General features: G+C 42.2%; 36 protein-coding genes (1 of these 36 running past the window's edge). 35 read left to right on the top strand and 1 reads right to left on the bottom strand.

What is annotated here, in order from left to right; genetic code table 11:
• The 14 genes from acpS to BWR56_RS07100 form a co-directional block, all read left to right on the top strand.
• Window positions 1-212 carry the 3' portion of a holo-ACP synthase gene (gene acpS, locus BWR56_RS07180; protein WP_049520474.1) on the top strand. The gene continues 151 nt to the left of window position 1, outside the view, so 212 of the gene's 363 nt are visible here — the last part of the coding sequence; its start codon lies off the left edge, out of view; it ends in the stop codon at window positions 210-212.
• Window positions 202-1305, top strand: a complete 1104-nt coding sequence (gene alr, locus BWR56_RS07175) for an alanine racemase (protein ID WP_076984738.1) — start codon at window positions 202-204, stop codon at window positions 1303-1305. The genes acpS and alr overlap by 11 nt, the downstream gene beginning before the upstream one ends.
• Window positions 1306-1323: 18 nt before the next feature.
• Window positions 1324-3339, top strand: a complete 2016-nt coding sequence (gene recG, locus BWR56_RS07170; RefSeq protein ID WP_076984737.1) for an ATP-dependent DNA helicase RecG — start codon at window positions 1324-1326, stop codon at window positions 3337-3339.
• Window positions 3340-3810: 471 nt separating this feature from the next.
• Window positions 3811-4791 (top strand): acetylxylan esterase, encoded by a 981-nt coding sequence (locus BWR56_RS07155; RefSeq protein ID WP_076984736.1) that lies wholly within the window; start codon window positions 3811-3813, stop codon window positions 4789-4791.
• A 336-nt stretch (window positions 4792-5127) separates the two neighbouring features.
• Window positions 5128-8523 (top strand): SIALI-17 repeat-containing surface protein, encoded by a 3396-nt coding sequence (locus tag BWR56_RS07145; RefSeq protein ID WP_076984734.1) that lies wholly within the window; start codon window positions 5128-5130, stop codon window positions 8521-8523.
• 230 nt (window positions 8524-8753) lie between these two features.
• A complete protein-coding gene (locus tag BWR56_RS07140) occupies window positions 8754-9452 on the top strand; it encodes an N-acetylmannosamine-6-phosphate 2-epimerase (protein ID WP_001135647.1) in 699 nt (232 codons plus the stop codon).
• A 113-nt stretch (window positions 9453-9565) separates the two neighbouring features.
• A complete protein-coding gene (locus BWR56_RS07135) occupies window positions 9566-10894 on the top strand; it encodes an extracellular solute-binding protein (RefSeq protein WP_076984733.1) in 1329 nt (442 codons plus the stop codon).
• Window positions 10895-11113: 219 nt separating this feature from the next.
• On the top strand, window positions 11114-11980 hold the full coding sequence (locus BWR56_RS07130; protein ID WP_161801140.1) for a carbohydrate ABC transporter permease: 867 nt from the start codon (window positions 11114-11116) through the stop codon (window positions 11978-11980).
• A 15-nt stretch (window positions 11981-11995) separates the two neighbouring features.
• Window positions 11996-12835, top strand: a complete 840-nt coding sequence (locus tag BWR56_RS07125) for a carbohydrate ABC transporter permease (RefSeq protein ID WP_001183243.1) — start codon at window positions 11996-11998, stop codon at window positions 12833-12835.
• 389 nt (window positions 12836-13224) lie between these two features.
• Window positions 13225-13677 carry a NanQ anomerase/TabA/YiaL family protein gene (locus BWR56_RS07120; RefSeq protein ID WP_000575430.1) on the top strand — a complete coding sequence of 151 codons (453 nt, stop codon included), beginning with the start codon at window positions 13225-13227 and terminating at the stop codon, window positions 13675-13677.
• Between the two features lie 20 nt (window positions 13678-13697).
• Window positions 13698-14342: a YesL family protein gene (locus tag BWR56_RS07115; RefSeq protein ID WP_044020393.1), complete on the top strand. Its 645-nt coding sequence runs from the start codon at window positions 13698-13700 to the stop codon at window positions 14340-14342.
• A 170-nt stretch (window positions 14343-14512) separates the two neighbouring features.
• A complete protein-coding gene (locus tag BWR56_RS07110; protein WP_076984731.1) occupies window positions 14513-15430 on the top strand; it encodes a dihydrodipicolinate synthase family protein in 918 nt (305 codons plus the stop codon).
• A 17-nt stretch (window positions 15431-15447) separates the two neighbouring features.
• Entirely contained in the window at window positions 15448-16332 is an 885-nt protein-coding gene (locus BWR56_RS07105) for an ROK family protein (protein ID WP_076984730.1), read from the top strand.
• Window positions 16333-16688: 356 nt separating this feature from the next.
• Window positions 16689-17453, top strand: a complete 765-nt coding sequence (locus tag BWR56_RS07100; RefSeq protein ID WP_076984729.1) for a class I SAM-dependent methyltransferase — start codon at window positions 16689-16691, stop codon at window positions 17451-17453.
• Between the two features lie 286 nt (window positions 17454-17739).
• Here BWR56_RS07100 and BWR56_RS07095 read toward each other — a convergent pair whose 3' ends face one another.
• Window positions 17740-18591 carry a MurR/RpiR family transcriptional regulator gene (locus BWR56_RS07095; protein ID WP_049505654.1) on the bottom strand — a complete coding sequence of 284 codons (852 nt, stop codon included), beginning with the start codon at window positions 18589-18591 and terminating at the stop codon, window positions 17740-17742.
• A gap of 255 nt (window positions 18592-18846) precedes the next feature.
• Between BWR56_RS07095 and pbp2b the strand changes: the two genes are divergently transcribed.
• The 21 genes from pbp2b to BWR56_RS06985 all read left to right on the top strand — a co-directional run bounded on the left by pbp2b (window position 18847) and on the right by BWR56_RS06985 (window position 57652).
• Complete coding sequence (gene pbp2b, locus BWR56_RS07090; RefSeq protein ID WP_076984728.1) at window positions 18847-20889, top strand: penicillin-binding protein PBP2B; 2043 nt, start codon at window positions 18847-18849, stop codon at window positions 20887-20889.
• Between the two features lie 10 nt (window positions 20890-20899).
• Complete coding sequence (gene recR / locus BWR56_RS07085; RefSeq protein ID WP_076984727.1) at window positions 20900-21496, top strand: recombination mediator RecR; 597 nt, start codon at window positions 20900-20902, stop codon at window positions 21494-21496.
• A 176-nt stretch (window positions 21497-21672) separates the two neighbouring features.
• Window positions 21673-22716 carry a D-alanine--D-alanine ligase gene (locus BWR56_RS07080; protein WP_076984726.1) on the top strand — a complete coding sequence of 348 codons (1044 nt, stop codon included), beginning with the start codon at window positions 21673-21675 and terminating at the stop codon, window positions 22714-22716.
• Window positions 22717-22769: 53 nt separating this feature from the next.
• Window positions 22770-24143, top strand: coding sequence for a UDP-N-acetylmuramoyl-tripeptide--D-alanyl-D-alanine ligase (locus tag BWR56_RS07075; protein ID WP_076984725.1), 1374 nt, complete (start codon window positions 22770-22772; stop codon window positions 24141-24143).
• Window positions 24130-24741 carry an NUDIX hydrolase N-terminal domain-containing protein gene (locus BWR56_RS07070; RefSeq protein ID WP_071851243.1) on the top strand — a complete coding sequence of 204 codons (612 nt, stop codon included), beginning with the start codon at window positions 24130-24132 and terminating at the stop codon, window positions 24739-24741. The genes BWR56_RS07075 and BWR56_RS07070 overlap by 14 nt, the downstream gene beginning before the upstream one ends.
• A gap of 88 nt (window positions 24742-24829) precedes the next feature.
• Window positions 24830-25534 (top strand): YwaF family protein, encoded by a 705-nt coding sequence (locus BWR56_RS07065; protein ID WP_071851241.1) that lies wholly within the window; start codon window positions 24830-24832, stop codon window positions 25532-25534.
• A gap of 215 nt (window positions 25535-25749) precedes the next feature.
• Window positions 25750-27120, top strand: coding sequence for a cell division protein FtsA (gene ftsA / locus BWR56_RS07060; RefSeq protein ID WP_076984724.1), 1371 nt, complete (start codon window positions 25750-25752; stop codon window positions 27118-27120).
• Between the two features lie 16 nt (window positions 27121-27136).
• Window positions 27137-28393, top strand: a complete 1257-nt coding sequence (gene ftsZ / locus BWR56_RS07055; RefSeq protein WP_000144261.1) for a cell division protein FtsZ — start codon at window positions 27137-27139, stop codon at window positions 28391-28393.
• Window positions 28394-28396: 3 nt separating this feature from the next.
• On the top strand, window positions 28397-29068 hold the full coding sequence (locus BWR56_RS07050; protein WP_076984723.1) for a YggS family pyridoxal phosphate-dependent enzyme: 672 nt from the start codon (window positions 28397-28399) through the stop codon (window positions 29066-29068).
• A gap of 9 nt (window positions 29069-29077) precedes the next feature.
• On the top strand, window positions 29078-29608 hold the full coding sequence (locus BWR56_RS07045; protein ID WP_000053367.1) for a cell division protein SepF: 531 nt from the start codon (window positions 29078-29080) through the stop codon (window positions 29606-29608).
• Window positions 29608-29868, top strand: coding sequence for a YggT family protein (locus tag BWR56_RS07040; RefSeq protein WP_000576501.1), 261 nt, complete (start codon window positions 29608-29610; stop codon window positions 29866-29868). Before BWR56_RS07045 ends, BWR56_RS07040 begins: the two co-directional genes overlap by 1 nt.
• A complete protein-coding gene (locus BWR56_RS07035) occupies window positions 29865-30656 on the top strand; it encodes a YlmH family RNA-binding protein (protein WP_000126363.1) in 792 nt (263 codons plus the stop codon). Before BWR56_RS07040 ends, BWR56_RS07035 begins: the two co-directional genes overlap by 4 nt.
• Before the next feature lie 8 nt (window positions 30657-30664).
• Window positions 30665-30919 (top strand): DivIVA domain-containing protein, encoded by a 255-nt coding sequence (locus tag BWR56_RS07030; protein WP_000028988.1) that lies wholly within the window; start codon window positions 30665-30667, stop codon window positions 30917-30919.
• A gap of 16 nt (window positions 30920-30935) precedes the next feature.
• Window positions 30936-31730 (top strand): DivIVA domain-containing protein, encoded by a 795-nt coding sequence (locus tag BWR56_RS07025; protein WP_044020427.1) that lies wholly within the window; start codon window positions 30936-30938, stop codon window positions 31728-31730.
• Between the two features lie 251 nt (window positions 31731-31981).
• Window positions 31982-34774 (top strand): isoleucine--tRNA ligase, encoded by a 2793-nt coding sequence (ileS, locus tag BWR56_RS07020; RefSeq protein ID WP_076984722.1) that lies wholly within the window; start codon window positions 31982-31984, stop codon window positions 34772-34774.
• Window positions 34775-35069: 295 nt separating this feature from the next.
• The gene (locus BWR56_RS07010; protein WP_076984720.1) at window positions 35070-43202 is read left to right on the top strand and encodes an SIALI-17 repeat-containing surface protein; all 8133 of its coding nucleotides are present in this window, start codon (window positions 35070-35072) and stop codon (window positions 43200-43202) included.
• 249 nt (window positions 43203-43451) lie between these two features.
• Window positions 43452-49877 carry a ZmpA/ZmpB/ZmpC family metallo-endopeptidase gene (locus BWR56_RS07005; RefSeq protein WP_231110154.1) on the top strand — a complete coding sequence of 2142 codons (6426 nt, stop codon included), beginning with the start codon at window positions 43452-43454 and terminating at the stop codon, window positions 49875-49877.
• Window positions 49878-50108: 231 nt separating this feature from the next.
• Complete coding sequence (locus BWR56_RS07000) at window positions 50109-50489, top strand: hypothetical protein (protein ID WP_049501554.1); 381 nt, start codon at window positions 50109-50111, stop codon at window positions 50487-50489.
• A gap of 233 nt (window positions 50490-50722) precedes the next feature.
• Window positions 50723-56230 carry a ZmpA/ZmpB/ZmpC family metallo-endopeptidase gene (locus BWR56_RS06995; protein ID WP_076984718.1) on the top strand — a complete coding sequence of 1836 codons (5508 nt, stop codon included), beginning with the start codon at window positions 50723-50725 and terminating at the stop codon, window positions 56228-56230.
• A gap of 151 nt (window positions 56231-56381) precedes the next feature.
• Window positions 56382-56762 carry a hypothetical protein gene (locus BWR56_RS06990; RefSeq protein WP_071851232.1) on the top strand — a complete coding sequence of 127 codons (381 nt, stop codon included), beginning with the start codon at window positions 56382-56384 and terminating at the stop codon, window positions 56760-56762.
• 197 nt (window positions 56763-56959) lie between these two features.
• The gene (locus BWR56_RS06985; RefSeq protein WP_000240130.1) at window positions 56960-57652 is read left to right on the top strand and encodes a phosphoglycerate mutase; all 693 of its coding nucleotides are present in this window, start codon (window positions 56960-56962) and stop codon (window positions 57650-57652) included.
• The last annotated feature ends 19 nt before the right edge of the window (window positions 57653-57671 follow it).

The following is a 57671-nucleotide window of genomic DNA, read 5'->3' as shown; positions in this document are numbered from 1 at the left end:
CAGGTCGTTGGTCGGCTAAGGAGGCTTTTTCCAAGGCTATGGGGACAGGAATTGGCAAACTGACCTTTCAGGATTTGGAAGTTTTGAACAATGAACGAGGCGCGCCTTATTTTAGTCAGGCACCATTTTCAGGAAAGATTTGGCTATCGATCAGCCATACAGATCAGTTTGTGACAGCCAGTGTCATTTTGGAGGAAAATCATGAAAGCTAGTCCACATAGACCGACCAAGGCTCGGATTCATCTGGGAGCTATTCGACAAAATATTCAGCAAATGGGGGCTCATATCCCTGAAGGAACGCTCAAGTGGGCAGTGGTCAAGGCCAATGCCTATGGTCATGGAGCAGTTGCCGTTGCCAAGGCTATTCAAAATGATGTTGATGGATTTTGTGTTTCCAATATTGATGAAGCTATTGAACTTCGTCAGGCTGGACTTAGCAAGAAAATTCTCATCTTAGGAGTTTCTGAGCTAGAAGCCGTTGACCTAGCTAAAGAATACGACATCATATTGACAGTGGCTGGACTGGAGTGGATTCAAGCACTCTTAGTTAAGGAAGCTGATTTAGCTGGTTTGACAGTCCACCTCAAGATTGATTCAGGAATGGGACGGATTGGTTTTAGAGAAGCAAGTGAGGCTGAGCAGGCTCAAGACTTACTCCAACAACACGGTGCTAGTGTTGAAGGGATTTTTACCCACTTTGCTACTGCAGACGAGGAATCAGATGACTACTTTAATGAGCAGTTAGAACGGTTTAAAACTATTTTGGCCAGTATGAAGGAAGCTCCAGAGCTGGTTCATGCTAGTAATTCTGCAACGACTCTTTGGCATGCAGAGACCATTTTTAACGCCGTCCGTATGGGAAATGCCATGTATGGCCTGAATCCCAGTGGAGAAGTTTTAAATCTCCCTTATGATTTAAAATCAGCCTTGACCTTGGAGTCTGCTTTAGTCCATGTCAAGACAGTTCCAGCTGGAGCTTGCATGGGCTACGGAGCGACCTATCAGGCAGACAGCGAGCAAGTCATTGCGACGGTGCCAATCGGTTATGCGGATGGTTGGACACGTGACATGCAGAATTTCTTTGTCTTGGTAGATGGACAAGCTTGCCCAATCGTCGGACGAGTTTCTATGGACCAGATTACTATTCGATTGCCTAAGCCTTACCCACTTGGAACCAAGGTAACCTTGATTGGCTCCAACGGGGACAAGGAGATCACAGCTACTCAGGTTGCGACCTATCGTGGGACTATTAATTATGAGGTGGTTTGTCTTCTCAGCGATCGCATTCCGAGAGAATATTATTAGAAAAGAAAGGAGTGGAGCATGAATCTACATCAACCCTTGCATGTCTTACCTGGTGTGGGACCAAAGTCAGCAGAGAAATACGCCAAACTAGGAATTGAAAACTTGCAAGACCTCTTGCTCTACTTTCCTTTCCGTTATGAAGACTTCAAAACCAAGCAAGTATTGGAACTAGAGGACGGGGAGAAGGCAGTCCTATCTGGTCAAGTCGTGACTCCTGCCAGTGTCCAGTATTATGGATTCAAGCGCAATCGTCTGCGCTTTAGCCTCAAGCAGGGAGAAGTCGTTTTTGCGGTGAATTTCTTTAACCAGCCCTATCTAGCAGATAAGATAGAGTTGGGAGCAACCCTTGCTGTCTTTGGAAAATGGGACCGTGCCAAGGCCAGTTTGACTGGGATGAAGGTTCTAGCTCAAGTGGAAGATGACCTCCAACCGGTTTATCGTCTGGCTCAAGGAATCAGTCAGGCCAGTCTGGTCAAGGTCATTAAGACAGCCTTTGATCAGGGGTTGGACCTCTTGATAGAGGAAAATCTTCCCCAGTCTTTGCTTGACAAATATAAACTCATGTCCCGTTGTCAGGCAGTTCGTGCCATGCATTTTCCAAAGGATTTGGCAGAATACAAGCAGGCCCTTCGTCGGATCAAATTTGAGGAACTCTTTTATTTTCAGATGCAGTTGCAGTCACTCAAGTCTGAAAATAGAGTTCAGGGAAGCGGTCTGGTTCTGAATTGGTCCCAGGAAAAAGTGACAGCCGTTAAAGAAAGTCTTCCTTTTGCCCTGACCCAAGCTCAGGAAAAAAGTTTGCAGGAAATCTTGACCGACATGAAGTCGGACCATCACATGAATCGTCTCCTGCAAGGAGATGTGGGGAGCGGAAAAACGGTGGTTGCTGGTTTGGCCATGTTTGCGGCGGTGACGTCTGGCTATCAGGCAGCTCTCATGGTGCCAACAGAAATCCTAGCAGAGCAACACTTTGAGAGTTTACAGAACCTTTTTCCAGACTTGAAACTCGCTCTCTTGACAGGTTCCTTAAAAGCTGTAGAAAAAAGAGAAGTTTTAGAGACCATTGCCAAGGGTGAGGCCGACTTTATTATCGGAACCCATGCTCTGATTCAGGATGGGGTAGATTATGCTCGTCTTGGTTTGATTATCATTGATGAGCAGCACCGTTTTGGTGTGGGCCAAAGGCGTATTTTACGGGAAAAAGGGGACAATCCTGACGTCCTCATGATGACAGCAACGCCTATTCCACGGACGCTTGCTATCACAGCCTTTGGAGATATGGATGTTTCTATTATTGACCAGATGCCAGCAGGGCGGAAGCCTATTGTTACTCGCTGGATTAAGCATGAGCAGTTGCCTCAGGTCTTGACTTGGTTAGAGGGGGAAATTCAAAAAGGTTCTCAAGCCTATGTTATCTCTCCCTTGATTGAGGAATCTGAAGCTCTGGATCTGAAAAATGCCATTGCCTTATCTGAGGAGTTGACAGCTCATTTTGCTGGTAAGGCTGAAGTGGCTCTTTTACATGGTAAAATGAAAAGTGATGAAAAAGACCAAATCATGCAGGATTTCAAAGAGCGAAAAACGGATATTCTGGTTTCGACAACGGTTATTGAGGTTGGGGTTAATGTTCCCAATGCGACCGTCATGATTATCATGGATGCCGACCGGTTCGGTCTCAGTCAGCTTCACCAGCTCAGAGGCCGTGTTGGTCGGGGGGACCAGCAGTCCTATGCTGTTCTCGTTGCTAATCCCAAGACGGATTCTGGGAAAGATCGCATGCGCATCATGACAGAAACGACCAATGGATTTGTCCTTGCGGAGGAAGATTTGAAAATGCGTGGTTCTGGTGAGATTTTTGGAACCAGACAGTCAGGACTTCCAGAGTTTCAAGTGGCTGATATTATCGAAGATTTTCCAATTTTAGAAGAAGCCAGAAAAGTGGCTAGCTACATTAGTTCGATAGAAGGCTGGCAAGAGGATCCAGAGTGGCGCATGATTGCTTTCCATCTAGAAAAGAAAGAACATCTAGATTAATACTCTTCGAAAATCAAATTCAAACCACGTCAGCTTCACCTTGCCGTAGATATATGTAACTGACTTCGTCAGTCTTATCTACAACCTCAAAGCAGTGCTTTGAGCAACCTGCGACTAGCTTCCTAGTTTGCTTTTTGATTTTCATTGAGTATAAGCTTTCTCTAAGGAAAACTTAAGCTAGTTTTTAGGTTTGGGTCTTATACTAGAGTCATCAAAAAGAAACGAGGACTCTCACATGACGATTAAAGTAACCTACCAAAAGAAATTTCAAACCGTCAAACTAGAGAAAGGAGCTAGCACCTATTGATACACGAAGAGCGGAAACGCTCTTTTTATTTTTAAAACTACTTTCAGACGATAGGTTTAAGGAAAGAGAATCTAAAATCACTTTCTGTTTATCTTTCTTTCTTGCATTGCTTTCCTAGATATGCTAGAGTTATGATAGCGATTACAAAACTAAAGGAGCATGCTATGAAACATCCAGCTTTGTTAGAAGAAATCAAGACTTATAAAGGAAGGGATGAGATTCCAGAAGACTTTGATGCTTTCTGGGATGAAGAGGTCAAAAAAGTTTCATCTCTTCCAGCCTACCAGTTGGAGGAAAGAGATTTTCATATTCCTCAAGTCAAGTGTTATGAGCTGACCTTTGAAGGAACTAATGAAGGAAAGGTCTATGCACGAATCGTCCTTCCAAAGACTGAGGAGAAGGTTCCGCTAATCTTCCACTTTCATGGTTATATGGGACGTGGCTGGGACTGGGTCGACATGCTGGCCTATACTGTAGCTGGTTACGGTGTTGTCTCCATGGATGTACGGGGCCAGTCTGGCTATTCTCAAGACGGCATGCGTTCTCCTCTTGGAAATACGGTGAAAGGGCATATCATCCGTGGTGCTGTTGAAGGTAGGGAGCATCTCTTTTATAAGGATGTCTATCTGGATATTTACCAGTTGATTGAAATTGTTGCCAGTCTCCCTCAGGTAGATGAGGAAAGACTTTCTAGCTATGGTGCCTCACAAGGGGGTGCTTTAGCCCTGGTTGCAGCAGCGCTCAATCCTCGGATTCAGAAAACAGTTGCCATCTATCCTTTCTTGTCAGACTTTAGACGAGTGCTTGAGATTGGCAATACCAGTGAAGCCTATGATGAACTTTTCCGATATTTCAAGTTCCACGATCCTTTCCATGAAACAGAGGAGGAAATCATGGCGACCCTTGCCTATATCGATGTGAAAAATCTTGCCCATCGCATTCAAGGTGAGGTCAAGATGATTACGGGCTTGGATGACGATGTCTGCTATCCTATTACCCAGTTTGCGATTTACAACCGTCTAACTTGCGACAAGGCCTATCGTATCATGCCCGAGTATGCTCACGAAGCCATGAATGTTTTTGTCAATGACCAAGTCTACAACTGGCTCTGTGGCAGTGAGATTCCTTTTAAGTATGTAAAATAATGAATGAGAGAGCCCAGGAGCTCTCTTTTTTATGTCCAAAACCTGAAAGTACTTTTAGAAAATTTAAAATATTAAAATGTTCTTAAAAGTAAAATCTATTCTGCAGGAACACAGATATAAATATAAGACTTTATTGTATAATAAAGGAAAAGTCACTTATGAAAGGAGGAAAAAGGCTGCTGGGCGCTTAAAGAATGGCTCAGCAGAAAATGGGAGAGGATTGGGAGCTCTCATTAAGTTGGATACTTTCTTGTAAAACTTGTCTCTTGAAGAGACAATAAAAATTTTTAAAGAAAAAAGAAAGCGCTTTATTTTTATGAAAATGAAAGGACAAACATGAATTACAACTCTTTACATCGGAAACAGCGATACGGAATTCGAAAATTTGCAGTTGGTGCGGCATCGGTAGTGATTGGGACAGTAGTATTTGGAGCAAATCCAGTCTTAGCTCAAGAGCAAGCCAATGCAGCAGGGGCCAATACAGAAACTGTCGAATCTGGTCAAGGATTATCAGAATTGCCAAAAGAAGTGTCCTCGGGAGATCTTGCTCATTTGGATAAGGATTTGGCTGGCAAATTGGCAGCAGCTCAAGACAATGGCGTTGAGGTGGACCAAGATCATTTGAAAAAAAATGAGAGTGTAGAATCAGAAACCCCATCCTCTACGGAAACCCCTGCAGAAGAAGCAAATAAGGAAGAGGAATCAGAGGATCAGGGAGCGATTCCTCGTGACTATTACTCAAGAGATTTAAAAAATGCTAATCCTGTCCTTGAAAAAGAAGATGTTGAAACCAATGCAACAAATGGTCAGAGAGTCGATTTATCAAATGAACTAGATAAACTAAAGCAACTAAAAAATGCTACAGTTCACATGGAGTTCAAACCGGATGCATCAGCTCCACGCTTTTACAATCTCTTCTCTGTATCCAGTGACACCAAGGAAAATGAGTACTTTACTATGTCGGTTCTTGATAATACAGCTCTTATTGAAGGGCGTGGCGCTAACGGGGAGCAGTTCTATGATAAGTATACAGATGCTCCTTTGAAAGTTCGCCCTGGACAATGGAATTCCGTGACCTTTACTGTCGAACAACCGACAGCAGAGTTACCTCATGGTCGAGTTCGTCTCTATGTGAACGGTGTCTTATCTCGAACAAGTCTCAAATCTGGGAACTTTATCAAAGATATGCCAGATGTTAATCAAGCTCAACTTGGAGCAACCAAACGGGGCAATAAAACAGTTTGGGCATCAAACCTACAAGTTCGAAACCTAACTGTTTATGATCGTGCTTTAAGCCCAGATGAAGTTCAAACACGGAGTCAATTATTTGAAAGAGGTGAATTGGAACAGAAACTTCCTGAGGGAGCAAAAGTCACTGAGAAAGAAGACGTCTTTGAAGGTGGTAGGAACAATCAACCAAATAAAGATGGTATCAAGAGTTATCGTATCCCAGCTCTTCTCAAGACAGATAAAGGAACGCTGATTGCTGGAACGGATGAAAGACGTTTGCACCATTCTGACTGGGGAGATATTGGGATGGTTGTTCGTCGCAGCTCAGATAATGGAAAAACATGGGGAGACCGAATCGTAATCTCAAATCCTCGTGACAATGAGCATGCTAAACATGCAGATTGGCCATCTCCAGTCAATATTGATATGGCCTTGGTGCAAGACCCTGAAACAAAGAGAATTTTTGCAATTTATGACATGTTCCTTGAAAGTAAGGCAGTATTTTCTCTGCCAGGGCAAGCTCCGAAAGCTTATGAACAAGTGGGAGATAAAGTTTATCAAGTTTTATATAAGCAAGGAGAATCAGGTCGTTATACAATTCGAGAAAACGGAGAGGTATTCGACCCTCAAAATAGAAAGACAGATTATCGTGTTGTCGTTGACCCTAAAAAACCAGCCTACAGCGATAAGGGAGATTTGTATAAAGGGAATGAGTTAATCGGAAATATTTATTTTGAATATAGCGAAAAGAATATTTTTAGAGTTTCCAATACCAACTACCTATGGATGTCCTACAGTGATGACGATGGGAAGACTTGGTCTGCACCAAAAGATATTACACATGGGATTCGGAAAGATTGGATGCACTTCCTAGGAACTGGACCTGGTACGGGGATTGCCTTGCGTACAGGACCTCATAAGGGAAGACTGGTGATTCCAGTTTATACAACAAACAACGTTTCCTACCTAAGCGGTTCTCAATCATCTCGTGTAATTTATTCAGATGATCATGGAGAAACATGGCAAGCAGGGGAAGCAGTTAATGATAACCGCCCAGTAGGCAATCAAACCATTCACTCCTCAACCATGAATAATCCAGGTGCCCAAAATACGGAGTCGACTGTTGTTCAGTTGAATAATGGGGATCTCAAGCTCTTTATGCGTGGGTTGACTGGTGATCTTCAGGTTGCGACCAGTCATGATGGAGGAGCAACGTGGGATAAGGAAATCAAACGTTATTCTCAAGTAAAAGACGTTTATGTTCAAATGTCCGCTATTCACACCATGCATGAAGGAAAGGAATACATTCTACTCAGCAATGCTGGTGGTCCTGGACGCAATAATGGTTTGGTCCACCTGGCTCGTGTTGAGGCGAATGGTGAGTTGACATGGCTGAAGCACAATCCTATACAAAGTGGTAAGTTTGCGTACAACTCACTCCAAGAACTCGGAAATGGCGAATATGGTTTGCTTTATGAGCATGCGGATGGCAACCAAAACGATTATACTTTATCCTATAAGAAATTCAACTGGGATTTCTTAAGCAAAGACAGAATTTCTCCTAAAGAAGCAAAAGTAAAATATGCTATCCAAAAATGGCCAGGTATTATTGCCATGGAGTTCGATTCGGAAGTATTGGTCAACAAGGCTCCGACCCTTCAATTGGCAAATGGCAAGACAGCAACCTTCATGACCCAATACGATACAAAAACTCTCCTATTCACAATAGATCCAGAGGATATGGGTCAAAGAATTACAGGTCTAGCTGAGGGTGCAATTGAAAGCATGCACAATTTACCAGTTTCTTTAGCTGGCTCTAAACTAAGCGATGGTATTAATGGCAGTGAAGCTGCTATCCATGAGGTTCCAGAGTTCGCAGGTGGTGTTAATGCTGAGGAAGCCCCAGTGGCAGAGATACCAGAGTACACTGGACCATTGGCAACAGTGGGTGAAGAAGTAGCTCCAACGGTTGAAAAACCTGAATTTACAGGTGGTGTTAATGCTGAGGAAGCCCCAGTGGCAGAAATCCCAGAGTACACAGGTCCTTTGGCAACAGTAGGCGAAGAAGCAGCTCCAACGGTTGAAAAACCTGAATTTACAGGTGGGGTCAACGCTGTTGAAGCGGCAGTCCACGAACTGCCAGAGTTTAAAGGTGGCGTTAATGCGGTCCTAGCTGCATCTAACGAGCTTCCTGAATATAGAGGAGGCGCTAACTTTGTCTTAGCAGCTTCAAATGACCTACCAGAGTACGTAGGCGGCGTCAATGGCGCTGAGGCGGCAGTCCATGAACTTCCAGAGTTTAAGGGAGAAACCAAACCAGTCTTAGCGGCTGCAAATGACAAACTATCTCTAGGAAAAGATGTTACCTATCAAGCTCCAGCAGTTAAACAAACGGGTCTACCAAATACTGGAAGCAAGGAAACAAGCTCACTGATTTCCCTTGGTCTTGCAGGTGTTCTTTTATCCTTGTTTGCATTTGGCAAGAAGAGAAAAGAATCGTAAGCAAAAGCTATTTGAATAAGTCTCAGAAGAGATAGCAGGTTGTTCAGCCTGCTATCTTTCTTTATTAAATTCAGCTTGCTTCAAAATCATAAGAAGTCTGAAACTACTTTCAGGATAGTCTGTTCTATAAAATAGTTTTGAAACTGAAATCTATTCTATCACAATCTATTGAAAGCGCTTAACAAATGATATATAATAAGCTCATAGAAGAAAGAAAGGGAGGAAAGAGGATGCCACAGATCAGCAAAGAAGCCTTGATTGAACAGATCAAAGATGGAATCATTGTCTCTTGCCAGGCACTTCCTCACGAACCGCTTTATACAGAAGCGGGAGGGGTTATCCCCTTGCTAGTCAAAGCGGCTGAGCAAGGTGGAGCAGTCGGTATCCGAGCAAACAGTGTTCGTGATATCAAGGAGATCAAGGAGGTTACGAAACTCCCGATTATTGGGATCATCAAACGTGACTATCCGCCACAGGAGCCATTCATTACAGCGACTATGAAAGAAGTTGATGAGTTGGCTGAACTAGACATTGAGGTTATTGCTCTGGATTGTACCAAACGTGAACGTTACGACGGTTTGGAAATTCAGGACTTCATCCGACAAGTCAAAGAAAAGTATCCACATCAACTCTTAATGGCTGATACTAGCACTTTTGAAGAAGGGCTAGCAGCAGTCGAAGCAGGGATTGATTTTGTGGGAACAACCCTATCAGGTTACACCTCTTATAGTCCAAAAGTAGATGGTCCAGACTTTGAACTAATCAAAAAACTGTGTGAAGCAGGAGTGGATGTCATCGCTGAAGGGAAAATTCATACACCAGAACAAGCCAAACAAATCCTTGAATATGGGGTGCGAGGTATCGTTGTTGGTGGTGCGATTACTAGACCAAAAGAGATTACGGAGCGCTTTGTTGCCGGTCTTAAATAACACAATCTCAAAAAAGAGGAGAGTGGTCGATGCGTCGGATGAAATGAAAACGTATACAAATATAAAGAACTCATTATCCAATATGGATACGCTTATCAATTAGGAGAATACAAATGAAATTTAGAAAACTAGCTTGTACAGTACTTGCGGGTGCTGCGATTCTTGGCCTTGCGGCTTGTGGTAACTCTGGTGGAAGTAAAGATGCTGGAAGTTCTAGTAGCGATAGCGGAAAAACAGAAATTACTTGGTGGGCATTCCCAGTCTTCACACAAGAAAAAACGGGTGACGGTGTTGGAACATATGAAAAATCAATCATCGAAGCTTTTGAAAAAGCAAATCCAGATGTAAAAGTGAAATTGGAAACCATCGACTTCAAGTCAGGTCCAGAAAAGATCACAACAGCCATCGAAGCAGGAACAGCGCCAGACGTACTCTTTGACGCACCAGGACGTATCATCCAATACGGTAAAAATGGTAAATTGGCTGAGTTGAACGACCTCTTCACAGATGAATTCGTCAAAGATGTTAACAACGAAAACATCGTACAAGCAAGTAAGGCTGGAGACAAAGCTTACATGTATCCAATCAGTTCAGCTCCATTCTACATGGCTATGAACAAGAAAATGTTGGAAGATGCTGGAGTTGCAAACCTTGTAAAAGAAGGTTGGACAACTGATGACTTTGAAAAAGTTTTGAAAGCGCTTAAAGATAAAGGCTATACACCAGGTTCATTGTTCAGTTCTGGTCAAGGGGGAGACCAAGGAACACGTGCCTTCGTTGCAAACCTTTATGGCGGTTCTGTAACAGACAAAGACGTAACCAAATATACAACAGACGATCCTAAATTTGTCAAAGGTCTTGAAAAAGCTGCTAGCTGGATTAAAGACGGTTTGTTGAACAATGGTTCACAATTTGACGGTGGGGCAGACATCCAAAACTTTGCGAACGGTCAAACATCATACACAATCCTTTGGGCACCAGCTCAAAACGGTATCCAAGCGAAACTCTTGGAAGCAAGTAAGGTAGATGTGGTAGAAGTACCATTCCCATCAGACTCAGGTAAACCATCTCTTGAATACCTTGTAAACGGATTTGCAGTATTTAACAACAAAGACGACAAGAAAATCGCAGCTGCTAAGAAATTCGTTCAATTCATCGCAGATGACAAAGAATGGGGTCCTAAAGACGTAGTTCGTACAGGTGCCTTCCCAGTTCGTACTTCATTTGGCAAACTTTATGAAGACAAACGTATGGAAACAATCAGTGGCTGGACTAAATACTACTCACCATACTACAACACTATCAACGGATTTGCTGAAATGAGAACACTTTGGTTCCCAATGTTGCAATCTGTATCAAATGGTGACGAAAAACCAGCGGATGCTTTGAAAGCCTTCACTGAAAAAGCTAACGAAACAATTAAAAAAGCTACAAAACAATAAGCACTAAGTCAGATTGATTCCCCCCTTTTCCCTGTGCACTATGGTGTAAGAAAAGGGGGACTTTTGTTTGAAATGGTAGGAACTGTCACGAAATTAAAATGAAGTTCTTACATAAGCGAATCTTAAAAAATTTCATTTTGGTTTTAAAACAGTTCAAGAAAATCAAAAACTATTCTATTTGAAAGAGAGGTGCCGACTGTGAAAGTCAATAAAATTCGTATGCGGGAAACAGTGATTTCCTACGCTTTCCTAGCACCAGTGTTATTCTTCTTTGTGATCTTTGTCTTGGCTCCTATGATTATGGGATTCATTACAAGTTTCTTCAACTACTCCATGACTAAATTTGAGTTTGTGGGCTTGGACAACTACATTCGTATGTTTAAAGACCCTGTCTTTGTGAAGTCTTTGATCAATACCGTTATCCTGGTTATTGGATCTGTTCCGATTGTGGTTCTCTTCTCGCTCTTTGTAGCATCTCAAACCTATCATCAAAACGCCATTGCCCGTTCTTTCTATCGTTTCGTCTTCTTCCTTCCTGTAGTTACAGGTAGTGTTGCCGTAACGGTTGTATGGAAATGGATCTATGACCCCCTATCAGGGATTCTAAACTTTGTTCTTAAGTCAAGCCACATTATCAGCCAAAACATTTCTTGGCTGGGTGACAAAAACTGGGCTTTGCTAGCGATTATGATTATCCTTTTGACAACATCTGTTGGTCAACCGATTATCCTTTATATCGCTGCTATGGGAAATATTGACAACTCACTTGTTGAAGCGGCGCGTGTTGACGGTGCGACTGAGTTCCAAGTGTTCTGGAAGATCAAATGGCCTAGCCTTCTTCCAACAACTCTTTACATCGCAATCATTACGACTATCAACTCATTCCAGTGTTTCGCCTTGATTCAGTTGTTGACTTCTGGTGGTCCAAACTATTCAACAAGTACCTTGATGTACTACCTTTACGAAAAAGCCTTCCAATTGACAGAGTACGGCTATGCAAATACCATCGGTGTCTTCTTGGCAGTGATGATTGCCATTGTCAGCTTTGCTCAATTCAAGATCCTCGGAAACGACGTAGAATACTAAAGAAAGGAGACAGTTATGCAACCTACACAAAAGAAACCTTTAACAGCTTTCACTGTTATTTCAACGATTATCTTGCTCTTGTTGACCGTACTGTTCATCTTTCCATTCTACTGGATCTTGACAGGGGCCTTCAAATCACAGCCTGATACCATTATGATTCCACCACAGTGGTTCCCTAAAATGCCAACCATGGAGAACTTCCAACAACTCATGGTGCAAAACCCTGCTATGCAGTGGATGTGGAACTCTGTATTTATCTCACTGGTAACCATGTTCTTAGTCTGTGCAACCTCTTCTCTAGCAGGTTATGTCTTGGCTAAAAAACGTTTCTATGGTCAGCGCATTCTCTTTGCAGTCTTTATCGCTGCCATGGCTCTTCCAAAACAAGTTGTCCTTGTACCATTGGTACGTATCGTCAACTTCATGGGAATTCACGATACTCTTTGGGCAGTTATCTTGCCTTTGATTGGATGGCCATTTGGGGTCTTCCTTATGAAACAGTTCAGCGAAAACATCCCTACAGAATTGCTTGAATCAGCTAAAATCGACGGTTGTGGTGAGATTCGTACCTTCTGGAGCGTAGCCTTCCCTATCGTGAAACCAGGATTTGCAGCCCTTGCAATCTTTACCTTCATCAATACTTGGAACGACTACTTTATGCAGTTGGTTATGTTGACTTCACGTCAAAACTTGACTATCTCACTCGGGGTTGCGACCATGCAGGCCGAAATGGCAACCAACTATGGTTTGATCATGGCGGGTGCAGCTCTTGCAGCCGTGCCAATCGTAACGGTCTTCCTTGTCTTCCAAAAATCCTTCACTCAGGGTATTACTATGGGAGCGGTCAAAGGTTAAGAAAAGTAAATTAGTGTATCAAGATTGCAGAAGTGGTCTTGACATGCCATGGAAATATAGAGTTATAAGTGTCTACAAAATGGAGAGTATGCAGTTACTTCGTGAAGTTTTGTCAGACACTTATAAACTTAAGAATGAACTCTTTTCATGATACTAGTTAGAGTAGGTTCGTTTTATGGTAGCTATTTCCCGCTTTAGTGGTATCTAAGACAAGTATCTTACGCTTATCTTAGACGGAATTTTTGAGACTGACGATGAAGGAGTGAAAGGCTCAAAAATTAGGAATGAAATTCCGAAGGAATTTGCTTCCGTCCGCACTATTACAGGGAAATAGAGAAAGGATAATTCGAAACTGAAAAATAGTAACTATCAGAAACGAAGGAAACAGTATGATTTTTGACGATTTGAAAAACATCGCCTTTTACAAGGGAATCCATCCCAATCTAGACAAGGCTATCGACTATCTCTATCAGCACCGTAAGGATTCTTTTGAACTCGGTAAGTATGAGATTGACGGGGACAAGGTCTTTCTAGTTGTTCAGGAAAATGTCCTCAACCAAGCTGAAAATGATCAATTTGAGCATCATAAGAACTATGCAGACTTGCATTTGCTGGTAGAAGGACATGAATATTCGAGCTACGGTTCACGTATCAAAGACGAAGCGGTAGCATTCGATGAAGCGAGTGACATTGGCTTTGTCCATTGTCATGAACGCTACCCACTCTTGTTGGGTTATCACAATTTTGCGATTTTCTTCCCAGGAGAACCGCACCAGCCAAATGGCTATGCAGGTATGGAAGAGAAGGTTCGCAAATATCTCTTTAAAATTTTGATTGATTAAAAGAATCAGGAGGAGCAAACATGGCACAAAAAGGAGTAAGCCTTATTAAGGCAGCATTTGACACAGATAACTTTCTCATGCGTTTCAGTGAGAAGGTCTTGGATATCGTCACAGTCAATCTTCTTTTTGTCGTCTCTTGTTTGCCCATTGTGACGATTGGAGTGGCGAAAATCAGCCTTTACGAGACCATGTTTGAGATTAAGAGAAGCAGACGAGTTCCAGTTTTCAGAACCTATCTAAGAGCTTTCAAGCAAAATCTGAAACTGGGGCTTCAGTTAGGTTTGCTAGAGTTGGGCATTGTGTCATTAAGCCTTCTAGACCTCTATCTCTTCTGGGGCCAGACAGCTTTACCTTTCCAGATTGTGAAAGCAATTTGTTTGGGGATTCTCATCTTCCTCACTCTCGTGATGTTGGCTAGTTATCCCATCGCTGCGCGCTATGATTTATCTTGGAAAGAAGTGCTGCAAAAAGGGCTTATCTTGGCAAGTTTTAACTTTCCATGGTTCTTCCTCATGTTAGCTATTCTCTTTCTCATAGTGATGGTTCTTTATCTATCCGCCTTCACTCTCCTTTTGGGTGGGTCAGCCTTTATCCTCTTTGGTTTTGGTTTGCTGGTCTTTCTCCAAGCAGGATTGATGGAGAAAATTTTCGCCAAATACCAGTAGGATGAGGTGTTTCTGAAACTACTTTCAATCGTTACAGTTTCTAAAATACAAGTAGAAACTAAAATCTAAGTGTATACAAGATATTGAAAGCGATTTTCACAAGGTGTATACTAAACTTGTAAAAATAGAACTGCTCTCAGCAGAAAAAAAGAAATCTTAGGAGAAAATCTATGTCAGATTTGAAAAAATACGAAGGTGTCATTCCAGCCTTCTACGCATGTTATGATGATCAAGGAGAAGTCAGTCCAGAGCGTACGCGCGCCTTGGTTCAATACTTCATTGATAAGGGAGTTCAAGGTCTCTATGTCAACGGTTCTTCTGGTGAATGTATCTACCAAAGCGTAGAGGACCGCAAGTTGATTTTGGAAGAAGTCATGGCAGTTGCTAAAGGTAAATTGACTATTATCGCTCACGTAGCTTGTAATAATACTAAAGACAGTATTGAACTTGCTCGCCATGCGGAAAGCTTGGGAGTAGATGCTATCGCAACAATCCCACCTATTTACTTCCGCTTGCCAGAATACTCAGTTGCCAGATACTGGAACGATATCAGTGCTGCAGCTCCAAACACAGATTACGTGATTTATAACATTCCTCAGTTAGCAGGTGTTGCTTTGACTCCAAGCCTCTACACAGAAATGTTGAAAAACCCACGTGTTATCGGTGTTAAGAACTCTTCAATGCCAGTTCAAGATATCCAAACCTTTGTCAGCCTTGGTGGAGAAGACCACATCGTCTTTAACGGTCCAGATGAACAGTTCCTAGGAGGACGGCTCATGGGTGCTAAAGCTGGTATCGGTGGTACATATGGTGCTATGCCAGAACTCTTCTTGAAACTCAATGAGTTGATTGCTGAGAAAGACTTGGAAACAGCTCGTGAATTGCAATACGCTATCAATGCAATCATTGGTAAATTGACTGCTGCACATGGAAATATGTACTGTGTCATCAAAGAAGTTTTGAAAATCAATGAAGGTTTGAACATTGGTTCAGTTCGTTCACCATTGACACCAGTAACCGAAGAAGATCGTCCAGTTGTAGAAGCAGCAGCGCAATTGATTCGTGAAACCAAGGAGCGCTTCCTCTAATCCATAAGGAGGTATTTATGACACACTATGTTGCAATTGATATTGGCGGAACCAACATCAAATATGGTTTGATTGACCAAGAAGGCCAACTTGTTGAATCGCATGAAATGCCAACTGAGGCGCAAAAGGGTGGACCCCATATCTTACAAAAGACAAAAGATATCGTTTCCAGCTATTTAGAAAAAGGCCCAGTGGCAGGTGTTGCCATTTCTTCTGCTGGGATGGTGGATCCTGACAAGGGTGAAATCTTCTATGCTGGTCCTCAAATTCCTAACTACGCAGGAACTCAGTTCAAAAAGGAAATCGAGACTAGCTTTGCTATTCCTTGTGAAATTGAAAATGATGTCAATTGTGCAGGTCTGGCTGAGGCAGTATCTGGTTCAGGAAAGGGAGCAAGTGTGACACTTTGCTTGACCATTGGAACAGGTATCGGTGGTTGCTTGATTATGGATGGGAAAGTCTTCCATGGATTTAGCAATTCAGCTTGTGAAGTTGGCTATATGCATATGCAGGATGGAGCTTTCCAAGACTTGGCTTCTACGACAGCCTTGGTAGAATATGTGGCAGCAGCTCATGGTGATCCAGTTGATCAGTGGAATGGCCGACGCATTTTCAAGGAAGCTACCGAAGGAAACAAGATCTGTATGGCTGGCATTGACCGCATGGTAGATTACCTTGGGAAAGGTCTGGCAAATATTTGCTACGTTGCCAATCCAGAAGTAGTCATTCTCGGTGGTGGCATCATGGGGCAAGAGGCTATTCTCAAACCAAAGATCCGCACAGCCTTGAAGGCGTCCTTGGTGCCAAGCCTAGCTGAAAAAACACGATTGGAATTTGCCCATCACCAAAATACAGCAGGGATGCTGGGTGCTTACTATCACTTTAAAACAAAACAATCCTAGTTTGGAACTATAGAATTAAGAAAAACACTTAATCACTACTTGAGTGACAAATGTTTTGCTTAATTCTTTTTTTATTGAAAAATTTGAGCTAAAGGAGGTAGTCGTGAGAAACTAGGAGAAAATAACCACCTTGTATGAAAGGTTAAGCCGAGATGAAGAACTACAAGGCGAGAGCAATTCTATCATCCATTTAATTGATATTTAGCTTGAGTAAATGGGAAAATGTGGAAAAATGATATAATGAGATGGACGATTATTTGACAAATTAGAAGTTGTAGCGGTGAGAAAAATGTAATATGTAATGGCAGCTCATCCAACTTAAATCGAATAGTATAACATTACGAGGAGATTATCAGATGAACAATTATATAAAATGTAATCAAGATAGATGGAATAATGTAAAAAATGACTATACTGAGCCATTGACACATGAAGAATTAGAAGAAGTTAGAAAACATCCAATTGCTGTTGCCTTAACTGTTGGGAAAAAAGTTCCGGAAGAATGGTTTGAAAAAGCCAAGGGGAAAAAGATATTAGGGTTAGCTTGTGGTGGTGGCCAGCAGGGTCCAGTTTTTGCTCTAAAAGGTTATGATGTCACCATCATGGATTTTTCTAAATCACAATTACAAAGAGATGAGTTGGTTGCTAAAAGAGAAGGCTTAAAAATCAATACCGTTCAAGGCGATATGACAAAACCATTTCCATTTGAAGATGAAACCTTTGATATTATTTTTAATCCGGTTTCAAATGTATATATAGAGGATTTAGAAAACATGTATAAAGAAGCCTCTCGCGTATTGAAAAAGGGCGGTTTGTTAATGGTTGGATTTATGAACCCTTGGATCTACATTTATGATGCGGACATTGTATGGGACCAACCTGATGAGGAATTACTGTTAAAGTTTTCACTACCTTTTAATTCAAGAGAGCTTGAAGCGGAAGGCAAAATAACCATAGATCCAGAATATGGATATGAATTTAGCCATACCTTAGAAAGTCAGATTAGAGGACAACTGAAGAATGGTCTCGCCATGATTGATTTTTATGAATCGTGTGATAAAAGACATCGATTATCACGGTATGGAAATGATTATATCGCTACACTCTGCATTAAACTATAAACTTATAGAACATACTTCAGGAGAATAGCTCATTTTATGTTCCTGAAGGGTTAAAATCTAAAACTCACTTTGTCGAAGCAAAATAATTAAATAAAATTAGAGAGGAAGTAAAAGCAGCACATAGTCGCTACTTCCTTTTTGTTGTCAAACATTCAAAAATGGAATGGAAGATTTATGGAAGAATTGAAAAACACGATTAGAATTTGCCCATCACCAAAATACAGCAGGGATGTTGGGAGCCTACTATCATTTCAAAACAAAACAATCCTAGTTTGGTTCAACCAAACTAGGATTTTCTAACGCGTTTTTGTCTACGATAGCCATTGAGTTTTTTATTTTCCCAATAGCTGTTAAAGATTTTTTCTTTGCTCTCGCGATTAATTTCTAAAAAGTAGGCATAAATCAAATCTATTAAAATGAGCATAGGGAGTTGAGCGGAAATACGCTGGATGTAAGAAGATTGACTATGGCTTGCCACAAGGACTGTTTCGGTATAGGCCTGACTGTTTTTGTTTGGAGCGCTGGTAAAGAGAATGGTCTTGGCCCCCATTTCCTTAGCATCCAACAAACTATCGAGGACGGATTGAGTAGTGCCTGATAGAGAAAAGCCAAGTACCAGACAATTTTCATCCATGATACTAGTCGTCCAAGCAAAGCCATCCTGATCGGTCAAAGCTTCACAGACCACACCTAATCGCATAAAGCGCAGTTTCATCTCACGGGCAATCAGACCAGAACTTCCCGTCCCAAAAAAGTAAACTCGTTCTGCGTCATCGATTAATTGGGCAACTCGTTCCAGTTGTTCTTCGTCAATCAAATCCTGTGTTTGTTCTCGCATGATACTGTAGCTTCGTAAAACACGTTTGGTCAAAGGACTGTGTTTGTGCGAATGAGTGTCCGGTTTACTAGCCTGATGCTGGTATTGAAAGACGAATTCTCGGTAGCCTGTAAAACCACACTTTTTGGCAAAGCGGGTTAAGGCTGCTTGGGAGATATGTAATTTCTGGGTAACTTGCTGAGAAGAGAGATCATCTTGGATCGTTTCAGCTTGCAAAAAATAGCGAGCGATTTCTTGCTCGAGCTCGGTTAATTCTTCAAAATGGAGGTCGATTATGGTTGCGATATCTGGCTTGTTCATGAGGCTCCTTTTTATGAGTCAAAGTCTTAAAGGTTAACGCTTTCCTAACTATTACTATCATTATATCATAGAAAATAGGATAACCAAATAAAAAGGCATTTTCAGTTAAAAGTCAAAAAATGCTTCGACTTTTCCAAGAGTTTCTCCGTAAAATATGGTACAATGAAATGTACTGAGCTTCACCTGTTTGCTCTATTATTTTAGGGAAAATAAAGGTGGAAATCGGGAATTTTTCTAGAAAAGAGTCTTAGTTGTATGAGAAAATTTAATAGCCATTCGATTCCGATTCGGCTTAATTTACTATTTGCGATTGTCATCCTGCTCTTTATGGCCATTATTGGTCGTTTGTTATACATGCAGGTGCTCAATAAAGATTTTTATGAAACAAAATTGGCCTCAGCCAGCCAAACAAGGGTAACAACCAGTTCAGCTCGTGGACAGATCTATGATGCGGCAGGGAAACCCTTGGTAGAAAATACTGTCAAGCAGGTTGTTTCTTTCACACGAAACAATAAAATGACGGCAGCTGAATTGAAGGAGACAGCCAAGAAACTCCTCACATATGTAAATGTAACCTCCCCTGATCTGACTGATCGACAGATTGCAGATTATTACCTGGCCGACCAGGATATTTACAAAAAAACAGTCGAATCCTTGCCAAGTGATAAACGCCTGGATTCAGATGGAAATCGTTTATCAGAAGCGACACTTTACAATAATGCGGTTGAAAGCATTGACGTGAGTCAACTTAATTATACAGATGACCAGAAAAAGGAAATCTATCTCTTTAGTCAGCTCAATGCTGTTGAAAATTTTGCAACGGGTACCATTTCTACGGATGCCTTAGATGATACCCAAGTTGCTCTCGTTGCATCAGCGTCCAAGGAATTACCAGGTATCAGCATTTCAACCTCATGGGATCGTAAAGTACTGGATACATCTTTATCAACAATCGTCGGTAGCGTTTCAAATGAGAAGTCAGGACTTCCAGCAGAAGAAGTGGACGCTTATTTGAAAAAAGGTTACTCACTCAATGACCGCGTTGGGACTTCCTATCTTGAAAAGCAATACGAAGAAGTCTTGCAAGGAAAACGTACCGTCAAGGAAATCCATTTGGATAAGCACGGAGACATGGAGAGTGTAGAAAATATCGAAGAAGGAAGCAAGGGTAAAAATATCAAATTGACCATTGATTTGGCCTTCCAAGATAGCGTAGACAACCTCTTGAAGAGTTATTTCAACTCAGAACTTGCAAATGGTGGAGCTAGGTATTCAGAGGGTGTGTATGCAGTCGCCCTTAACCCCAAAACAGGTGCTGTTTTGTCTATGTCAGGACTCAAACATGACCTGAAAACGGGAGAGTTGACTCCTGATTCCTTGGGAACGGTAACCAATGTCTTTGTCCCAGGTTCGGTTGTTAAGGCCGCTACCATCAGCTCAGGTTGGGAAAATGGTGTTTTATCAGGAAACCAAACCTTAACAGATCAGCCTATTGTTTTCCAAGGTTCAGCTCCAATTTATTCTTGGTATAAATTGGCATATGGATCTTTTCCTATTACAGCTGTGGAAGCCTTGGAGTATTCATCCAATGCTTACATGGTTCAAACCGCTCTTGGAATCATGGGCCAGACCTATCAACCAAATATGTTTGTTGGAACCAGCAATTTGGAAACAGCTATGGGAAAACTTCGTGCGACCTTTGGCGAATATGGCTTGGGGGCTGCGACCGGAATTGACCTACCAGATGAATCTACTGGATTTGTTCCCAAAGAGTATAGCTTTGCTAATTACATCACCAATTCCTTTGGGCAGTTTGATAACTATACGCCCATGCAGTTGGCTCAGTATGTAGCAACTATTGCAAATGATGGTGTTCGTGTGGCTCCTCGTATTGTTGAAGGCATTTATGGTAATAATGATAAGGGAGGACTGGGTGACTTGATTCAGCAACTGCAACCGACAGAGATGAATAAGGTCAATATATCCGACTCCGATATGAGTATCTTGCACCAAGGATTTTACCAAGTATCGCATGGAACTAGTCCCCTTACGACAGGACGGGCGTTTTCAGATGGCGCCACTGTTTCTATCAGTGGTAAGACCGGTACAGGTGAAAGCTATGTAGCTGGTGGTCAAGAAGCTAATAATACCAATGCCGTGGCCTATGCTCCAACAGAAAATCCTCAAATTGCAGTTGCAGTAGTCTTTCCTCATAATACCAATTTAACCAAAAATGTTGGGCCAGCAATTGCTCGCGACATTATCAATTTATATAACCAACACCATCCAATGAATTAGAAAGGAAGCCATGCTTTATCCAACACCTATTGCTAAGTTGATTGACAGTTATTCTAAGTTACCAGGTATCGGGATTAAGACGGCCACGCGTCTGGCCTTTTATACGATTGGGATGTCTGATGACGATGTCAATGAATTTGCAAAAAATCTCCTTTCTGCTAAGAGAGAGCTGACCTATTGTTCCATCTGTGGTCGTTTGACTGATGACAATCCTTGCTCCATTTGTACCGATCCAAGTCGTGACCAGACAACGATTTTAGTTCTTGAGGATAGTCGTGATGTGGCAGCCATGGAGAATATCCAAGAATACCATGGACTCTATCATGTCCTGCATGGCCTCATTTCTCCCATGAATGGTATCAGTCCAGACGACATCAATCTCAAGAGCCTTATGACTCGTCTGATGGATAGTGAAGTTTCAGAAGTGATTGTGGCGACTAATGCTACAGCAGATGGGGAAGCGACTTCCATGTATCTTTCCCGTTTACTCAAGCCAGCTGGGATCAAGGTTACTCGTCTGGCACGAGGCCTCGCTGTCGGAGCAGATATCGAGTATGCGGACGAAGTGACCCTCTTACGGGCTATTGAAAATCGAACAGAGTTGTAAGTGTGGACAAATTTACGAACTCCATTCATTTATAAAAAAATCAAAGAGGCTGAAAATTGTTCATATTGGCCTCTTTTTGTATAGTGTGATGAGTAGTGTCAGGTTCAAGTTTTAAAAAAACAAGCAAATATGATATACTAAAGAGCGAGTATTCTATTAGAATTGGAACAAATAATATGAAACAAACGATTATTCTTTTATACGGTGGACGGAGTGCGGAACGCGAAGTCTCTGTCCTTTCAGCGGAAAGTGTCATGCGTGCGGTCAATTACGACCGTTTCATAGTTAAGACTTTCTTTATCAGTCAGTCAGGTGACTTTATCAAAACGCAAGAATTTAGCCATACTCCAGGTCAAGAGGACCGTCTTATGACCAATGAAACAATCGATTGGGATAAGAAAGTTGCTCCAAGTGCTATCTACGAAGAAGGTGCGGTGGTCTTTCCAGTTCTTCATGGTCCGATGGGAGAGGATGGCTCTGTTCAAGGATTCCTTGAAGTTTTGAAAATGCCTTACGTCGGTTGTAACATCTTGTCATCTAGTCTTGCCATGGATAAAATCACGACCAAGCGTGTCTTAGAATCTGTCGGGATTGCCCAAGTTCCTTATGTGGCCATCGTTGAAGGCGATGATGTGACTTCTAAAATCACCGAAGTTGAAGAAAAATTGACTTATCCAGTCTTCACAAAACCATCAAACATGGGTTCAAGTGTCGGTATTTCTAAGTCTGAAAATCAAGAAGAACTCCGTCAAGCTTTGAAACTTGCCTTCCAATATGACAGCCGTGTCTTGGTTGAGCAAGGGGTTAATGCCCGTGAAATCGAGGTTGGTCTCTTGGGCAACTACGATGTCAAAAGCACGCTTCCAGGGGAAGTAGTCAAGGATGTTGCCTTTTATGACTACGATGCCAAGTATATTGACAACAAGATTACCATGGATATCCCAGCTAAAATCAGTGATGATGTGGTAGCTGTCATGCGTCAGAATGCAGAAACTGCCTTCCGTGCTATTGGCGGGCTTGGTCTCTCACGTTGTGATTTCTTCTATACAGATAAGGGAGAAGTTTTCCTAAATGAGCTCAATACCATGCCAGGATTTACCCAGTGGTCTATGTATCCCTTGCTCTGGGACAATATGGGGATTAGCTATCCAGAACTAATCGAGCGTTTGGTTGAGCTTGCTAAAGAAAGCTTTAACAAGCGTGAAGCGCATCTATTATAAAGATAGCTATAAGGGCGGGGCAAGACTCCCTGCCCCTTTTTAAAGGAGTAAACATGAAACTTACGATTCACGAAGTTGCGCGTGTTGTCGGTGCAAAAAATGATGTGACAAGCTATGTGGACAGCCCACTAGTCAAGGCAGAGTTTGATAGTCGTTTGATTGGACCTGGTGATTTATTTGTGCCACTCAAGGGGGCGCGTGATGGTCATGACTTTATCGAGACGGCTTTTGAAAACGGCGCTACTGTAACCCTGTCAGAGAAGGAAGTAGCAGGTCATCCTTACATTTTAGTAGAGGATGTTTTGACAGCCTTTCAAGCTCTTGCAGCTTATTACCTTCAAAAGACAGGAGTAGATGTCTTTGCTGTTACAGGTTCAAATGGGAAGACAACGACCAAAGATATGTTGGCGCATTTACTGTCAACAACCTACAAGACCTACAAAACACAAGGGAACTACAATAACGAGATCGGACTTCCTTATACAGTTCTTCATATGCCTGATGATACTGAAAAGTTGGTCTTGGAGATGGGGCAGGATCACTTGGGAGATATCCATCTCTTGTCTGAATTGGCTCATCCAAAAACAGCCATCGTGACCTTGGTTGGAGAAGCTCATTTGGCCTTTTTCAAAGACCGTTCGGAAATCGCCAAAGGAAAAATGCAGATTGCAGATGGCATGGCTCCGGGTTCTGTTCTCTTAGCACCAGTCGATCCGATTGTCAAGGACTACTTGCCTACAGATAAAAAAGTGGTCCGTTTTGGGCAAGGAGCTGAGTTAGAAATCACAGACTTGGTTGAGCGCAAGGATAGTCTGACCTTTAAGGCTAATTTTTTGGGACAAGCCCTCGATTTGCCAGTGACAGGTAAGTACAATGCCACCAATGCTATGATTGCTGCTTATGTGGCTCTTCAAGAAGGAGTGTCAGAGGAGCAAATTCATCAGGCCTTCCAAAATCTGGAATTGACGCGTAACCGTACTGAGTGGAAGAAAGCAGCCAATGGAGCAGATATTCTGTCTGACGTATACAATGCCAATCCAACTGCTATGAAGTTGATTTTGGAGACATTCTCTGCCATCCCAGCTAACGAAGGAGGCAAGAAAATCGCTGTCTTGGCAGACATGAAGGAACTCGGCGACCAGTCAGTCCAACTCCATAACCAGATGATTTTAAGCCTATCACCAGATGTGCTGGATACCGTTATTTTCTACGGAGAAGATATTGCGGAATTGGCTCAACTTGCCAGTCAAATGTTCCCAATCGGTCATGTTTTCTACTTTAAAAAAACAGCCGACGAGGATCAATTTGAAGACCTAGTCAAGCAGGTCAAGGAAAGCCTCGGCGCCAATGACCAAATTTTGCTCAAAGGCTCGAACTCCATGAATCTAGCCAAGTTGGTAGAAAGTTTAGAAAATGAATGCAAGTGATTTTGCCAAGTATCTGCAAAGAATGCTAGCCATTACGGATACTGGATTAACCTTTACAAAAGATCCTTTCGACCGTGAGCGCTACGAGGACTTGCGAAGCCTGTTATCTGAAATGTTGAATCAGGTATCAGACCTCGATGCAGAAGAAGTTGCAGAAGTCATGAAACCAACTTCCGCTTATGCAACTCCTCTGATGGACGTCCGTGCTTGGATTGTTGAGGATGAAAAAGTCTGTTTAGTTAGAGGAAAAGGGGAGGATAGTTGGGCTTTGCCAGGTGGTTTTGGTGAAGTTGGCTATTCTCCAACCGAAAATATTCTTAAGGAAATTGAAGAAGAAACCGGCTTTACAGCAAAAGCTAAAAGGTTACTTGCAGTTTTTGACACCAATCGTTTCCAACTACAGAGCAAACAATATGCAAAGTTTGTCTTTGAATGCCAACTTCTTGACGGACAATTTCAAGAGAATCAAGAAATTGCGGACCTTCAATTTTTTGCCATTGACCAATTGCCAGTCTTATCTGAAAAACGCATCACAAAAGAACAAATGGAGATTCTTTGGCAGATTCATCAAGGACAAAGAGACCAATATCTTGACTGAGAAGATTATTATCGTATTTCTGAATTCATTTTTTTCGATTGACATGGTATAATATGTGAGAAGATTTTGAAATAATGAGGAATATTAAATGAATTTATGGGATATTTTCTTTACGACGAAAGCTACAGAACCACCCCAATTTGATCTTGTCTGGTATGTAAGTTTATTTACTTTATTAGCTTTGACCTTCTATGCTTCTTATCGCTATTACGATAAAAAAGTCTATCAACGTTTTTTCCAAATTTTACAAGCTGTCCAGTTGATTCTTCTCTATAGTTGGTACTGGGGAAATCACATGCCGTTGTCAGAAAGTTTACCATTTTATCATTGTCGTATGGCGATGTTTGTAGTGCTATTACTTCCTGGTAAGTCAAAATACAAGCAATATTTTTCTCTACTTGGAATCTTTGGAACGCTTGCGGCTTTTGTGTATCCAGTACCCGATGCCTATCCTTTTCCCCACATAGCCATCCTGTCTTTCATTTTTGGTCACCTAGCTCTTCTAGGAAATTCTTTGGTTTATTTATTTAGACACTATGACCCTCGATTATTGGATGTTAAGGGGATTGTTTTATTAACCTTCTCACTTAATGCTCTGATTTTTGTGGTTAATTTAGTGACTGGAGGAGATTATGGGTTCTTGACAAAGCCACCATTGGTTGGTGATCATGGCTTAGTGGCTAATTATCTGATTGTGTCGCTGGTATTAGCTACAGCCATTAGTTTGACCAAGAAAGTATTAGAAGTTTTTTTAGAGCAGAAAGCAGAAAAAATACTTGTGAAGAAAGCTTAAGTATAAGCTTTCTTTTTTTGTAAAAAACGATACTTTTTTAAAGTAAGGCTGCTAAGATAAAAAAATAGAAATAAAAAGTGAAAAATGACTAGGAAATTTATCAAAATCTAAGCACAATAAGATTTTTTGTGTTATAATATTCTTTGAATAGCTATGCCCAAACATAGTTATTAAATAGAAGTGAGAAACTTGGAAGACAGAGAGGATGCGATGTAATGACTAGAGATGGTTTTTTTACAGGCTTAGATATCGGAACTAGCTCGATTAAAGTGCTAGTAGCTGAGCATAGAGATGGCGAAGTAAATGTAATTGGTGTTAGTAATGCCAAAAGTAAAGGTGTAAAAGACGGAATTATTGTTGATATTGAAGCAGCTGCTTCAGCAATCAAATCTGCAATCACACAGGCAGAAGAGAAAGCTGGTATTTCTATTAAATCTGTCAACGTTGGCCTTCCAGCAAACCTCTTGCAGGTTGAACCAACACAAGGAATGATTCCTGTCACTTCAGATACCAAAGAAATCACAGATCAAGATGTTGAAAATGTTGTCAAATCAGCTTTGACAAAGAGCATGACTCCTGACCGTGAAGTGATTACCTTTATTCCAGAAGAATTCATTGTGGATGGTTTCCAAGGAATTCGTGACCCTCGTGGTATGATGGGTGTCCGCTTGGAAATGCGTGGTCTGCTTTACACAGGTCCTCGTACGATTCTACACAATCTTCGCAAGACGGTTGAGCGTGTAGGCATTCATGTTGATAATGTGATTATTTCACCTTTGGCAATCGTGAACTCCGTTCTCAATGAAGGCGAACGTGAATTTGGTGCGACTGTCATTGACATGGGTGGAGGTCAGACTACTGTAGCGACTATCCGTAACCAAGAATTGCAGTTCACTAACATCTACCAAGAAGGTGGAGACTACGTTACTAAAGACATTTCTAAAGTCTTGAAAACATCTCAAAAAATTGCAGAAAGTTTGAAACTGAACTATGGTGAAGCTTACGTTCCACTTGCAAGTAACGAAACTTTCCAAGTTGAAGTAATTGGTGAAGTAGAACCTGTTGAAGTAACAGAAAGCTATTTGGCAGAAATTATCTCAGCACGCATCAAACATATCTTTGACAAAATCAAACAAGAGTTGGAAAGAAGACACTTGTTGGATTTGCCAGGAGGTATCGTCCTTATCGGTGGAAATGCAATTTTACCAGGAATTGTTGAATTAGCCCAAGAAGTATTTGGTGTTCGCGTAAAACTCTATGTACCAAATCAAGTTGGAATTCGCAACCCTGCATTTGCGCACGTGATTAGCTTGTCTGAGTTTGCTGGTAAATTGACTGAAGTCAATCTTCTTGCTCAAAAAGCAGTTAAAGGAGATGAATTCCTTCGTCAAAAACCAATCAACTTTGGTATTCCAAATCAACGTTTGAATCCAGTAGCGCAACCAAGTCCAGCACAAACAGCTCCAGCTGAAACTGTGCAGGAAACTCCAGTTGCTCCCAAGGAAGAATTCCAAGCAAGTTCTCAAAGTAAACCGAAGCTAACAGAACGTTTCCGTGGTTTGATCGGAAGCATGTTTGATGAATAAAAGAGGATAAGAAATTATGACATTTTCATTTGATACAGCAGCAGCTCAAGGCGCAGTTATTAAGGTAATTGGTGTCGGTGGTGGTGGTGGTAACGCCATTAACCGCATGGTTGACGAAGGTGTTGCTGGTGTAGAATTTATCGCAGCCAACACTGATGTACAAGCCCTTAGCAGTACGAAAGCAGAAACAGTTATCCAACTTGGTCCAAAATTGACTCGTGGTTTGGGTGCTGGAGGTCGTCCAGAAGTTGGACGTAAAGCTGCAGAAGAAAGTGAAGAAGCTTTGACGGAAGCTATCACTGGAGCGGACATGGTCTTTATCACTGCAGGTATGGGTGGTGGATCTGGTACAGGTGCAGCCCCTGTTATTGCACGTATCGCTAAAGATCTTGGTGCTCTTACAGTTGGTGTTGTGACACGTCCTTTCGGATTTGAAGGAAGCAAACGTGGCCAGTACGCTGTAGAAGGAATCAACGAACTTCGCGAGCATGTTGATACTTTGTTGATTATCTCTAATAACAACTTGCTTGAAATCGTTGATAAGAAAACGCCACTTCTTGAAGCTCTTAGCGAAGCAGATAACGTTCTTCGCCAAGGTGTTCAAGGGATCACTGACTTGATCACGAACCCAGGATTGATTAACCTTGACTTTGCTGACGTGAAAACTGTAATGGCCAACAAAGGGAATGCCCTTATGGGTATCGGTATCGGTAGTGGTGAAGAACGCGTTGTTGAAGCGGCTCGTAAAGCAATTTACTCTCCACTTCTTGAAACAACAATCGATGGTGCAGAGGATGTCATCGTCAATGTTACTGGTGGTCTTGATTTGACCTTGATTGAAGCAGAAGAAGCTTCAGAAATCGTCAACCAAGCAGCTGGCCAAGGTGTAAACATCTGGCTTGGAACATCAATTGATGAAAGCATGAAGGATGAAATCCGTGTTACAGTTGTAGCGACAGGTGTTCGTCAAGAGCGCGTGGAAAAAGTAGTTGGAGCTCGTAACAACCAACCAGTTGGACGTCCATCAACTAAAGCGCCACAAGCACACACATTTGACCGTCAATTCGACTTGGAAGAGACAGCAGAATTGCCTAAATCAAGCCCACGTCGCTTTGAAACAAACCAAGCGTCTGCTTTTGGAGACTGGGACTTGCGTCGTGAGTCTATTGTTCGCCAAACAGATCCAGTTGTTTCACCAGTAGAACGCTTCGAAACACCAGTTTCACAAGATGAAGATGAATTGGATACACCTCCATTCTTCAAAAATCGTTAATCAATGAATTTGAAAAAAAATACTGAATTAGTTTTTCAGCAAATAGCTGATGCTAGTCAAGAAGCCAACCGTGCTCTAGATGCTGTTTCAGTAATCGCAGTGACAAAGTATGTAGATGTACAAACGGCGGAAGCCTTGCTTCCGCTTGGTGTCCGTCATATAGGTGAAAATCGAGTCGATAAATTTTTAGAAAAATATCAGGCCTTGAAAGATTACCCAGTTACTTGGCATTTAATAGGAACACTACAGAGACGGAAAGTGAAAGAAGTAATCCCATATGTGGATTACTTTCATGCTTTAGACTCCTTAAAGTTAGCCCAGGAAATTCAAAAGAGAACAGATCATGTTATCAAGTGTTTCTTGCAGGTCAATATTTCTGGGGAAGAAAGCAAGCATGGGTTTTCAAAAGAAGAATTGCTAGAACTTTTGCCAGAATTGGCTGAGTTAGATCAGATTGAGTATGTTGGTTTAATGACCATGGCTCCTTTTGAGGCAGACAGTGAAGAATTGAAAGAAATTTTCAAGGATACGCAGGCTCTGCAAGCAGAAATTAGAGAAAAACAAATCCCTAATATGCCGATGACAGAGCTAAGCATGGGAATGAGTCGTGATTTTAAAGAAGCGATTCAGTTCGGCTCAACCTTTGTTCGAATCGGTACAGCATTTTTTAAATAGGAGAGAGCTATGTCTTTAAAAGATAGATTCGATAAATTTATAGATTATTTTACAGAAGACGGAGAAGAAACGACTAACTACCAGACTCAACAAGAGGAAACAGTTAGCCCAGCCATCTCATCTTCTAAAGAATTACCAGCACCTGCTCAGTCAGGATCAGCAAAAGATGCAAATATTACTCGTCTTCATGCGCGTCAGCAAGAATTGGCAATGCAAAGCCATCGTTCAGATGAGAAAGTGACAATTGACGTTCGCTATCCAAGAAAATATGAAGATGCAACTGAGATTGTAGATTTGTTGGCTGGAAATGAAAGTATTTTGATTGATTTCCAATACATGACAGAGGTTCAAGCCCGTCGTTGCCTTGATTACTTGGACGGAGCCCGCCATGTCTTAGCTGGGAATATGAAAAAAGTTGCGAGTACGATGTATCTATTGACGCCTGTCAACGTTGTCGTGAATATTGAAGATATCAAACTTCCAGATGAATCACAAAGCGCTGAGTTTGGTTTTGATATTAAACGAAATAGAGCAAGATAATGATTTTCTTAATCCGTTTAATCCAAAATGCGGTTAGCATTTATTCCATCATTCTCGTTGCATTTGCTCTTCTTTCATGGTTTCCAAATGCCTATGAAAGCCAGTTAGGTCGCTTAGTTATCAGACTTGCTCGCCCAGTTATTGAGCCCCTTCGTAAGCTCAATCTACAATTTGCTGGTCTTGATTTTACGGTTTGGGCAGCGCTGATTCTGATTCAGTTTGTTGGAAATCTCTTAACACGACTAGTCTTATTACTATGACAGCAAATCGAGCCATTTATCAGCATTTTTCCCAAGATGATATTCCCTTTATTGATAAGGGGTTAGAGTGGATCAAGCGGGTAGAAGATACCTATGCACCGGTACTTACTCCTTTTATCAATCCCCATCAGGAACAGATTTTGAGGGTACTAGCTGGGACATATGGACTGGGTTGCCAAAGTAGTGGTGATTTTCTTCCGACAGAGTCGGTTCGAGTTCTTCTCTATCCAGATTACTTTGAACCGGAGATATCAGACTTTGAAATGGCCTTGTTGGAAATTTGCTATCCGAGTAAGTTTGAGCAACTGAGTCATGGAAAAATATTGGGAACAATTATCAACCAACTAGGAATTGACCGTAAATTATTTGGTGATATCTTGGTAGATGAAAAGAGAGCACAGATTTTTGTCAATCGTGATTTCATTCCTCTTTTTCAGGATGGAATAAGAAAGATTGGCAGACTTCCTGTATCGCTGGAGGAACGTCCTTTTACCGATAGGATTTTGTCTAAAATTGATTATAGAGAACGAGAAATTTTAGTTTCGAGTTTTCGATTGGATGCCCTCTTATCAAGTGCCTTGAAATTATCTAGAAACCAAGCTAGTCAACTGATAGAGAAAAAATCTGTCCAGGTAAATTATCATGTGGTTGAAAAATCTGATTACCAGGTTGCAGTTGGGGATTTGATCAGTGTGAGAAAGTTTGGTCGTTTGAAAGTTGTCAAAGACAATGGTCAGACCAAAAAGGATAAGAAAAAACTAACAGTCAGGCTACTTTTAAGCAAGTGAGAAAAAATATGTCGATTACACCACAAGAAATAAGTGATAAAGCTTTCTCAAGAACATTCAGAGGCTACAATCAGGAAGAAGTTGACCTATTTCTAGATAAGATTTACTTTGAATTAGAGGAGATGATTCGATACAAAGATGAAACTGAACTCTATATCAAAAAACTAGAAGAACGTCTTTCCTATTATACGAATGATATTCCTAAGAGAACAGTAACAAGCGAGCAAGAACCAGAAGCAATTAATGATTCTATTTTTTATTAAGTAAGTGAGGAAAAGTATGCCAATTACATCGTTAGAAATTAAAGATAAAACCTTTGGTACAAGATTTAGAGGTTTTGATCCAGAAGAAGTAGACGAGTTTCTGGATATCGTTGTTCGTGACTACGAAGACTTGGTTCGTAGCAATCACGATAAAGAGACACACATCAAGAGTTTGGAAGAACGTTTGTCTTACTTTGATGAGATGAAGGATTCCTTGAGTCAGTCAGTTTTGATTGCTCAAGATACAGCGGAGCGTGTTAAACAAGCTGCTCAAGAACGTTCAAACAATATTATTCAACAAGCTGAACAAGATGCTCAGCGTTTGCTTGAAGAAGCGAAATACAAGGCAAATGAAATTCTCCGTCAGGCTACAGATAATGCGAAGAGAGTGGCTGTTGAGACAGAAGAGTTGAAGAATAAGAGCCGTGTATTCCATCAACGCCTCAAGTCTACGATTGAAAGTCAATTGGCTATTGTCGAGTCATCTGATTGGGAAGATATTCTTCGCCCAACAGCTACTTACCTTCAGACAAGTGATGAAGCCTTTAAAGAAGTGGTGGGTGAAGTTCTTGGTGAAACTGTATCTTTACAACCAGAGGAAGAGCCTATTGATATGACTCGTCAATTCACACCAGAAGAGGTTGCTGAATTACAAGCTCGTATCGAGGCTGGTAACAAAGAATTAGCTGAGTTTGAAGCTCAACAAAACCAACAGACAGAAGAAAGTGACCAGCATGAAGAGTCAGTTGAAGTAGAAGCTACTGCGGCAACTGAGAACGATGCAAATAAAGAATCTGTTCTTATCCTATAAAAAATGTGAGAACAAGATCCAACCAACTATATTTTCAGCGAGCGGGAGATGGTGAGAGTCCTGCAATCCCTAGTGGTTAGATTATCCTCTCAAGCAATCCAGTCCGAAAACAGTAAGACTAGACGTCCCCCACGTTACGGGAAAAGAGGAAAAGAGACCCTGTCTTTTTTCGAACAAAGGTGGTACCACGATTTTCGTCCTTTTTGCGAATCGTGGTTTTTATTTTGTCAATTTAAATTAAAGGAGTAACAATGAAACTTAAAGAAACCCTCAATCTAGGGAAAACAGACTTTCCAATGCGTGCTGGTCTTCCAACCAAAGAACCAGTTTGGCAAAAAGAATGGGAAGAAGCAAAACTTTACCAACGTCGTCAAGAATTGAACCAAGGAAAACCTCATTTCACCTTGCATGATGGACCTCCGTATGCAAACGGAAATATCCACGTTGGACATGCCATGAACAAGATTTCTAAAGATATTATTGTTCGTTCTAAGTCTATGTCAGGTTTTTACGCCCCTTATATTCCAGGTTGGGATACACATGGATTGCCAATCGAGCAAGTCTTGGCAAAACAGGGCGTTAAACGCAAAGAAATGGACTTGGTTGAGTACTTGAAACTTTGCCGCGAGTACGCTCTTTCTCAAGTAGATAAACAACGTGAAGACTTTAAACGATTGGGTGTTTCTGGTGACTGGGAAAATCCTTATGTGACCTTGACTCCGGACTATGAAGCGGCTCAGATCCGTGTCTTCGGAGAAATGGCTAAGAAAGGCTACATCTACCGTGGTGCCAAGCCAGTTTACTGGTCTTGGTCATCTGAATCAGCTCTTGCTGAAGCGGAAATTGAGTACCATGACTTGCTTTCAACTTCCCTTTACTATGCTAACCGCGTCAAAGACGGAAAAGGTGTGCTCGATACAGATACTTACATCGTTGTGTGGACAACTACGCCATTTACCATTACGGCCTCTCGTGGTTTGACAGTTGGAGCAGATATTGATTATGTATTGGTACAACCAGCTGGTGAATCTCGTAAGTTTGTAGTTGCCTCAGAATTGTTGAATAGCTTGTCTGAGAAATTTGGCTGGGCGGATGTGCAAGTCTTGGCGACCTACCGTGGTCAAGAATTGAACCACATTGTGACAGTCCACCCATGGGATACGGCTGTAGATGAGTTGGTAATCCTTGGTGACCACGTTACGACTGACTCTGGTACTGGTATTGTCCATACAGCCCCTGGTTTTGGTGAGGACGACTACAATGTTGGTGTTGCCAACGGCCTTGAAGTTGCTGTAACAGTTAACGAACGCGGTATTATGATGGAAAATGCTGGTCCTGAATTTGCGAGTCAGTTCTATGACAAGGTTGTGCCGACTGTTATCGAAAAACTGGGTGATTTACTCCTTGCTCAAGAAGAAATCTCCCACTCATATCCATTTGACTGGCGTACCAAGAAACCAATCATCTGGCGAGCTGTTCCACAATGGTTTGCCTCTGTATCTAAATTCCGCCAAGAAATCTTGGATGAAATTGAAAAAGTGAAGTTCCACTCAGAATGGGGTAAAGTTCGTCTCTACAATATGATTCGTGACCGTGGAGACTGGGTTATCTCTCGTCAACGTGCTTGGGGAGTTCCCCTTCCTATCTTCTATGCTGAAGACGGAACGCCAATCATGACTGCTGAGACTATTGAACATGTAGCTCAACTCTTTGAGGAACACGGTTCTATCATCTGGTGGGAACGTGATGCTAAGGACCTCTTGCCAGAAGGATTTACTCATCCAGGTTCACCAAATGGCGAGTTCAAAAAAGAAACAGACATCATGGACGTATGGTTTGACTCAGGTTCGTCATGGAATGGAGTGGTGGTCAACCGTCCAGAACTCAAATACCCAGCAGACCTCTACCTAGAAGGTTCTGACCAATACCGTGGTTGGTTCAACTCATCACTTATCACATCTGTTGCCAACCATGGCGTTGCTCCTTACAAACAAATCTTGTCACAAGGATTTGCCCTTGATGGTAAAGGTGAAAAGATGTCTAAATCTCTTGGGAACACCATTGCTCCAAGCGATGTTGAAAAACAATTTGGTGCGGAAATCTTGCGTCTCTGGGTAACAAGTGTTGACTCAAGCAACGACGTGCGTATCTCTATGGATATCTTGAGCCAAGTCTCTGAAACTTACCGTAAGATCCGGAACACACTTCGCTTCTTGATTGCCAATACATCTGACTTTAACCCAGCTCAAGACGCAGTAGCTTACGATGAGCTTCGTTCTGTTGACAAGTACATGACCATTCGCTTTAACCAGCTTGTGAAAACGATTCGTGATGCTTATGCAAACTTTGAATTCTTGACAATCTACAAGGCCTTGGTGAACTTCATCAACGTTGATTTGTCAGCCTTCTACCTTGATTTTGCGAAAGACGTTGTTTACATCGAGGGTGCCAAATCACTCGAACGCCGTCAAATGCAGACTGTCTTCTATGACATTCTTGTCAAAATCACTAAACTCTTGACACCAATCCTTCCTCACACAGCAGAGGAAATCTGGTCATATCTTGAGTTTGAAGCTGAAGAATTTGTTCAATTGTCTGAATTACCAGAAGCTGAAACTTTTGCCAACCAAGAAGAAATCTTGGATACTTGGGCAGCTTTCATGGACTTCCGTGGACAAGCTCAAAAAGCCTTGGAAGAAGCACGTAATGCCAAAGTTATCGGGAAATCACTCGAAGCACACTTGACAGTTTATCCAAACGAAGTGGTGAAAACTCTTCTTGGAGCAGTGGATAGCAATGTAGCTCAACTTTTGATCGTGTCAGAATTGACCATCGCTGAAGGTACAGCTCCAGAAGGCGCAGTTAGCTTTGAGGATGTTGCCTTTACAGTTGAACGCGCTGCAGGTGAAGTTTGTGACCGTTGCCGTCGTATCGACCCAACAACAGCAGAACGCAGCTACCATGCAGTCATCTGTGATCACTGTGCAAGCATCGTAGAAGAAAACTTTGCAGACGCTGTCGCAGAAGGATTTGAAGCGAAATAATCAGATTAGAAATATGTCTTCTCATAGTTTAAGATGAGAGGAAAGGTAAAAGAGAGAAAGTCATTTCTCTCTTTTTTTGCTGGTAAAAGCTTAGGACAAAGATGTAGAAATTCAACATTTTTAGGGAAAGTTTTAAGTTGATTTTTTGAGATTCTTTTAAAAAGAGAGATCGTTTTTTGGTACTTTTCAAAAGCTTGTGTTGCTTCTAAAAATCGCGACAAATAATTTGAATAATCAAGTGAAATCGGGTAGAATAGAAAGGATTGAATAATATATTGAAGAGGAAATTTTGAGAATGAAACATCAGTTTTATGGAGAAAAACGACAGCGCTTTTCTTTCCGGAAGTTGTCCGTTGGGCTCGTTTCGGCTACTATTGGAAGCTTCTTTTTGAATGGGCAAATGGCTGAGGGCTTGACTTCTGTGAAGGCAGCAGAAATTCAAAGTCAGCAGTCTGCTCAGGTCAAATACCACTACGTAGTGGAGTCTGAATTGACGGAGGCAGAGAAGAGTGCCTTGATCAGGGAGATTCCAAAGCATGTTGAGGATGCTTCAGAGACCTATTACTTAGTTTATCGTCCGACTACTCAAGGGGATTCATCTGGAGTATTGCCTAAGACAGGTCACTCTGGCCTTTGGGAATCAACTTTTACAGCGATGGGTCTTGCATTACTAGTGCTTGTAGTTGTTAGAGGCAGAAATGGGAAGAGGTATTTATCTTCGATCTTGTTGGTAACTGGGATGGGATCTATACTTCTATCTCCAACAGTCTTAGCAGTGACGAATATCGAACTTGCAGCATATAATCAAAGTCTTAACTTGGGTCTCGGAGAATCCCTTCCAGCACCATTGAAAATTGACGGTTATGACTATATCGGTTACTTAAAGAATAAAGAACAAAATGATAGTCATTTAGCTCATTCTGCTCTGAAGGAAAATCTGACACTTGATTTAGAGAAAGAGAAGGGAAGTGAACTTAAGCCGAGTGAAACAAATCCTGATATGAAAGAGATTGTTTCGGATAAGGGTGATGCTTTAACTGAGGGAGAAAGAGAAGCTATAGCTGCTAAGGAGAGAGAGTCTGCTCGTCTAAGCACCGTTTATGACTTGCCAGAACTAAAAATTAGTGAGCAGGAGTCAGTTCAAGAACTTCCTTATCAGACAAAATACCAATATTCCGATGAATTGGCTCAAGGGCAATCAAAAGTTATACAATCTGGTGTTCGAGGTCAACGTACAGTAGTGACTCGTCATTTTCGTAAGGATCAAGAAATCGTGAAAAGCGAAATGATCTCTGATCAAGTGACGGTTGAACCTGTTTCTGAAATTATTTTAGTTGGAACAGCTCCAACTAACTCGATACCAAAAGAAACTCCAGTTCACGAAGTTCCAGAATTGGCAGAATATGGCACAAGTGCTGAGACAGCGCCAGTTCACGAAGTTCCAGAACTGACGGAATACGGTACAACTCCTGAAATAGCGCCAGTTCACGAAGTTCCAGAATTGGCAGAATATGGCACAACTCCTGATACAGCTCCTGTTCACGAAGTTCCAGAATTAGCAGAGTATGGTACAACTCCAGAGACAGCGCCTGTTCATGAAGTTTCAGAATTAACAGAGTACGGCACAACTCCAGAAACAGCGCCAGTTCACGAAGTTCCAGAATTGACAGAGTATGGCACCAGTCCTGAGACAACTCCAGTTCAAGAGATTCCAGAACTGACGGAATATGGGACAAATCCTGATACAGCTCCTGTTCACGAAGTTCCAGAATTGGCAGAGTATGGCACCAGTTCTGATACGCCTCCAGTTCAAGAGATTCCAGAACTGACGGAATATGGGACAAATCCTGATACAGCTCCTATTCATGAGAATTCTGAGTTGGAATTGACTACAAATGATGAGGTTAGAATAGAAAAGATTGATTTTTCTATTGACGAGCAATATACAGATGAGATTCCAGAAGGAAGTCGTCAGATTACAACTCCAGGTGTCCAAGGTGAGCGGACCATCAAGACTCGTGTTTACAGCTCTAACGGTCAAGTGGTTGACCGTCAAGAGTTGTCTAATGAAGAAACCTTGGCTCCAGTAACGCAAATTGTCAAAGTCGGGACGGCTAAACCAAGCATGGTGCCAAATGAAGCACCAAAAGCAGATATTCTGTCAGAATATCCGTTGACTTATACTGACGAAATTCGTGTAGAGAAAATAGCCTTCAACATCGAGGAGCAACATACGGACGAATTGGTTCAAGATGCCCGCCAGATCGCAACACCAGGTGTTGAGGGTGAGCGTACGATTAAGACTCGTGTCTACAGTTCCAATGGTCAGGAAATCGATCGCCAAGAATTGTCTAATGAGGAAACCCTAGCTCCCGTAACACAAATTGTCAAGGTCGGCACTGCTAAACCAAGCATGGTACCGAACGATCCACCGCAAGTAGACGCCCTGCCAGAGTATCCGTTGACTTATACTGACGAAACGCGCGTAGAAAAAATCAACTTTAGCATTCGTGAAGAAGAAACGGATGAATTGGTTCGTGATGCCCGCCAAATCACAACTCCAGGAGTCCAAGGTGAGCGTACGATTAAGACTCGTGTCTACAGTTCTAACGGTCAAGAGGTTGACCGTCAAGAGTTGTCCAATGAGGAAACCCTAGCTCCTGTAACTCAAATTGTCAAAGTCGGAACTGCTAAGCCAACCATGGTACCGAATGAAGCTCCGAAAGCAGACGCTCTGCCAGAGTATCCACTGACTTATACAGATGAAACGCGCGTAGAGAAAATCGCCTTTAATATCGAAGAGCAATATACGGATGAGCTTGTTCAAGATGCCCGCCAAATCACAACTCCAGGAGTCCAAGGTGAGCGTACGATTAAGACTCGTGTCTACAGTTCTAACGGTCAAGAGGTTGACCGTCAAGAGTTGTCCAATGAGGAAACCCTAGCTCCTGTAACTCAAATTGTCAAAGTCGGAACTGCTAAGCCAACCATGGTACCGAATGAAGCTCCGAAAGCAGACGCTCTGCCAGAGTATCCACTGACTTATACAGATGAAACGCGCGTAGAAAAAATCAACTTTAGCATTCGTGAAGAAGAAACGGATGAATTGGTTCGTGATGCCCACCAAATTGCAACTCCAGGTGTCCAAGGCGAACGAACCATCAAGACTCGTGTCTATAGTTCCAACGGTCAGGAAATCGATCGTCAAGAGTTGTCCAATGAGGAAACCCTAGCTCCTGTAACTCAAATTGTCAAAGTCGGCACGGCTAAACCAACCATGGTACCAAATGAAGCGCCGAAAGCAGACGCTTTACCAGAGTATCCGCTGACTTATACCGACGAAACTCGGGTTGAGAAAATACCCTTCAACATCGAGGAGCAATATACCGATGAGCTTGTTCGAGATGCCCGCCAAATCACAACTCCGGGAGTACAAGGTGAGCGCACGATTAAGACTCGTGTCTACAGTTCCAATGGTCAGGAAATCGACCGCCAAGAGTTGTCTAATGAGGAAACCTTGGCTCCTGTAACGCAAGTGGTCAAGGTCGGCACGGCTAAGCCAACCATGGTACCGAGTGAAGCGCCGAAAACAGAGGCTCTGCCAGAGTATCCACTGACTTATACAGATGAAACGCGCGTTGAAAAAATCAACTTTAGCATTCGTGAAGAAGAAACGGTTGACTTGGTTCGTGATGCCCGCCAAATCACAACTCCAGGTGTTGAGGGTGAGCGTACGATTAAGACTCGTGTTTACAGCTCTAACGGTCAGGAAATCGACCGCCAAGAGTTGTCTAACGAGGAAACTCTGGCTCCAGTAACGCAAATTGTCAAAGTCGGCACGGCTAAGCCAACTATGGTACCGAATGAAGCTCCGAAAGCAGACGCGTTAGAAGAGTTCGATTTAATTTCACTGCATAATCTCTTGGCAGAAGCAGATCAGATTAAAGCTCAGACCCGTTATTTCAACGATAGTCAGAGTCATCAAGCTAACTATGATGCTGCTTTGACGGCTGGTCAAGCGATTCTGAGCCAATCCCAAGCTAGCCAAGCAGAAGTCAACCAACTGGTGGAACAAATCAATCAAGCCAAGGCGCAATTAAGTGGACTTGAAGTTGTTAAAACGGCTCTTCAGACTGAGTACGATTTAAATCCAATGGTTAAAACTTCGGTTAAATATAAGAATGCGGATTCAGAAAAGCAGACAGCTTATACTGACGAATTGACCAAGGCAGACAAAGTTTTGAACAATCAAACTGCTACACAAGTACAGGTCAATCAAGTTCTTGCTAGCCTGACAGCAGCCAAAGAAGCACTAAATGGAGTGCCTAAAGTCAAGCCGACTGTTTCGATTTTAAGTCTGACTGAGAATGCCGATGATAAGTCGGTTACGGTCCAATATAGATTGGAAGACCAGACCAAGTCCTTCCGTTCAGCGACTGCAGAATTGTATCAGGGAGACCAGCTGATTCGCACTCTTCCAATTACCAACTTCGCTGGCAACTTGAAAATTGGCGACCTAGACTACTACACAGGCTACACTCTAAAAACCAAGTTGACTTATGAACTGGATAATGGCAGCTTTACTGAGTTTGAAACAGACAGTCGTAACTTTGAGTTAGAATACAAGAAGATTGCCTTCCGTGATATTGATTCCGTTGAGTTTTATCATAAAGAAAACGACCAATACAAGCGCTTTGTGTCGATGAGCTCTATGCCTACGGATCTGTCTACTTACTTCGTCAAGATTAAATCAAGCGAATCCAAGGAAATTCTCCTACCAGTTCACAGCATTTCTGAAGCAGAGAAAGATGGCAAGGCAGTCTATAAGGTTAATGTAACCCTTCCTGAACTCGTCCAAGAAAGTGAAGCGGGCTATAAGTCTGGGCACGATTTCTACATCAGTAAGGCGATCCCAAGTCAGCAAAATGTCTACACTAGCTTTGCTGGATTGGTAGACGCTATGAAGCGAAATATGGCAGGAAACTATGTGTTGGGAGCTGATTTGGATGCGAGCGAGGTCAACCTAGCTCCTGCGGATTATGTCTACCTCAAAGGGAACTTCACCGGTAGTCTGACAGGTAGTCAAAATGGCAAGCAATATGCGATTTACAATCTAGCCAAACCTTTATTTGAAAACCTCAAGAGTGGATCTGCCATTTCAAATATCGACTTTAAAGATGTGAATATCGTGGGTACCTATGACTCGGCTGCGCTGGCACGCAATGCGGAGAATGTGCGAATCACAGATGTTTCTGTTCAGGGGAGAGTATCTGTAGTAGGAAATGCTTCTAACGTGGCGGGTCTAGTAGTTAATGGAACCAATACGAAAATTACAAATAGTTCCTTTACGGGAACTATCCTATCTAACAGTCAACACATCAAAGCTTATAATGTAGGTGGTTTGGTTGCAAGCCTTAAAGGAGGAGAATCTCTTCTTAGCCAAAGTAAAGCAGACGTAACGATTATTAGTGGTGCACGATCAAATGAACAACGTATCGGTGGTTTGGTTGGACGTCTAGAAAACAACGCTCGAATCACCAAATCGTATGTGACAGGAAAACTATATAATTCAACCACTAACGGTCAAATCGGTGGAGTGGTCGGCTCGAACTACTTTAATGGTTTAGTTGATAATGTGATCAGTAATGTTAGTGGTACAAACGTTTACAGTATTTCTGGGGATCAGGGCTACAAAAACGACCGTATTACGCAAGCGTATAAAGTTGCCAAGAGTGAAACCTTGAAAAACGATCAGTTTGTTACTTCTACTATTACTCAAGAAGAAATGGAAGAAAAACTGACTGCTATGGACATCACGACTAGCCTAGATGACACGAATCTAAATATGCGTTTTGTCGACTATGGTGAGGTAAACAATGCTCAATTTGACCGCGGATATTCTTACGCAAATATGGAGAAACTGCTTCCTTTCTACAATAAAGAAACCATTGTTTCGTTTGCGAACAAGATTCCGAAAGAGCATAAGTTGAACAAGGAGTACCTACTGGATGTTGTTCCGATGAAGGGCGACCAGGTTATCACTGATATTCATAGCAATAAAACTGGAATCAATCGTTTGATGCTGCACTACATGGACAATACCATTGATTACCTAGAATTATCTTATCAGGGAGATTTCGTCAACCAAGGTATTGCTGAGTATAGGATGAAGGGATTAGACCTTTTGTATACTCCAGAAGCCTTTGTATCAGATTATACTAGCATTCTAAATCAAGTGTTGCCAGAGTTAAACAAGGTCGTTCTTGATTCGCCAGCTATGCGAACAGCTCTCGGAGTAGCAGCAGATACTTCTTTGGATGAACTATACTTAGACACTGCATTTACGCAAGTGAAAAGTAAGCTATCAGGTGAGCTTCGCAAAGTGCTGGCTATGGATAAGGCTATCAATACTGAAGGAGAAGTAGTTAAGGATTATCTTGTTAAGAAGATTCTTGCTGATAAAGAAGCTTTCCTATTAGGTTTGACTTACCTTAACCGTTGGTATAATATCAACTATGACAACTTTAATGTTAAGGACCTATCGGCTTACAAGATGGATTTCTATGGTAAGAATGAGGTTTCGGTTCTTGATACAATCATTGCTTTAGGAAAATCAGGGCTTGAGAATCTCAAGGCTAAGAACAACTATACAGCGTATGATAATTCGCTCTCTGAAGCAACTGGCAAGCGAGGACTCTTCAATTATCTTGAAGGTTACCGTCAGCTCTTCCTGCCATACAAGACCAATAATGAATGGCTCAAGACCAATACAAAAGCCTACATCGTTGAGGCTAAATCCGATGTAGCAGAAGCGAGACAGCTTCAGGACGCAGCCGAGGGCAAGAGCAAGTACTCTGTCGGTGTTTATGACAAGATTACAGCAGATAATTGGGAACACAAGGGCATGCTCCTACCACTCTTGACCATGACGGAGAAAGGTGTCTATGCTATCTCTAATATGTCTACCCTCTCTATGGGAGCTTATGATCGTTACCGCCTGGATGCCAATAACAGAGTGCGCACAGACGCTGAACTAGCCGAGTATGTCGAAGACCGAGTGAGAAAAACAGCTGAATACCAGCGCGACCATTATGATTTCTGGTACAAGATTCTGAATCCGGAAAGCAAGGACAAGCTCTTCCGTTCGGTTCTGGTTTATGATGGATTCTCATTGGTTGACAAGAATGGTCAAAGATATTGGGCTCCAGCTAATGACAAAAAATCACAGGCTATGCAGGAATTCTTTGGACCAGCTGGCAAGTGGTATCCAAGCAAGGGCTATAATGCCTATGCTACGGGTAGTGTAACTCACTTTGATGCTGCTAAATTGTTGGAAGACTATGGTAACTCAGTCTACACGCATGAGATGACCCATAACTCTGACGGTGCTATTTACTTTGAAGGTTATGGTCGTCGTGAGGGACTAGGCGCGGAACTCTATGCTCGCGGACTCTTGCAATCTTCGCCGAGCGCAGATGAATCAACCATTACGCTCAATACTCTCTTCAAGGTGGACAAGGATTCTAAGACACGTATGCATACCTATAATTTCAAGGAACGTGTTCAAAATGAAGCAGACCTACAACACTATGTCCATGGTATGTTTGACATGATCTACACCTTGGACTATCTAGAAGGTACTTCTATGTTGAAGCAGAGCGATGCTGCCAAGTTACAGTGGTTCAGGAAGATGGAGAATTACTATATTACAGATAAGTATGGTAAGGAGACCCACGCAGGTAACCAGACGCGAAGCTTCACTGCTGAAGAAATCAAGCAATTAAAGACCTTTGACTCCCTGATTGAAAATGATGTGATCACTCGTCGGGAGAATAAGGAAAGTGGGAAATATGGTCGAAATGGCTACCTCAGTCTCAGCCTCTTCTCACCAATCTACTCAGCCTTGAGCAATCCAAATGGAGCGCCAGGTGATGTCATGTTCCGTCGCACAGCCTTTGAATTACTAGCCGCCAAAGGGTACCATGATGGATTTGTCCCTTATGTTTCTGGTCAGTACTCTCAGGAAGCCTTTGATGAAGGGAAGAAAACGTGGGATGGATGGTCCGGAAGAGATGTTGGTCTCGTGACAGACCAGAAAGTCTTGGGAAATGTATTTAAAGGTGAATACACCTCTTGGGCAGCCTTCAAGAAGGCCATGTATAAGGAGCGAATTGATCAGCTGACCAAGCTGAAGCCAATTACCATTGAGTACGAGCTTAAAAATCCAAACAGTACCAAGAAAGTAACCATTCGTTCTTATGCAGAGATGCAGCAGTTGATGGATGCAGCCGTGGCAGAGGATGTACGCAACATTACCAGTGCTACTAGCCGTGTCGAAGCTAGCTGGGTTAACCTACTCAAGAAGAAGATTTACAACGCTTATCTTCGTGAGACAGACGACTTCAGACAGTCTATTTTCAAGAAATAAGGAAAATACTCTGTTCAATCAAAATTTAAAAAATTCCTAGGTTTAAGGCTACCTAGGAATTTTTTCTGTGATTCTCCATGATATTATTTGCGCATTCAAGATCTGACAAGATAAGGATTTTTAAATCGCAAATGAACTGAAAAGATTAGTATTGTTTGGTTGTTACTATTTCTAGCAAATAAATTGAATAATCTAGTAAATTTCGGTAGAATAGAGGGGATTCAAATCATGATAAAGGAAAGATTAGGAATGAAAAGAAATTATTTAGGAGAAAAGCACCAGCGTTTTTCATTTAGAAAAGTTTCGGTTGGTCTAGTTTCTGCTCTGGTAGGGGTTTTCTACCTTTTTAGTGGAGGAGGTTCCCTTGCTAGTGTAGCAGCTAGTGAACAGACGCCATCCGTCACAAAACAGATTCACTATAAGTACGTGACAGAGAGTGAACTCACGGACCAAGAAAAGCAGTTGGTAGTCAAAGAATTGCCACAGTTTGCTGAGGAAACAGATGATACATACTATTTGATTTACCGTCCAACGAGACAGTTGCCTGCAACTGGTCACAGCCAACTCATTAGCTCAATTGCAGCGGGGGCAGGCATAGTGCTACTGGTCGTAGCGATTAAACTGGGCAGAGATGATCGCAAGAAACTCGCTTCTTTCATGCTCTTGACCAGTCTAGGAAGTCAGCTAATTGCGCCAACTTCCTTGGCTTTAACAAATCAAATGCTGGCAGACTATAATCAGGAATTGACTGTACAGGTCGGGGAAACATTGCAATCCCCACTTACGATTGAAGGCTACCAATATGTAGGGTATTTGAAATCTCAAAAAGAAGTAAACTCTCCAGTTGATGGCAAGAAAGAGTTGAATCATTCGGCTCCTATTGATACTCCAGTTCAAACTTCAAACGGAAGCCAAGCGCAGGAAGAGTACCGTGCTCAGAAACCAAGTGATGCTCCTGTATTTGAACAACCAGAGTTAAAGGTTGAAAGTAAAGATACGAGTCGTACAGAGATCATTCCTTTCCAAGTGGAGGAAGTAGAGGCAGCTGATTTGCCGCAAGGTCAAACTGAGGTGATTCAGGCAGGGAAAAATGGTAGTCGTACCATCGTGACCCGCAGCTACATTTTAAATGGTCAGGTGATCCATACAGAGGAGGTTTCCAATCAGGTAACGACTGAGCCGACTTCTGAGATTAGAAAAGTCGGAAGCAAGGTCCTTTCTCCTACAAAACCAAGCCCAGGGGAGTCCGTTAGTGAAAAACCAACAGACGCTCCTGTAAATGAAGTTCCAAGCTTAAACGTTGAGGAAAAGGATGTTACTACGACGGTAGCAGAACCCTACACTCGAGAACGAGTTGAGAGTGATAGCTTGCCAGTTGGCCAGACCAAGATAACCCAAGCTGGTCAAGATGGCGTGCGTACAATCGTTACCCGTCAGTACATGGTAGATGGAAAAGTAGAGAGAAGCCAGGAACTCTCTAACGAAGTGACAACTCCAGCAGTATCAGAAATCGTAACAGTTGGAACAGGCCCTGTTAGCGAGAAACCAACAGACGCCCCAATAAATGAAGTTCTAAGCTTAAACGTTGAAGAAAAAGATGTTACCACGACGGTAGCAGAACCCTACACTCGAGAACGAGTAGAGAGTGATAGCTTACCAGTTGGCCAGACCAAGATAACCCAAGCTGGTCAAGATGGAGTGCGCACAATCGTCACCCGTCAGTACATAGTAGATGGCAAAGTAGAGAGAAGCCAGGAAATCTCCAACGAAGTGACGACTCCAGCGGTATCAGAGATCGTAACAGTTGGAACAGGCCCTGTTAGCGAGAAACCAACAGACGCTCCTGTAAATGAAGTTCCAAGCTTAAACGTCGAAGAAAAGGACGTTACCACAACAGTGGCCGAACCCTATCCAACCAAGGAAGTGGAAAGTGCAGACCTGCCATTGGGGCAAAGAGAAGTTAGTCAAGCAGGTCAAGATGGCGTGCGTACGATTGTGACTCGTCAGTATTTAGTAGATGGAAAAGTCGAAAATACAGAGGAAATCTCTAACACTGTCACAAAAGAAGCAGTTCCTCAGATTATCAAAGTCGGTATAAAACCAATTTCTACAAATGCGGATCACGCTCCTGTGGAACCAGAAAAAGGAACTCTCGACCTCGAACCCTTACACCAATTAGTGGAAGAGGCCGATAGCATTCAGAAAACGCATCAGTATTTCAATGATACCACTGCAGATCAAGAGTCTTATAAACAGGCAGTTGCAAATGCCCAAGCTCTCTTTGAGACATCTCATGCCAGTCAAGAACAGGTTGATTCTTTGAAAAAAGCCCTTGAAACTGCTAAGAATAATCTAGACGGCCAACCTGTTGATAAGAAAACTCTTGGAGTTGAATTTGACATGAAGGATGTGACTCAGTCTACAGTTGCTTACCAGTATGCTGATGAACAAGCCAAACTCCGCTATCGTCGTGCTCTAGATCAGGCCAAGCTCGTTTTGGACAATCCTTTCGCCAATCAAGCCTTGGTCGATCAAGTTCGGACGGATCTCGAGGCAGCTCGTCAAGCTCTGGATGGTGTCAAGAGAAAACCAACCCTCTCTCTAGTCCGTGTCGAGAAGGAAGAAGACAAACGCCAAGTTTCTCTTAGCTATCATTTGACGGATGCTACAGCTAGCTATCAATCAGCCAAAGTGCAGCTATACAAGGGCGAAACGCTGATCAAGGAAGTCGACCTTGTGGACCTCGCTCAAAAATTGACACTTGATGACTTGGACTACTATACTCCTTATACCCTCAAAACTGTCATGAAATATGATCTGGGTCAAGGGGAACAAACTAGTATAGAGGATCAACGCCTAGTTCAGCTAGATTATAAGAAGGTTGAAATCAAAGACATCGACCGCATCGAACTGTACGGTAAAGATGGCAGTCACTACCGACGTTACCTATCTCTGTCGGAAGTGCCGTCTGATTTGGACAACTACTATGTCCGCATTCAGTCAGACAAGTTCAAGGATATGCTCTTACCCGTTTCTAAGATTACAGATAAGGGAAATGCCTACTCCGTAACGGTATCAGCTAATCAGCTCGTCGAGGGAGAAGGGGACCATTATCGTCCAGATTACTCTTTTGAACTGCCGAAAACGCCTCTTAGCCAAGAAGGTGTCTATACGTCCTTCAAAGCGCTCGTAGAGGCCATGAAGTCAAACCCGACTGGAAACTTCACATTAGGAGCGGATGTTTCAGCAGATGAATTCCAGTTGGAACAGTCTGCGACAAGCTATGTTCCAGAAGAATTTTCAGGTAGCCTAACTAGCCGAGTGGATGGCAAAGATTATACCATCTACAACTTGGCAAAACCACTCTTTGCAACCTTGAAAAATGCCACCATCCAGCAACTGACCTTGAAATCGGCTGCGGTTACAGGTAAGGACTCTATCGGGGCCTTGGCTAGCAATGCTCAGAATGCAACGATTACGGATGTTTCTGTAAGTGGTAGTCTATCTGGGAACAAGCATATCGGTGGACTCGTAGGAGTTGCCCAAAACACAAAACTAACCAATGTTGCCTTTAAAGGGTCCATCACCAGCACCCAAGAAGGAGGGCAGGAGTACAATGTTGGTGGCCTGGTCGGTAGTTTCCACGGCAACCAATCACTGGCGCAGAAGAGCCAAGCAGATGTATCTATCCAAGTAACAGGTCGAAATGGAGACCAGCGTGTTGGAGGCTTGATTGGTCGCTTGCAAAATGGAGCTAGATTAGAAACTTCTTATGTGAGTGGTTCTATCCAGAATGGAGGTCATTCTGGCCAAGTCGGTGGAGCGATCGGATCTACTTGGAACAATGGACAGGTCCGAAATGTTTTGACCAGTGTCAAGGTTCAAAATGGTCATGCGATGACAGGAGATCCCTATCCTGAGGCTTCTGTTCGGGACTCTTATGTTCTTGAAGGAACTACAGCAAATCGAAAAGATGAACGTTTTGTCCGTTCTATTTCAGAGGCCGATGCGCAAGCCAAACGTCAGTCTTTTGGAATCACTTCGAACTTGACGGACCAAGATCCATTGCAGCAATCTTACCAGCATCAGACAGACTATAGTCGAGTGAGGGGAGCTCAGGAGTCCAGAAAGCAAGCCTACGAAAATGTAGAAAAACTATTACAATTCTACAACAAAGACTTCATCGTTCATACAGCCAACCAATTAGATGAAGATGATAAACTCAACAAAGTAGCCCTGCTAGATGTGGTTCCGATGAAAGATGAGACGCTGATAACGGATGTCAACAGCCATAAGGGTGAAATCAATAGACTGATGCTGCATTATGCAGATAAGACAATCTCTTATCTTGATCTGACCTACAAGGGTGATTTTGCCAATGGCCAGATTGCAGAATATAGCATCGCTGATAAGAATTTACTCTATACACCAGAGGCCTTCTTATCTGACTACCAGTCCATTAAAGAGAGTGTCTTGGATGAACTCAAAGCTGTGACTTATGACTCAACTGCAGTGCGTAAGGTACTGGGAATTGGTGAAACAGCTTCCTTAGATGATCTTTATCTGGAAAAAGCCTTTGAACAAACCAAGGCTGAATTAGGTCAGGAGCTCCTCAAGGTGCTTTCAGTTGACAAGTCGATTAACACCCTAGGCCCTGCCGTAGCGGATGCGATTAGCCAAAAGATTCTGCAGAACAAAGAGGCCTTCATGCTTGGTCTGACCTATCTCAACCGCTGGTACAATGTCAACTATGGAACGTTCAATACCAAGGATCTTAATGCCTATAAGTTTGATTTCTTTGGCAATCAATCAGCTTCGACACTGGATACTATCATCGCTCTCGGGAACTCTGGAATGGGCAATCTTCGAGCGCAAAACAACTTCAATGCTTACCGACAATCCCTAGCCAAGGAAAAAGGCAAAGGGGACCTCTTTGCTTACTTAGAGAGTCTGCGTGAACTCTTCTTGCCAAATAAAACCAACAGTGAGTGGTTCAAGGAAAATACTAAGGCTTATATCGTAGAGGCTCGTTCAAGTCTGCCAGAAATTCAGGCTAAGCAAGACAATGCGGATCGTAAGAGTAAGTATACAATTAAGGTCTACGATAGACTGACTCAGGGAGATTGGGGCTTCAAGCAAATGGTCCTCCAACTTCTGACCTTACCTGAAAGAGATGTCTATATCATCAGCAATATGTCGACTATTGCCTTTGGTAGCTTTGGAGGCTACAGGAAAGAAGGTGGCAGAATTCTCTCAGGCGAGGAACTCCATCGACACGTTGAAAAACTTGTGGATCAATCAGCTGAATGGCAACGAAACCACTATGACATGTGGTACAACATTTTAAGTCCAAACAGGAAAGACACTCTATTCAGACGGGTGATTGTTACAGACGGTTTCTTTCTTTATAATGATAAAGGCCAGCAATATTGGGCTCCGCGTAATGATAAGACCTCTGTTGCTATGTACAATTTCTTTGGCCCTGCTGGCAAGTATCACGGAGACAATGGACTAGGGGCCTTTGCCAATGGTTATGAAGTCTTCTACGTCTATGACCAGATGCTGGGAGCTTCTGGAACCATGGTCTATACCCATGAAATGACCCACAACTCGGATGGTTCTATCTATTTTGAAGGACATGGTCGTCGTGAGGGTGAAGGACCTGAGAGCTTTGCTACAGGGATGTTAGAATCTGTAACCAATGTTAGCGAAAAAGGTCTCGTACTTAATAGCTTCTATCAAGGAGATAAAGATTCGACCACACGTTACCATACCTATGATCCTGTTGCCCGATTCTCCTCAGCAGATGCTCTTCGCGACTACATGCATGGAGTCTTTGACGTACTGAACCTTCTGGATTATGTAGAAGGGGATATTGTTACTGGTGTTCTAACTGATCAACAGAAAATGAAATGGTACCGCAAGGCTGAAAATTATAACTTTGAAAAAACTTCTTATGGTAAACAAGCTCACGCTGATGATCGAATTGTCCCTATAACTGCCGAAGAAGCTGCCAAACTAAAATCTGTTGATGCTCTGGTTGATCATAATATCATTGGTCGTCGCGATGGTTGGGATAGAGCTAGCTTTGGACGAAATGGCTACTATGTCATCAATATGTTTGCTTCCTTCTATGCAGCTCTGGACAATCCAACTGGTGCACCTGGTGGGCTTATGTTCTGCCGTAGAGCCTATGAATTGCTCGGAGACAAAGGTTACCAGCAAGGATTCGTCCCATATGTCTCTGGCCAATACGCTGGCCAAGCTCTCAAAGAAGGAGACAAGACCTACTCAATCTGGAACAGAGGAGATGTCGGAGTAGTTGGAGATGATCGGATCCTTAAAAACCTCTACGGTAGTCAGTATGAATCATGGAAGGATTTGAAGAAAGCTATGCTAAATGAGCGATACAACAAGGCTCAAAACTTCCTTCGCCCTATCACCATCGAGTTTGAAGCAGGAAAACTAGATAGCAAACGACAGATTACGATTTCTTCTTATGAGGAATTGCAAGATTATATGTACTTAGCAGTACTAGCGGATGCCTCAGCTAAGAACATTGATCGTGCCTTATCAGACAGCTCTAAGAGCAGTGTCGCCCAACTCAAGTATCGTATTTTCAACGCTTATCTACGTGCTACAGACGACTTCAGACAGTCTATCTTTGAAAGATAGACACGAAAAAAGAAGATCCAAGTGATCTTCTTTTTTTAGGGAAACGTCTTGTTTACTACAAAAAACGAATGAATTTACAAACAAATTGATACATGACAGAGTTCTTACTCTAAATGTCTGGATAGAAATTGGAAATCATTCACCATCTAGTATACTCGTTTTGAAATTTCTTTTGTTTTTCATGAAAATATGATAAAATGATAGTTGTAAAAATTTTTTAAGGAGATTCGGATGAAAACAAAAACACTTGCTCGCGTAAATGCGATTTTTGGTCTTATTTCAGGTATCGTTTTGCTGTTGGCACCTCTTGTTATGTTTATGATAGCTGTCGGGGCTGCTGCGGCGACGGAGGACTCTGATGCAACAGTTGGTATATTGACGATTTTTTCAATCATTTTGGCATTGGTAAAAATTGCTGTCTTGGTTTTAGGAATTGTGTCTATTGTCTATTACAAGGACGATGAACGTGTGACGCCAGCACCGTCTGTTTTGTTTATCGTAGGTGGTTCTGTTGGATTGATCCCATTCTTGGGCTGGGTAGGAGGAATTCTGACAATCATTGGTGGATCCCTCTATTTTGGACTTTTGAAAAAGTTCGAGATTCAAGAATAATGACTTTTTGTTAGGAATATTTTCAAATAAGAGAAGGCGCTTAGCCTTCTTTTTTTGTCATCAACCAGGGGTAAATTTGACAGGATAAATAAGCTTTTACATTCATAAAATTCAAAGTATTTATTTGAGACAAGGAAGTATTTTTATAGTATAATGGTGGATGTGAAATACCTATATCAAAATATAATGCTAGTTATTTTTTTGATAGAAGGTAAAAGTTGAGAGGATTTAGAATGAAAAAGTTTTTTGGAGAGAAGCAGCATCGTTTCTCCTTACGAAAATTAGCAATTGGACTTGTATCAGCTTCGATTTCAAGCCTATTTTTTGTGTCCATTGCGAGTAGTGGAACCGTATTTGCTCAAGAAAATGCAGCTGTTCACTACAAATATGTGACGGATACAGAGCTAAGTAGTCAAGAGAAGGACTTGATTGTAAAGGACATTCCTAAAATTGCGGAAGATAGTGAGAGCACCTATTATCTAGTCTACCGTATGGATGAGAAAGCCCAACTAGGTCAGTTGCCCAATACAGGTGGGCAGAATAGCCTTACTAGTGTTTTAACTGGTGGAGCCTTGGCTTCGATTGGCCTTCTTATTTTTGTTGTATCGAAAAAGAAAGGCAAAAAGAAAGCTCTCTTGAATGTGATTTTGGTAACGGGGATGAGCAGTGGTTTGGCTTCTTCAGTTCAGGCTATCGAAAATCAACTTTTACTCCAGTATAATCAGGAATACCAATTATCCCAAGGAGATAGTCTGCCCTTGCCACGCGCCTTATCGGGTTATACCTACCTAGGCTATATTAAGCAAGACAAGGACGCTAGTCTGCTAGAAACTGCTGCTAGGGATCAGAAACTTGACTATACTGTTCAACCTCATTTCCAAGCAAACGAAGGTGGGCAAAGGGCAGGAGATGAGCAGAAAGCTCCATCTCCTACACTCCCTGCTGAAAAACCAATCCCTTCTCAAGATTCATCCAATCAAAATCCGTCTGGTCTTGCGAGTGTGGATCCTCAGGATGAAGTCTTGGCTGGTCGCGTGAACAAACCAGAACTCCGATACAAAGAGCAAGAAATTGAAACTAAACTAGATGTTCCAGAAGTGGTTCAAGAAAATCCAGATCTAGCAGAGGGAACCATCCATGTCAAACAAGAAGGTCGTGCTGGGAAGAAGATTGAGCTTGTTCGCATTTTCACGGTTGAAAACCAAGAAATTTCTAGGGAAGTTCTCTCAACTAAAGTAGAAGAAGCATTGCCACGTATAGTAGAGAAAGGGACTAAGAAGGCAGTTGCTCCGAGTGAAGCACCTCAGTCTGCAAGAAAAGGAGAGCCTGAGACTCAGGCTCCATTACCAGAATATACAGGCGAGCAAGCGGGAGCGGTTGTAGCCCCAGAAACAGCTGAAAGACCAGAATATACAGGCACCCAAGCAAGAGCAGTCGTTGAACCCGAGCAAGTCGCTCCACTACCTGAGTATCAGGGAACTCAAGCTGGTGCCATCGTTGAACCGGAAAAAGTTGAGCCAGAGGTTGGGGGTGTCCAGTCTGGGGCTTTGGTGGAACCAGAAACGACTGACAAACCAGCCTATACAGGTGAGCAGTCTGGAGCAATCGTAGAGCCTGAAAAGGTACCATCGACACAAGAGTATACAGGAACTCAAGCTGGAGCGATTGTAGCTCCTGAAACAGCTGAAAAACCAGAGTATACAGGCACTCAATCAGGTGCCATTGTTGAACCTGAGACTCAATCTTCCTTACCAGAATATAAAGGTGAGCAAGCAGGAGCCATCGTTGAACCGGAACAAGTCGCTCCTCTTCCAGAATATACTGGCAATACCGAGCAAGTAAAACCGGAAACTCCGACAGAAAAACCAAAAGAAAAAGACCCAGAGAAGACGCTTGAGCTAAGAAACGTTTCGGATCTGGAGTTGTATAGTCAGACCAATGGTACTTACAAACAACACGTTTCTTTAGACGGTGTCCCAAGTAATCCAGACACTTACTTTGTCAAGGTTAAATCTTCGTCGTTTAAAGATGTCTATCTACCAGTCACTTCAATAACGGCAGAAACGAAAGATGGTCAGCCAGTTTATAAAATCACAGCCAAGGCTGAGAAACTCCAGCAAGAGCTAGAAAATAAATATGTTGATAATTTCACCTTCTACCTAGCTAAGAAAGCTAGAGAGGAAACGACAACCTTTACTTCCTTTAGCAACCTAGTCAAAGCTATCAACCAGAATCTCTCTGGAACCTATCATTTAGCAGCTAGTTTGAATGCCAACGAAGTGGAGTTGGAGCCTGAAGCTAAATCCTACATCAAGGGCATCTTTACTGGTCAGTTGATCGGTGAAAAAGATGGCAAGCAGTATGCTATTTACAACTTGAAAAAACCACTGTTTGAAACTTTGAATGGCGCCACAGTAGAAAAGCTGAGCCTAAAAAATGTCTCCATTTCAGGGAAAGATGACATCGGTTCACTGGCCTATGAAGCTCGGAATGGCACAAAGATTAAACAAGTTCATGTCGATGGTGTTCTAGCAGGTGAACGTGGTATCGGTGGTTTGCTGGCTAAGGCTGATCAATCAAGCATCACAGAGAGCAGTTTCAAGGGAAGAATTATCAACACGTATGAGACGACTGCTGCCTATAATATCGGTGGTCTGGTCGGTCATTTGACAGGTGACAAGGCTTTACTTACTAAGTCAAAAGCGACAGTAGCCATTTCGTCCAACACAAATAGTTCAGATCAGACAGTGGGTGGTCTTGCAGGTCTAGTAGATCAGGATGCACAAATCCAAGATAGCTATGCTGAAGGCGATATTAACAATGCCAAGCACTTTGGTAGAGTCGCGGGAGTAGCAGGCTATTTGTGGGATCGAAAAACTAATGAGGAACAGCATGCTGGAAGATTGACCAATGTTCTCAGTGATGTCAATGTAACCAACGGGAATGCCATTACCGGTTACCACTATAATGAAATGAAGGTGAAGGACACATTTAGCAGTAAGGCCAACAGAGTCTACAATGTCACCTTAGTCAAGGATGAGGTCGTCAGCAAGGAATCCTTTGAAGAAAGAGGAACAATGCTAGATGCTTCTCAAATCGAAAGCAAAAAAGTAGCCATTAATCCTCTCACTCTACCAACAGTGGAGCCCCTCTCAACAAGTGGCAAAAAAGACAGTGATTTTTCTAAGGTGGCTCATTATCAAGCTAAGCGCGCCTTGGCTTATAAAAATATTGAAAAATTGCTACCTTTCTACAACAAGGCAACCATCGTCAAATACGGAAATCTGGTCAATGAGAACAGTCTTTTATATCAAAAAGAACTCTTGTCAGCAGTCATGATGAAGGATGACCAAGTCATCACAGATATTATTTCTAACAAACAGACTGCAAACAAACTCTTGCTTCACTACAAGGACCATTCATCTGAGAAGCTCAATCTCCAGTACCAGGCTGATTTCGCCAAATTAGCGGAATATAGTCTAGGAAATACGGGTCTTCTCTATACACCAAACCAATTCCTGTATGACCAAAGCTCTATCATCAAACAAGTCTTACATGACTTACAAAAGGTTGACTACCGCTCAGAAACAATCAGAAAGACACTCGGTATTTCTCCAAAAGTCGAGCAGACTGAGCTCTACCTAGAAGATCAGTTCGCCAAAACAAAGGAACATCTGGAAGACAGTTTGAAGAAACTCTTGTCAGCAGATGCTGGACTGGCTGGTGATAACTCAGTTACCAAGGGCTATCTTGTAGATAAAATCAAGCGCAACAAAGAAGCCTTGCTACTTGGCTTGACCTATCTAGAACGTTGGTATAACTTCAGTTATGGTCAGGTAAACGTCAAAGACCTGGTTCTGTACCATCTGGACTTCTTTGGTAAGGGGAATGCTTCACCACTAGATACTCTGATTGAGTTAGGTAAATCTGGCTTTAACAACCTTCTAGCTAAGAATAATGTCGATACTTATGGTATCAGTCTTGCCAGTCAACATGGAACGACAGATTTGTTTAGCACTTTAGAACATTACCGAAAAGTCTTTCTACCAGAGAAAAGCAACAATGACTGGTTTAAATCAGAGACTAAGGCCTACATCGTCGAAGAAAAATCCACTATCAAAGAGGTAAAAGCGAAACAAGGACTAGTTGGCACCAAGTATTCTATCGGTGTTTATGATCGCATCACAAGTGCCACATGGAAATACCGCAATATGGTCTTGCCTCTCCTAACCTTGCCAGAAAAATCAGTCTTTGTCATCTCGACCATGTCTAGCCTAGGATTTGGAGCCTATGATCGCTACCGCAATAGTGAGCATAAAGCGGGCAAGAATCTCAATGATTTTGTTGAAGAAAATGCGCGTGAAACAGCCAAACGCCAGCGAGATCACTACGATTATTGGTATCGTATTTTAGATGAACAATCACGTGAAAAACTCTATCGTACCATCTTGATTTATGATGCTTATAAGTTTGGTGATGACACAACCTCAGGAAAAGCTACATTGGAGGCTAAGTTTGATAGTTCCAATCCAGCCATGAAGAATTTCTTTGGACCAGTTGGCAATAAGGTAGTTCACAACCAGCATGGAGCCTACGCTACAGGGGATGGCGTCTACTATATGTCTTACCGTATGCTGGACAAGGATGGAGCCATTACATATACCCATGAGATGACCCATGATTCGGATCAGGATATTTACCTTGGCGGCTATGGTCGAAGAAGCGGCTTGGGACCAGAGTTCTTTGCAAAAGGTTTATTGCAAGCGCCTGACCAACCAAGTGACGCAACCATTACCATCAATTCTATCTTGAAACACTCAAAATCAGATAGTACAGAAGGCTCCCGTCTGCAAGTCTTAGATCCGACAGAGAGATTCCAAAACGCAGCAGATCTTCAGAACTATGTCCACAACATGTTTGACATTATCTACATGCTAGAATATCTCGAAGGACAATCAATCGTCAACAAACTGAATGTTTACCAGAAAATGGCGGCTCTCAGAAAAATTGAGAACAAGTATGTGAAAGATCCAGCAGATGGAAATGAGGTTTACGCCACTAACGTAGTCAAAGAATTGACAGAAGCAGAGGCCCAAAACTTGAATAGTTTTGAAAGTTTGATTGACCACAACATCTTATCATCTCGTGAGTACCAGACTGGCGACTATGAACGAAATGGCTACTATACCATTAAACTCTTTGCCCCAATCTTTTCAGCTCTCAGCAGTGAGAAAGGCACGCCAGGGGACCTTATGGGGCGTAGGATTGCTTACGAACTTTTGGCTGCCAAAGGCTTTAAGGATGGAATGGTACCTTATATCTCCAACCAATATGAAGAAGCTGCCAAACAAAAAGGTAAAACCATCAATCTCTATGGTAAAGAACGCGGATTGGTGACAGATGATCTTGTATTGGACAAGGTATTTGAAGGCAAGTATGCATCTTGGGCTGCCTTTAAGAAAGCCATGTATAAAGAACGTGTGGATCAGTTTGAAAACTTGAAACAAGTGACCTTTAAAGATCCGACAAAACCATGGCCAAGCTATGCGACCAAGACCATCAATCGTGTGAGTGAATTGCAGGCCCTTATGGACCAAGCTGTGCTACAGGATGCAGTGGCTCCTCGTTGGAGTGACTATAAGCCAGAGATTGACAGTGCAGTTCATAAGTTGAAGAGAGCAATCTTTAAAGCTTATCTTGACCAAACAAACGACTTCAGAACCTCTATTTTTAAGAAATAAGGGTTGGAAAATGAAAAGGGAGGATCGACAGATCTTCTCTTTTTATGTTCGGATGTCTGAAAGCTGGTAGGCGATTTGTTTGTGACGGAGAAGGTCTTTTGTTTCTGGAGCAAATATGGTAGAATGATAGCTACGATAGAAGGAGGTTTTTATGGAGAGAGATAGATTGGTTCGACTCAATTGGAGACTGGGCATGCTGGCAGGTATAACCTTGCTTTTGGGACCTGTTCTACGATTTTTGCTATCCTATACTGGGGCCATCATCTATAAAGAGCCTTCAAAAATGCTGGTTGTCACGGTTGCCTTTTCCCTGCTCCTGACATTTTTTAAGATTTTGATGATTGCATTAGGAACCTTTATGCTAATCTATTTCGAAGAGGATCAACAACTTCGAATGCTGCCATCTATTTTATTTATCATTGGTGGCGTGCTGGGCTTTCTTTCAGCGACCGAGTGGATAGGTGGATTGCTAATCATTAAAGGAGCTGTTTCTTTTTCTAAATTTTTGAAAGAAGTCTATGGACTTGTCTGATAGTCTAGTGAAAACAACCCTAGGAAGGGTTGTTTTTGTGTTTCAAAAACAATTTTTAAAAGTAGATTGCTGAGAGAAGAGTCATGTTGAGACTCTTCTCTTTGTAGTTGATTTTAACTAGCTTTTTTGTGAAAAATTGTGTAAAATAGAATAGATAAACGAGGACAACCTCGAAAAATAAAAGGAGAATCCATCTAATGGTAAAATTGGTTTTTGCTCGCCACGGTGAGTCTGAATGGAACAAAGCTAACCTTTTCACTGGTTGGGCTGATGTTGATTTGTCTGAAAAAGGTACACAACAAGCGATTGACGCTGGTAAATTGATCAAAGAAGCTGGTATCGAATTTGACCAAGCTTACACTTCAGTATTGAAACGTGCGATCAAAACAACAAACTTGGCTCTTGAAGCTTCTGACCAATTGTGGGTTCCAGTTGAAAAATCATGGCGCTTGAACGAACGTCACTACGGTGGTTTGACTGGTAAAAACAAGGCTGAAGCTGCTGAACAATTTGGTGATGAGCAAGTTCACATCTGGCGTCGTTCATACGATGTATTGCCTCCAAACATGGACCGTGATGATGAGCATTCAGCTCACACTGACCGTCGTTACGCTTCACTTGACGACTCAGTTATCCCAGATGCTGAAAACTTGAAAGTGACTTTGGAACGTGCCCTTCCATTCTGGGAAGACAAAATCGCTCCAGCACTTAAAGATGGTAAAAACGTATTCGTAGGAGCTCACGGTAACTCAATCCGTGCCCTTGTAAAACACATCAAACGCTTGTCAGACGACGAAATCATGGACGTGGAAATCCCTAACTTCCCACCATTGGTATTCGAATTCGACGAAAAATTGAATGTAGTTTCTGAATACTACCTTGGAAAATAATCTATAAACAGAAAGCCTA

It is taken from the genome of Streptococcus oralis, from assembly GCF_001983955.1.
GTDB classification, from domain to species: Bacteria; Bacillota; Bacilli; order Lactobacillales; family Streptococcaceae; genus Streptococcus; species Streptococcus jiangnanensis.
Note: the sequence above shows the minus strand (reverse complement) of the source record. Positions and strands in the feature narration are given on the sequence as shown.

Bases quoted from the DNA above. Each gene is read 5' to 3' on its own strand.
- alr (WP_076984738.1), top strand. From the start codon at position 202: ATGAAAGCTAGTCCACATAGACCGACCAAGGCTCGGATTCATCTGGGA.
- recG (WP_076984737.1), top strand. From the start codon at position 1,324: ATGAATCTACATCAACCCTTGCATGTCTTACCTGGTGTGGGACCAAAG.
- BWR56_RS07155 (WP_076984736.1), top strand. From the start codon at position 3,811: ATGAAACATCCAGCTTTGTTAGAAGAAATCAAGACTTATAAAGGAAGG.
- BWR56_RS07145 (WP_076984734.1), top strand. From the start codon at position 5,128: ATGAATTACAACTCTTTACATCGGAAACAGCGATACGGAATTCGAAAA.
- BWR56_RS07140 (WP_001135647.1), top strand. From the start codon at position 8,754: ATGCCACAGATCAGCAAAGAAGCCTTGATTGAACAGATCAAAGATGGA.
- BWR56_RS07135 (WP_076984733.1), top strand. From the start codon at position 9,566: ATGAAATTTAGAAAACTAGCTTGTACAGTACTTGCGGGTGCTGCGATT.
- BWR56_RS07130 (WP_161801140.1), top strand. From the start codon at position 11,114: ATGCGGGAAACAGTGATTTCCTACGCTTTCCTAGCACCAGTGTTATTC.
- BWR56_RS07125 (WP_001183243.1), top strand. From the start codon at position 11,996: ATGCAACCTACACAAAAGAAACCTTTAACAGCTTTCACTGTTATTTCA.
- BWR56_RS07120 (WP_000575430.1), top strand. From the start codon at position 13,225: ATGATTTTTGACGATTTGAAAAACATCGCCTTTTACAAGGGAATCCAT.
- BWR56_RS07115 (WP_044020393.1), top strand. From the start codon at position 13,698: ATGGCACAAAAAGGAGTAAGCCTTATTAAGGCAGCATTTGACACAGAT.
- BWR56_RS07110 (WP_076984731.1), top strand. From the start codon at position 14,513: ATGTCAGATTTGAAAAAATACGAAGGTGTCATTCCAGCCTTCTACGCA.
- BWR56_RS07105 (WP_076984730.1), top strand. From the start codon at position 15,448: ATGACACACTATGTTGCAATTGATATTGGCGGAACCAACATCAAATAT.
- BWR56_RS07100 (WP_076984729.1), top strand. From the start codon at position 16,689: ATGAACAATTATATAAAATGTAATCAAGATAGATGGAATAATGTAAAA.
- BWR56_RS07095 (WP_049505654.1), bottom strand. From the start codon at position 18,591: ATGAACAAGCCAGATATCGCAACCATAATCGACCTCCATTTTGAAGAA.
- pbp2b (WP_076984728.1), top strand. From the start codon at position 18,847: ATGAGAAAATTTAATAGCCATTCGATTCCGATTCGGCTTAATTTACTA.
- recR (WP_076984727.1), top strand. From the start codon at position 20,900: ATGCTTTATCCAACACCTATTGCTAAGTTGATTGACAGTTATTCTAAG.
- BWR56_RS07080 (WP_076984726.1), top strand. From the start codon at position 21,673: ATGAAACAAACGATTATTCTTTTATACGGTGGACGGAGTGCGGAACGC.
- BWR56_RS07075 (WP_076984725.1), top strand. From the start codon at position 22,770: ATGAAACTTACGATTCACGAAGTTGCGCGTGTTGTCGGTGCAAAAAAT.
- BWR56_RS07070 (WP_071851243.1), top strand. From the start codon at position 24,130: ATGAATGCAAGTGATTTTGCCAAGTATCTGCAAAGAATGCTAGCCATT.
- BWR56_RS07065 (WP_071851241.1), top strand. From the start codon at position 24,830: ATGAATTTATGGGATATTTTCTTTACGACGAAAGCTACAGAACCACCC.
- ftsA (WP_076984724.1), top strand. From the start codon at position 25,750: ATGACTAGAGATGGTTTTTTTACAGGCTTAGATATCGGAACTAGCTCG.
- ftsZ (WP_000144261.1), top strand. From the start codon at position 27,137: ATGACATTTTCATTTGATACAGCAGCAGCTCAAGGCGCAGTTATTAAG.
- BWR56_RS07050 (WP_076984723.1), top strand. From the start codon at position 28,397: ATGAATTTGAAAAAAAATACTGAATTAGTTTTTCAGCAAATAGCTGAT.
- BWR56_RS07045 (WP_000053367.1), top strand. From the start codon at position 29,078: ATGTCTTTAAAAGATAGATTCGATAAATTTATAGATTATTTTACAGAA.
- BWR56_RS07040 (WP_000576501.1), top strand. From the start codon at position 29,608: ATGATTTTCTTAATCCGTTTAATCCAAAATGCGGTTAGCATTTATTCC.
- BWR56_RS07035 (WP_000126363.1), top strand. From the start codon at position 29,865: ATGACAGCAAATCGAGCCATTTATCAGCATTTTTCCCAAGATGATATT.
- BWR56_RS07030 (WP_000028988.1), top strand. From the start codon at position 30,665: ATGTCGATTACACCACAAGAAATAAGTGATAAAGCTTTCTCAAGAACA.
- BWR56_RS07025 (WP_044020427.1), top strand. From the start codon at position 30,936: ATGCCAATTACATCGTTAGAAATTAAAGATAAAACCTTTGGTACAAGA.
- ileS (WP_076984722.1), top strand. From the start codon at position 31,982: ATGAAACTTAAAGAAACCCTCAATCTAGGGAAAACAGACTTTCCAATG.
- BWR56_RS07010 (WP_076984720.1), top strand. From the start codon at position 35,070: ATGAAACATCAGTTTTATGGAGAAAAACGACAGCGCTTTTCTTTCCGG.
- BWR56_RS07005 (WP_231110154.1), top strand. From the start codon at position 43,452: ATGAAAAGAAATTATTTAGGAGAAAAGCACCAGCGTTTTTCATTTAGA.
- BWR56_RS07000 (WP_049501554.1), top strand. From the start codon at position 50,109: ATGAAAACAAAAACACTTGCTCGCGTAAATGCGATTTTTGGTCTTATT.
- BWR56_RS06995 (WP_076984718.1), top strand. From the start codon at position 50,723: ATGAAAAAGTTTTTTGGAGAGAAGCAGCATCGTTTCTCCTTACGAAAA.
- BWR56_RS06990 (WP_071851232.1), top strand. From the start codon at position 56,382: ATGGAGAGAGATAGATTGGTTCGACTCAATTGGAGACTGGGCATGCTG.
- BWR56_RS06985 (WP_000240130.1), top strand. From the start codon at position 56,960: ATGGTAAAATTGGTTTTTGCTCGCCACGGTGAGTCTGAATGGAACAAA.